This is a genomic window from Labrys sp. F242, from assembly GCF_057813875.1.
The window spans coordinates 283,936-340,996 of record NZ_JBVASG010000003.1 but is presented as its reverse complement, the minus strand read 5'-3'; the positions used below and the strand labels follow the sequence as shown (position 1 = coordinate 340,996).

The 57,061-nt window shown below is 64.2% G+C and carries 52 protein-coding genes (2 of these 52 running past the window's edge); 28 read left to right on the top strand and 24 right to left on the bottom strand.

What is annotated here, in order from left to right; genetic code table 11:
* The 3 genes from ACZYTC_RS21260 to ACZYTC_RS21250 all read right to left on the bottom strand — a co-directional run.
* A protein-coding gene (locus ACZYTC_RS21260; RefSeq protein ID WP_434959719.1) for a DUF2853 family protein crosses the window boundary here: on the bottom strand, positions 1-24 show its start. Its footprint begins 303 nt before the window's first position; the window shows 24 of its 327 coding nt (coding positions 1-24); its start codon is at positions 22-24; its stop codon lies beyond the left edge, outside the window.
* A 162-nt stretch (positions 25-186) separates the two neighbouring features.
* Positions 187-1,128: a glutathione synthase gene (gene gshB / locus ACZYTC_RS21255; protein ID WP_434958527.1), complete on the bottom strand. Its 942-nt coding sequence runs from the start codon at positions 1,126-1,128 to the stop codon at positions 187-189.
* 123 nt (positions 1,129-1,251) lie between these two features.
* Positions 1,252-2,469, bottom strand: coding sequence for a serpin family protein (locus ACZYTC_RS21250; RefSeq protein WP_434958528.1), 1,218 nt, complete (start codon positions 2,467-2,469; stop codon positions 1,252-1,254).
* 563 nt (positions 2,470-3,032) lie between these two features.
* Here ACZYTC_RS21250 and hisB point away from each other — a divergent pair.
* The 7 genes from hisB to coaA all read left to right on the top strand — a co-directional run bounded on the left by hisB (position 3,033) and on the right by coaA (position 7,785).
* On the top strand, positions 3,033-3,626 hold the full coding sequence (gene hisB, locus ACZYTC_RS21245; protein WP_434958529.1) for an imidazoleglycerol-phosphate dehydratase HisB: 594 nt from the start codon (positions 3,033-3,035) through the stop codon (positions 3,624-3,626).
* Between the two features lie 4 nt (positions 3,627-3,630).
* A complete protein-coding gene (locus ACZYTC_RS21240) occupies positions 3,631-4,152 on the top strand; it encodes a DUF2628 domain-containing protein (protein ID WP_434958530.1) in 522 nt (173 codons plus the stop codon).
* Positions 4,149-4,799: an imidazole glycerol phosphate synthase subunit HisH gene (gene hisH / locus ACZYTC_RS21235; protein WP_434958531.1), complete on the top strand. Its 651-nt coding sequence runs from the start codon at positions 4,149-4,151 to the stop codon at positions 4,797-4,799. Before ACZYTC_RS21240 ends, hisH begins: the two co-directional genes overlap by 4 nt.
* Positions 4,787-5,527 carry a 1-(5-phosphoribosyl)-5-[(5-phosphoribosylamino)methylideneamino]imidazole-4-carboxamide isomerase gene (hisA, locus tag ACZYTC_RS21230; protein ID WP_434958532.1) on the top strand — a complete coding sequence of 247 codons (741 nt, stop codon included), beginning with the start codon at positions 4,787-4,789 and terminating at the stop codon, positions 5,525-5,527. Before hisH ends, hisA begins: the two co-directional genes overlap by 13 nt.
* An 81-nt stretch (positions 5,528-5,608) precedes the next feature.
* Entirely contained in the window at positions 5,609-6,457 is an 849-nt protein-coding gene (hisF, locus tag ACZYTC_RS21225) for an imidazole glycerol phosphate synthase subunit HisF (RefSeq protein ID WP_441771013.1), read from the top strand.
* 25 nt (positions 6,458-6,482) lie between these two features.
* Positions 6,483-6,800: a phosphoribosyl-ATP diphosphatase gene (locus ACZYTC_RS21220; RefSeq protein ID WP_434959720.1), complete on the top strand. Its 318-nt coding sequence runs from the start codon at positions 6,483-6,485 to the stop codon at positions 6,798-6,800.
* 31 nt (positions 6,801-6,831) lie between these two features.
* Entirely contained in the window at positions 6,832-7,785 is a 954-nt protein-coding gene (gene coaA / locus ACZYTC_RS21215) for a type I pantothenate kinase (protein ID WP_434958534.1), read from the top strand.
* A 14-nt stretch (positions 7,786-7,799) separates the two neighbouring features.
* Here the strand turns inward: coaA and ACZYTC_RS21210 are convergent, their stop codons facing one another.
* Positions 7,800-9,056 carry an MFS transporter gene (locus ACZYTC_RS21210; RefSeq protein ID WP_488990471.1) on the bottom strand — a complete coding sequence of 419 codons (1,257 nt, stop codon included), beginning with the start codon at positions 9,054-9,056 and terminating at the stop codon, positions 7,800-7,802.
* Between the two features lie 103 nt (positions 9,057-9,159).
* Between ACZYTC_RS21210 and ACZYTC_RS21205 the strand changes: the two genes are divergently transcribed.
* The 7 genes from ACZYTC_RS21205 to ACZYTC_RS21175 all read left to right on the top strand — a co-directional run bounded on the left by ACZYTC_RS21205 (position 9,160) and on the right by ACZYTC_RS21175 (position 17,337).
* Positions 9,160-10,053 (top strand): LysR family transcriptional regulator, encoded by an 894-nt coding sequence (locus ACZYTC_RS21205; protein WP_434958536.1) that lies wholly within the window; start codon positions 9,160-9,162, stop codon positions 10,051-10,053.
* A gap of 125 nt (positions 10,054-10,178) precedes the next feature.
* Positions 10,179-11,732 (top strand): Ppx/GppA phosphatase family protein, encoded by a 1,554-nt coding sequence (locus ACZYTC_RS21200; RefSeq protein ID WP_488990470.1) that lies wholly within the window; start codon positions 10,179-10,181, stop codon positions 11,730-11,732.
* 234 nt (positions 11,733-11,966) lie between these two features.
* Positions 11,967-13,196: an argininosuccinate synthase gene (locus tag ACZYTC_RS21195; RefSeq protein WP_441771008.1), complete on the top strand. Its 1,230-nt coding sequence runs from the start codon at positions 11,967-11,969 to the stop codon at positions 13,194-13,196.
* A gap of 384 nt (positions 13,197-13,580) precedes the next feature.
* Positions 13,581-14,462, top strand: a complete 882-nt coding sequence (locus ACZYTC_RS21190; protein WP_488990650.1) for a substrate-binding domain-containing protein — start codon at positions 13,581-13,583, stop codon at positions 14,460-14,462.
* Between the two features lie 253 nt (positions 14,463-14,715).
* Entirely contained in the window at positions 14,716-15,702 is a 987-nt protein-coding gene (locus ACZYTC_RS21185) for an ABC transporter permease (RefSeq protein WP_441771007.1), read from the top strand.
* A 3-nt stretch (positions 15,703-15,705) separates the two neighbouring features.
* Entirely contained in the window at positions 15,706-16,464 is a 759-nt protein-coding gene (locus ACZYTC_RS21180; protein WP_488990469.1) for an ATP-binding cassette domain-containing protein, read from the top strand.
* Positions 16,465-16,590: 126 nt separating this feature from the next.
* Entirely contained in the window at positions 16,591-17,337 is a 747-nt protein-coding gene (locus ACZYTC_RS21175; protein ID WP_434958541.1) for an HAD-IIB family hydrolase, read from the top strand.
* A 207-nt stretch (positions 17,338-17,544) separates the two neighbouring features.
* Here ACZYTC_RS21175 and ACZYTC_RS21170 read toward each other — a convergent pair whose 3' ends face one another.
* Positions 17,545-17,925, bottom strand: a complete 381-nt coding sequence (locus ACZYTC_RS21170) for a hypothetical protein (RefSeq protein ID WP_434958542.1) — start codon at positions 17,923-17,925, stop codon at positions 17,545-17,547.
* 150 nt (positions 17,926-18,075) lie between these two features.
* Between ACZYTC_RS21170 and ACZYTC_RS21165 the strand changes: the two genes are divergently transcribed.
* Complete coding sequence (locus tag ACZYTC_RS21165; RefSeq protein ID WP_434958543.1) at positions 18,076-18,831, top strand: SDR family oxidoreductase; 756 nt, start codon at positions 18,076-18,078, stop codon at positions 18,829-18,831.
* 152 nt (positions 18,832-18,983) lie between these two features.
* On the opposite strand, the gene ACZYTC_RS21160 is transcribed toward ACZYTC_RS21165, so the two are convergent.
* The 5 genes from ACZYTC_RS21160 to ACZYTC_RS21140 all read right to left on the bottom strand — a co-directional run bounded on the left by ACZYTC_RS21160 (position 18,984) and on the right by ACZYTC_RS21140 (position 25,332).
* Complete coding sequence (locus ACZYTC_RS21160) at positions 18,984-19,367, bottom strand: DUF779 domain-containing protein (RefSeq protein WP_441771006.1); 384 nt, start codon at positions 19,365-19,367, stop codon at positions 18,984-18,986.
* A gap of 119 nt (positions 19,368-19,486) precedes the next feature.
* Entirely contained in the window at positions 19,487-21,004 is a 1,518-nt protein-coding gene (adh, locus tag ACZYTC_RS21155) for an aldehyde dehydrogenase (RefSeq protein ID WP_434958545.1), read from the bottom strand.
* A 212-nt stretch (positions 21,005-21,216) separates the two neighbouring features.
* Positions 21,217-22,191, bottom strand: a complete 975-nt coding sequence (locus tag ACZYTC_RS21150) for a GAF domain-containing protein (protein ID WP_488990468.1) — start codon at positions 22,189-22,191, stop codon at positions 21,217-21,219.
* Between the two features lie 270 nt (positions 22,192-22,461).
* A complete protein-coding gene (locus ACZYTC_RS21145; protein ID WP_488990467.1) occupies positions 22,462-23,178 on the bottom strand; it encodes an SDR family NAD(P)-dependent oxidoreductase in 717 nt (238 codons plus the stop codon).
* Positions 23,179-23,343: 165 nt separating this feature from the next.
* Positions 23,344-25,332, bottom strand: coding sequence for a hydantoinase/oxoprolinase N-terminal domain-containing protein (locus tag ACZYTC_RS21140; protein WP_441771002.1), 1,989 nt, complete (start codon positions 25,330-25,332; stop codon positions 23,344-23,346).
* Positions 25,333-25,744: 412 nt separating this feature from the next.
* Here ACZYTC_RS21140 and ACZYTC_RS21135 point away from each other — a divergent pair, with 412 nt between their 5' ends.
* From ACZYTC_RS21135 to ACZYTC_RS21125, 3 genes are all read left to right on the top strand, one after another.
* On the top strand, positions 25,745-26,017 hold the full coding sequence (locus ACZYTC_RS21135; RefSeq protein ID WP_434958549.1) for a helix-turn-helix domain-containing protein: 273 nt from the start codon (positions 25,745-25,747) through the stop codon (positions 26,015-26,017).
* A gap of 164 nt (positions 26,018-26,181) precedes the next feature.
* Complete coding sequence (locus ACZYTC_RS21130) at positions 26,182-27,873, top strand: SulP family inorganic anion transporter (protein WP_488990466.1); 1,692 nt, start codon at positions 26,182-26,184, stop codon at positions 27,871-27,873.
* 96 nt (positions 27,874-27,969) lie between these two features.
* Positions 27,970-28,254, top strand: coding sequence for a hypothetical protein (locus tag ACZYTC_RS21125; protein ID WP_454816574.1), 285 nt, complete (start codon positions 27,970-27,972; stop codon positions 28,252-28,254).
* 96 nt (positions 28,255-28,350) lie between these two features.
* Here the strand turns inward: ACZYTC_RS21125 and ACZYTC_RS21120 are convergent, their stop codons facing one another.
* From ACZYTC_RS21120 to ACZYTC_RS21105, 4 genes are all read right to left on the bottom strand, one after another.
* Entirely contained in the window at positions 28,351-28,794 is a 444-nt protein-coding gene (locus tag ACZYTC_RS21120) for a hypothetical protein (RefSeq protein WP_488990465.1), read from the bottom strand.
* Between the two features lie 242 nt (positions 28,795-29,036).
* Entirely contained in the window at positions 29,037-30,209 is a 1,173-nt protein-coding gene (locus ACZYTC_RS21115; RefSeq protein ID WP_488990464.1) for an efflux RND transporter periplasmic adaptor subunit, read from the bottom strand.
* A 10-nt stretch (positions 30,210-30,219) separates the two neighbouring features.
* Positions 30,220-33,405 carry an efflux RND transporter permease subunit gene (locus ACZYTC_RS21110; RefSeq protein ID WP_434958553.1) on the bottom strand — a complete coding sequence of 1,062 codons (3,186 nt, stop codon included), beginning with the start codon at positions 33,403-33,405 and terminating at the stop codon, positions 30,220-30,222.
* 14 nt (positions 33,406-33,419) lie between these two features.
* Positions 33,420-33,611 carry a hypothetical protein gene (locus tag ACZYTC_RS21105; RefSeq protein WP_441770997.1) on the bottom strand — a complete coding sequence of 64 codons (192 nt, stop codon included), beginning with the start codon at positions 33,609-33,611 and terminating at the stop codon, positions 33,420-33,422.
* 316 nt (positions 33,612-33,927) lie between these two features.
* On the opposite strand from ACZYTC_RS21105, the gene ACZYTC_RS21100 reads away from it, so the two are divergent.
* Together ACZYTC_RS21100 and ACZYTC_RS21095 are read left to right on the top strand one after the other, a co-directional pair.
* Positions 33,928-34,539 carry a TetR/AcrR family transcriptional regulator gene (locus ACZYTC_RS21100; RefSeq protein ID WP_434958555.1) on the top strand — a complete coding sequence of 204 codons (612 nt, stop codon included), beginning with the start codon at positions 33,928-33,930 and terminating at the stop codon, positions 34,537-34,539.
* A gap of 194 nt (positions 34,540-34,733) precedes the next feature.
* Positions 34,734-35,588 carry an SDR family NAD(P)-dependent oxidoreductase gene (locus ACZYTC_RS21095; RefSeq protein ID WP_481273173.1) on the top strand — a complete coding sequence of 285 codons (855 nt, stop codon included), beginning with the start codon at positions 34,734-34,736 and terminating at the stop codon, positions 35,586-35,588.
* Positions 35,589-35,694: 106 nt separating this feature from the next.
* On the opposite strand, the gene ACZYTC_RS21090 is transcribed toward ACZYTC_RS21095, so the two are convergent.
* Both ACZYTC_RS21090 and ubiE read right to left on the bottom strand, forming a co-directional pair.
* Positions 35,695-37,506, bottom strand: a complete 1,812-nt coding sequence (locus tag ACZYTC_RS21090) for a cation:proton antiporter domain-containing protein (protein WP_488990463.1) — start codon at positions 37,504-37,506, stop codon at positions 35,695-35,697.
* A gap of 118 nt (positions 37,507-37,624) precedes the next feature.
* Positions 37,625-38,380 (bottom strand): bifunctional demethylmenaquinone methyltransferase/2-methoxy-6-polyprenyl-1,4-benzoquinol methylase UbiE, encoded by a 756-nt coding sequence (ubiE, locus tag ACZYTC_RS21085; protein WP_488990462.1) that lies wholly within the window; start codon positions 38,378-38,380, stop codon positions 37,625-37,627.
* A 121-nt stretch (positions 38,381-38,501) separates the two neighbouring features.
* On the opposite strand from ubiE, the gene mutM reads away from it, so the two are divergent.
* Positions 38,502-39,368, top strand: a complete 867-nt coding sequence (gene mutM, locus ACZYTC_RS21080; RefSeq protein ID WP_454816582.1) for a bifunctional DNA-formamidopyrimidine glycosylase/DNA-(apurinic or apyrimidinic site) lyase — start codon at positions 38,502-38,504, stop codon at positions 39,366-39,368.
* Between the two features lie 30 nt (positions 39,369-39,398).
* Here the strand turns inward: mutM and ACZYTC_RS21075 are convergent, their stop codons facing one another.
* The 5 genes from ACZYTC_RS21075 to ACZYTC_RS21055 are packed head-to-tail and all read right to left on the bottom strand — an operon-like array spanning position 39,399 to position 43,973.
* Positions 39,399-39,932: a 2'-5' RNA ligase family protein gene (locus tag ACZYTC_RS21075; RefSeq protein ID WP_488990461.1), complete on the bottom strand. Its 534-nt coding sequence runs from the start codon at positions 39,930-39,932 to the stop codon at positions 39,399-39,401.
* Position 39,933: 1 nt separating this feature from the next.
* The gene (locus tag ACZYTC_RS21070; protein ID WP_441770992.1) at positions 39,934-40,776 is read right to left on the bottom strand and encodes an ABC transporter permease; all 843 of its coding nucleotides are present in this window, start codon (positions 40,774-40,776) and stop codon (positions 39,934-39,936) included.
* A complete protein-coding gene (locus tag ACZYTC_RS21065) occupies positions 40,773-41,612 on the bottom strand; it encodes an ABC transporter permease (RefSeq protein ID WP_434958563.1) in 840 nt (279 codons plus the stop codon). The genes ACZYTC_RS21070 and ACZYTC_RS21065 overlap by 4 nt, the downstream gene beginning before the upstream one ends.
* A 60-nt stretch (positions 41,613-41,672) precedes the next feature.
* Positions 41,673-42,824: an ABC transporter substrate-binding protein gene (locus ACZYTC_RS21060; protein ID WP_441770991.1), complete on the bottom strand. Its 1,152-nt coding sequence runs from the start codon at positions 42,822-42,824 to the stop codon at positions 41,673-41,675.
* A gap of 27 nt (positions 42,825-42,851) precedes the next feature.
* Entirely contained in the window at positions 42,852-43,973 is a 1,122-nt protein-coding gene (locus ACZYTC_RS21055; RefSeq protein WP_488990460.1) for an ABC transporter ATP-binding protein, read from the bottom strand.
* A 488-nt stretch (positions 43,974-44,461) separates the two neighbouring features.
* On the opposite strand from ACZYTC_RS21055, the gene ACZYTC_RS21050 reads away from it, so the two are divergent.
* Entirely contained in the window at positions 44,462-45,007 is a 546-nt protein-coding gene (locus ACZYTC_RS21050) for a GNAT family N-acetyltransferase (RefSeq protein ID WP_488990459.1), read from the top strand.
* A 17-nt stretch (positions 45,008-45,024) separates the two neighbouring features.
* Here ACZYTC_RS21050 and ACZYTC_RS21045 read toward each other — a convergent pair whose 3' ends face one another.
* The 3 genes from ACZYTC_RS21045 to ACZYTC_RS21035 all read right to left on the bottom strand — a co-directional run bounded on the left by ACZYTC_RS21045 (position 45,025) and on the right by ACZYTC_RS21035 (position 47,519).
* Positions 45,025-46,440, bottom strand: a complete 1,416-nt coding sequence (locus ACZYTC_RS21045; RefSeq protein WP_441770989.1) for a sensor histidine kinase — start codon at positions 46,438-46,440, stop codon at positions 45,025-45,027.
* Positions 46,437-47,108, bottom strand: a complete 672-nt coding sequence (locus tag ACZYTC_RS21040; protein ID WP_441770988.1) for a response regulator transcription factor — start codon at positions 47,106-47,108, stop codon at positions 46,437-46,439. The genes ACZYTC_RS21045 and ACZYTC_RS21040 overlap by 4 nt, the downstream gene beginning before the upstream one ends.
* 90 nt (positions 47,109-47,198) lie before the next feature.
* Entirely contained in the window at positions 47,199-47,519 is a 321-nt protein-coding gene (locus tag ACZYTC_RS21035) for a PepSY domain-containing protein (protein WP_441770987.1), read from the bottom strand.
* A gap of 175 nt (positions 47,520-47,694) precedes the next feature.
* Here ACZYTC_RS21035 and ACZYTC_RS21030 point away from each other — a divergent pair, with 175 nt between their 5' ends.
* The 6 genes from ACZYTC_RS21030 to dnaA all read left to right on the top strand — a co-directional run.
* Complete coding sequence (locus tag ACZYTC_RS21030) at positions 47,695-51,756, top strand: Pls/PosA family non-ribosomal peptide synthetase (RefSeq protein WP_488990458.1); 4,062 nt, start codon at positions 47,695-47,697, stop codon at positions 51,754-51,756.
* Between the two features lie 301 nt (positions 51,757-52,057).
* Positions 52,058-53,458, top strand: coding sequence for a virulence factor family protein (locus ACZYTC_RS21025; protein ID WP_441770985.1), 1,401 nt, complete (start codon positions 52,058-52,060; stop codon positions 53,456-53,458).
* A 278-nt stretch (positions 53,459-53,736) separates the two neighbouring features.
* On the top strand, positions 53,737-54,534 hold the full coding sequence (locus tag ACZYTC_RS21020) for a TSUP family transporter (RefSeq protein WP_441771187.1): 798 nt from the start codon (positions 53,737-53,739) through the stop codon (positions 54,532-54,534).
* Between the two features lie 157 nt (positions 54,535-54,691).
* Positions 54,692-54,958, top strand: coding sequence for a 30S ribosomal protein S20 (gene rpsT / locus ACZYTC_RS21015; protein ID WP_149253229.1), 267 nt, complete (start codon positions 54,692-54,694; stop codon positions 54,956-54,958).
* 935 nt (positions 54,959-55,893) lie between these two features.
* The gene (locus tag ACZYTC_RS21010; protein WP_434958572.1) at positions 55,894-56,340 is read left to right on the top strand and encodes a rhodanese-like domain-containing protein; all 447 of its coding nucleotides are present in this window, start codon (positions 55,894-55,896) and stop codon (positions 56,338-56,340) included.
* Between the two features lie 88 nt (positions 56,341-56,428).
* Positions 56,429-57,061 carry the 5' end (the start) of a chromosomal replication initiator protein DnaA gene (dnaA, locus tag ACZYTC_RS21005; protein ID WP_434958573.1) on the top strand. It continues 873 nt past the right edge of the window, so the window shows 633 of its 1,506 coding nt (coding positions 1-633); it begins with the start codon at positions 56,429-56,431; its stop codon lies off the right edge, out of view.

Below are 57,061 nucleotides of genomic sequence, written 5' to 3'. Positions count from 1 at the left end.
GATATCAGCGACGTAGGTAGCCAGATCAGACATCGGCGTGCATTCCTCCTGGATCACGATGCATCGGACACAGTTATTTGCTGGTCGAAACAAGCGTGGAATATTAGGGCATGATTTGCCCAAAGGCGCTACCGCAAAGTGCAACTTTCCCTACGGAAGGCGCACAGAAATGCACCCAGAAGGCACTCAGCGCCGTTTTTCCTCGATCGCATCCCAGATCTGGGCAGCCAGATCCGGGCCACCGAGCCGCTTGATCGCCCGCAAGCCCGTCGGCGAAGTCACGTTGATCTCGGTAAGATGGCCGTCGATCACATCGATACCTGTGAACAGCAACCCCTTGTCACGCAGCGTCGGCCCGATTCGCTCGCAAATCTCGAGTTCGCGCGGAGACAGGTCCGTCGGCTTGGCCGCACCGCCACGCACCATGTTGGAACGGATGTCGCCCGGCTGCGGCACCCGGTTGACGGCGCCCGCCGCGACCCCGTCGACCAGGATGATGCGCTTGTCGCCCTCGGAGACCTTGGGCAGGAAGTGCTGCACCACCCAGGGCTCACGCGACAGCGAGGCGAAGAGATCGTAGAGCGAGCCGAAATTCGGGTCCTGCCGCGCCACCTTGAACACGGCCGCACCGCCATTGCCGTAAAGCGGCTTCATCACCACGTCGCCATGCTCGGCCCGGAAGGCCTCGATCTCGGCTCGGTCGCGGGTGATCAGCGTCGCCGGCATCAGGTCCGGAAACTCGGTGACCAGGATCTTCTCGGGCGCGTTGCGCACGTGGAAGGGGTCGTTCACCACCAGCGTCTTGGGATGGATGCGCTCGAGCATGTGGGTGGTGGTGACATAGGCCATGTCGAAGGGCGGATCCTGGCGCAGCAGCACCACGTCGAAGCTGGAGAGATCGGTGCGGCTCTCGGCGCCGGCCGTGACGTGGTCGCCCTCGACATCCTGCACGGTGACAGGCCTGACCTGCGCAGAGACGATGCCATCCCGCTGGGACAGCGTATCGGGCGTGTAGACGGCGAGCGAATGGCCGCGCGCCTGTGCCTCCAGCATCAGGGCGAAAGTGGAATCCCCCTTGATGTTGATGCGCTCGATCGGATCCATCTGCACGGCAACATTGAGCTTCATCAGGCAGTTCCTCGGAATTCCAGGGCGTATCGAAAAGGACTGCTAGTTAGATAGCGCTCAACGCCGCGTCGCAACAGAAGCCGAGGGGATCACGACAAAAAAAGAGGCGCGCTGGCGCGCGCCCTACTGTGCCTTGGACGCGTCGCCGACATAGCCGGCAATCAAGGTCTGGCCGCTGGCCTCGTCGCGCAAGGCGAACAGGAAAGGCTTGTCGGCGACGAAGGAGAGTTCCGGTTTGTCGGCAAGGCTGCGGGAGGTGATGGCGGTGGCCGCTGCCGCCTCTGTGCCCTTCTCGTCGACGGCGATCACGACCTTCTGGATGATCTCGTCGATCTTCTGCGGCTTGGCCGAGAACTGACGCAGCGCATCCGGCGCTCCGGCGGCCGGATCGAGCCCGAGGCTGTCCAGGCTTGCCCTCAAGTCACCACCGGCCTTGATGGCGAGGCGCGGCAGGGCGACGGTACCGGCTGTCTCCGTGAAGCCCTCACCCGTCAACCAGCTCGAGACTTCCGAGAAATCCGCGAGGCCGGCCGGCTTGTCGGTGGTGGTGATCAGAATCAGCGCATAGCCCTTGGTGCGGTAGGGCAGGGAAACACCGACGAAGCGTCCGTCCTGGCGGGCGAGCCGGGGCGCCGAGCCGGAATGCATCATCGCCACCTTGGCCGCGCCGCCCTCGGCCCGGTGGAAATCGGCCTCGCCAGTCTGGGCGGGATCGAAGGCCATGCGCCACTCGTCCTTGAAATGAAGGGCATTGAGCAGGACGAGGCCGCCCTTGTGCAGGGGATTGTCGATGAGGCTGGGGATGAGCCCGCGCGTGCGCTCCTTGACCAGGGCGTTGATGGCGTCGCGCGTCGCCGGGCTGGCGAGATCGGTGACCTCGACCATCGCGCCCGCCTGCTTCAACTTCGTCACGGCGGCCGGCTTGGGATCCGCCTCCCGGTCGAAATAAATAGCGCCGATGCCGGTCAGCGGGCTGTCGGGTTTGCCGCCCGCGATCAGGGGCGACAGGGCCTGGCGCTGTTTCGTGAAATCACCGGCCTTGCCTTCCAGCCGCAGCGTCTTGAGCAGCGCGGCATGCAGCTTCGGGCTGGCACCGAGATCGAGCAGCGAGAAGGCGGCAGCCAGGCTGGCCGGGGAGACCACCAGATTGGGCTCGCTCGCTGCTGTCTTGCCGAGCGTGGCGAGCAGATCGAAGCCGAAACGGGCGGAGGCCTGCGAAATGGCGTTCGGGGGAGATTTTGCCTTCTCGGCCTTGGCATCAACCGGCTTGGCATCGGCTGATTTGGACTTCGACGCGGCCTGGGCCTGCCATGGCAAGGCGGCCAGCAAGCCGAGGATCATCAAGGCTCTCCTCGAAACTGCAAACTCTGCGCGGCGGCCCATGCCCCATCCTCCTCGACGGGCCCCGGAGCAAAGCGCGTCTCGACGGAAACGCTTGTTTGCTCCAGCCCCCTGTTTCGGCGCGTCGTTGCGATTCTTGCCGAATTCCGTCAAATCGCAAAACACTCTCGCGCCCGGTTCCTAACCCCAGATAAACATGATGCCATGGACGCGCTGTATCGCAGAGCACCTTTCTGCGTGAATGCACCGCACAATACGGGCTTTCCCCGCACCCGCCACCCCGCTATAAGGCTGCCCCTTGGGGGTTATGGTCATGGCTCGACTATCGAAGCCAGCCATGCCCCTGGAGCAAAGGGCGTTTAGACGAAAACGCTTGTTTGCTCTCACTCTTTAGTTAGACGCGTCTTTGCGATTCTTGGCGATTCCGCTAAATCGCAAAACGCTTTGAGCAAATTCCCCGAGGCCCATTCATGGCTCTCATCGGGAAACTCTGCTTAGTCGTTGTATCGCCCATGCCGAAGGTCGCCACCGTCTTTCGGCACAAGGTTCTAGCGGGGTCAGCCATGCGCAGTGCGTCGATCGAGCGCGTCACCAATGAAACGTCGGTGTCCGCAACCGTCGAACTCGACGGCACCGGCAAGCACGACATCGCCACCGGTGTCGGCTTCTTCGACCATATGCTCGACCAGCTCGCCCGCCATTCGCTGATCGACATCAGCGTGCGTACCAAGGGCGACCTGCATATCGACGACCACCATGCCGTCGAGGATACCGGCATTGCCCTGGGGCAGGCCATCCGCAAGGCGCTGGGCGACCTGAAGGGCGTCACGCGTTATGCCGATGCCTATCTGCCGATGGACGAGACGCTGACGCGCGCCGCCATCGACATATCTGGCCGCCCCTTCCTGGTGTTCAAGGTCGATTTCCCGCGCGAGAAGATCGGCACCTTCGATACCGAACTGGTGCGCGAATGGTTCCAGGCCTTCGCCATGAATGCCGGCATCACGCTGCATGTCGAAACGCTCTATGGCAGCAATGCCCATCACATCGCCGAAAGCTGCTTCAAGGCGCTCGCTCGAGCCCTGAAGTCGGCTATTGCCATTGACCCACGCCTGGAAGGCCAATTGCCGACCACCAAGGGCAAGCTCGGAGGCTGAGACGATGCCGAGCTGGTTCGTGTTCGAGCCTGCCAAGACCGCTCCCGGCACGCTGGCGGCGGCCGACAAATCCGTCTTCGTCAAGGATGGTTTCAGCCTCGGCGCCTTCCTCGTCACGCCGGTCTGGCTGTTGTGGCGCAAGATGTGGCTGGTGTTCCTGGCCTGGCTGGCGCTGCAGGTGGCGCTCGCCGTGCTGACAACGATGCTGTCGCTGGACCAGCGCGCAGCCGGGATCGTCTCGCTGCTGGTCAGCCTGTGCTTCGCCCTTGAAGCGAATGCCCTGCGCAGTTGGACCATGCGCCGGCAGGGCTGGCGCTTTGCCGGCATCGCATCCGGCCAGAGCCTCGACGAGGCCGAACAACGCCATTTCGAGGGACGGTCCATCGCCTCCCCGAACCCGCCAGCATCAGGCCAGGTGCTGCCTGGCCATGAATTCCCCGGCCCCTGGTCGTCAGCCCTCGGCCAGAGCAGCGGTTCGCCGGGCGTGCTCGGCGTCTTTCCCGAACCGCATGGAACAAAGCCTTGATCGCAACCATCATCGACTATGGCTCGGGCAATCTGCACTCGGCCCGCAAGGCCTTCGAGCGCGCCGCGAGCGAAGCCGGGCTGGCCGTCGCCATCGAGGTGACCAATGATCCCGAACGGGTTGCCAGCGCCGATCATGTCGTGTTGCCGGGCGTGGGCGCCTATGCCGACTGCAAGCGTGGCCTCACCGCCATATCCGGCATGATCGAGGCTCTCGGCCATGCCGTCACCGTCAAGGGCCGCCCGTTCCTCGGCATCTGCGTCGGCATGCAGCTGATGGCCGAGCGCGGGCTCGAATTCGAGACCACACAGGGCCTTGGCTGGATCGGCGGCGACGTCAAAGCCATCCAGCCTGCAAATCCAACCCTCAAAGTGCCGCATATGGGCTGGAACACGCTGTCGGTCCGGCGGGAGCATGCGCTCCTCGCCGGCATCCCGACCGGTCCTTCCGGCCTGCACGCCTATTTCGTCCATTCCTATCATCTGGCGGCAGCCGATCCGGCCGATGTGATCGCCGAGGCCGATTATGGCGGCCCGGTCACGGCCATGGTCGGCCGCGCCAACATGGTGGGAACCCAGTTTCATCCCGAGAAGAGCCAGGCTCTCGGCCTGGCTTTGATCGCCAACTTCCTAGCGTGGCGCCCGTGATCCTCTTTCCCGCAATCGATCTCAAGGAAGGGCGCTGCGTGCGCCTCATCCAGGGCGACATGGCCCAGGCCACCGTCTTCAACGACGATCCGGCCGAACAGGCGATCGCCTTCGAGGACATGGGCTTTTCCCATCTCCACGTCGTCGACCTCGACGGTGCCTTCGCCGGCAAGCCGATGAACTCGGCCGCCGTGGAGCGCATCCTCGCCGCCTGCACCATGAAGGTGCAACTCGGCGGCGGCATCCGCGACATGCGCACGGTGGCCGCCTGGCTCGACAAGGGCATCGCGCGCGTGATCATCGGCACGGCTGCCGTACGCGATCCCACCTTCGTCAAGGAAGCCGCCAAGGCCTTTCCGGGGCAGATCGCCGTGGGCCTCGACGCACGCGACGGCCTCGTCGCGGTCGAGGGTTGGGCCGAGGTCTCCACAGTGACCGCCGAGGAAATCGCCAAGCGTTTCGAGGATGCGGGTGTATCAGCCATCATCTACACCAACATCGCCCGGGACGGCATGCTCAAGGGCATCGACTGGGACGGCACCCTGGCTCTGGCCCGGGCAGTCTCGATCCCGGTGATCGCCTCGGGCGGTCTTGCCTCCATTGCCGATGTCGAACGCCTGGTCCAGCCCGATGCCGCCCTGCTGGAAGGCGCCATCGCCGGGCGCGCCCTCTATGACCACCGCCTGGACCCGCAGGAAGCCCTCGCTTTGCTGAGCAGGGTGGCCTGACGTGCCAGCGAAGCACGTGATTTTCCTCTATAATTCTGTCATGGTGCCGGCAACGGCCCGCAGTCCCGGTCAAGAAGGTCGATGCTCAAAGCCCGCGTGATCCCCTGCCTCGACGTCAAGGACGGCCGTGTCGTCAAGGGCGTGAATTTCGTCGATCTCATTGATGCCGGCGATCCGGTCGAGAGCGCGCGTGCCTATGACGCCGCCGGCGCCGACGAATTGTGCTTCCTCGACATCGCCGCCACCCATGAGAACCGCGGCCTGCTGCTCGATGTGATCAGCAGGACCGCGGAGGCCTGCTTCATGCCGCTCACCGTCGGCGGCGGCGTGCGCGCGGTCGAGGATATCCGCCAGCTCCTGCTCGCCGGTGCCGACAAGGTCTCGATCAATTCGGCCGCCGTGGCCGACAGGCAATTCGTCGCCCGCGCGGCCGAGAAGTTCGGCCAGCAATGCATCGTCGTCGCCATCGACGCCAAAAGAGTTTCTGCCGAAGGCGAGGCGCCCCGCTGGGAGATCTTCACCCATGGCGGGCGCCGCCCGACCGGCATCGACGCCATCGCCTTTGCCGAGGACGTGGTGCGGCTGGGCGCCGGCGAATTGCTGCTCACCTCCATGGACCGCGACGGCACCAAGATCGGCTTCGATCTCGATCTCACCCGCGCCGTCGCCGACAGGGTCGGCGTGCCGGTGATCGCCTCGGGCGGTGTGGGAACGCTCGAACATCTGGTCGAGGGCGTGCGCGACGGCCATGCCAGCGCGGTCCTCGCCGCCTCGATCTTCCATTTCGGTACCTTCTCGATCCGCGAGGCCAAGACCTATATGGCCAAGGCGGGCCTGCCGATGCGCCTTGATGGACAAGTGGGGAATTCGATCGGAGACGATCGCATTCCCAACATGACTCAAAATAAGGAGACGCGTTTTGCGATCTAACCAGATCGCAAAACGCTATTGCGGCATGAGCTTTTCGCTGAACGATCTCGAAGCCCGGGTGGCGGAGCGCGCCAAGGCGCCGCCGGAGCAGTCCTGGACGGCCAAGCTGCTGGCGGGCGGGCCGCCGCGTGCCGCCAAGAAGTTCGGAGAGGAGGCAGTGGAGTTCGTGATCGCCCTCACCGAAGGCGATGAAGGCCCGATCGTCTCGGAGGCCGCAGACGTGCTTTATCATCTGCTCGTTGGCCTCAAGGCACGCGACATCCCGCTGGCGTCGGTCCTGCAGGAACTCGAGCGGCGCACCGGGCAATCAGGCCTTGCCGAAAAAGCGGCCCGTCCGAAGTGACGCCAATCAATTGAGGGGGCAGGCAAACGCCATGGATCAACTCGTGAAGTCGCCGGTCTCCCCCTATTCGGTATTCACTCGCAGCGAGTGGGCCAAGCTGAGGGCCGACACACCCATGACCTTGACGGCGGCCGAGCTCGACCGCCTGCGCGCCCTCAACGACCCGGTCTCGCTGACCGACGTCGAGGAAATCTACCTGCCGCTGTCGCGCCTGCTTTCGCTCTATGTCGCGGCGACGCAGGGCCTGCATCGCGCAACCCAGCGCTTTCTCGGCACCCGCGACGGCAAGGTGCCCTATCTGATCGGCGTGGCAGGCTCGGTCGCGGTCGGCAAATCGACCACCGCCCGCGTGCTGCGCCAATTGCTGACGCGCTGGCCGAACACGCCGAAGGTCGACCTGATCACCACCGACGGATTCCTGTTTCCGAATGCCTTCCTGCGCGAGCACGGGCTGATGGAGCGCAAGGGCTTTCCGGAAAGCTACGACACCCAGCGCCTCCTGCGCTTCCTGGCCGACATCAAGGCGGGCCAGGGCAAGGTCACGGCGCCGGTCTATTCCCATCTCGTCTACGACGTGGTGCCGGGCGAGATCGTCACGGTGGACCAGCCCGACATCCTGATCGTCGAAGGGCTCAACGTCTTGCAGCCGGCTCGCCTTCCCCGCGACGGCAAGGCGATCCCCTTCACCTCCGACTTCTTTGACTTCGCCGTCTACCTCGACGCCGAGGTACCGCTGCTCAGGCGCTGGTATGTCGAGCGTTTCATGACCCTGCGCGAGACGGCCTTCCGCAACCCGCTCTCCTTCTTCCACAAATATGCCGACCTGACCGAGGCCGAAGCCCTGGAGACGGCACTTGGCCTGTGGAGCCGTATCAACCAGCCCAATTTGATCGAGAACATCCTGCCGACCCGCCCGCGCGCCGATCTGATCCTGCGCAAGGGCGACAGCCACGACATCGAGCAGGTTTCGCTCCGGAAGTTGTGAGCCCGAGGATAGTCTCAGGGCGCCCGGGCTCCGGCCCTCTCGGTGAGAAAGGTCGCCAGGGCCGCAAGACCGAAAGCCGCGCCTACCGCGCAGATGCCGGGCCAGCCGGCCGCGATCCAGGCCACGCCCGACAGACCCGATCCCACCGACGTGCCGATGAAAAACAGGCCGGTGAACAGGCCGTTGATGCGCCCGCGCGCCTCCGGCTGCAGCAGGTTGATGGCGCGGCGCCCCAGAGTCTGGTCGCAGACGACGCCGAGGTCGAGCAGGATGGCGGCGGTGGCCAGCACCGCCAGGGCGACGGGCGACGAAGGCGGCGATGCACTGCGGGTCATCAGATCGCCGCCGATCTCGGCCAAGGCCATGGCGCAGATCACGGCGCAATGAGCGAGCAGAGTGGCGCAGCGCGTCCGGCCCCGGTCCCCGGCCCGTCCGGCCAGCGGCGCCACCACGGCACCGGCCGCACCCGCCAGCGCAAACAGGGCTATCCCCGTCTGGCCAAGCCCGAAGGGCGCCTCGGCAAGGCGCAACGCCACCGAGGTCCAGAACACGCCGAACGCCCCCATGCACAAAGCCTGATAAAGCGCCCGCCGCTGCAGCACCGGTTCCTGTCGCAGGATCGTCCACAATGAGCCTATAAGGCCGAGATAGCCGACGCCACCGGCCGGCCGGCGGCGGGGGATGATGAAGGCCAGGCTCGCCGCCAGCAGGGCCACCAGGATGGCAAGGCCGCCATAGAACCAGCGCCAGCCCGCGATCTCCGCCACGAGGCTGGCGGACGGTCGTGAGACCAGGATGCCGAACATCAGGCCACTCATCACATTGCCGACCACCCGGCCGCGCTGGCTCGCCGGGCTCAATTGCGCCGCCGCAGGCACCAGCATCTGGATGGCGCTCGCCGTCAGCCCCGCGACATAGCAGGCGCCGAGGAAAAGAGCCGGCGTCGGCGCGCAGGCGACCGCAGCCAGGGCCAGCACGTCGACGGCCAGGGTCGCCACGATCAGCGCCCGGTTCTCGACGATGTCGGTGAGCGGCACCAACAGAAACAGGCCGCTGGCATACCCCAGCAAGGTGAGCGTGGTGACGAGCCCGGCTTCGGCGGCATCGAGGCCGAAGGCCGGGCCGATCAGGCCGATGAGAGGCTGCGAGGCAAACAGGCCGAGAACGACGATGGCGACAGCAGACGCGAACAGCAGGGTCAGGCCGGCGGACAGGCCGTCAACCGGCTCGGCGGGCGCCTGCGCCATTCCGGCGGTCGAGGTGGAGGGCATGATGCTCTTTCCCAATGAGAAAATCGGGTCGCAGTTTGCATCCGTCCGATTAAGGTGATAATCGCTATTATTCTTGAATAATTATTCCTTTATTCGTGATAATATGGCGAGCCTTGAGCAATATGAAGCCTTTGTCGAAACGGTCGAGCGCGGCAGCCTGACGGCAGCGGCACATCATCTCAACCGCTCGCTGCAGGCGGTAAGCCGGGCGATCGCCGCACTCGAGGCGGAATTGGGCGTCGAGCTCATCCGGCGCACCACGCGTCGCCTGCAGACGACGCCGACCGGGATGCTCCTGCGCGAGCGGCTGCGCGCAGCCCTGAAGGACATCGACGATGCCCGCTCGCAGGCCCAGCGCGAGGGGCAGCGCATCGCCGGCCTGTTCCGCATCAGTGCCTCGATCCATTTCGCCGCGCAATTCGTCGTGCCGACCGCCGTGGCCTTCGCCCAGCGTTATCCGGAGGTCGAGATCGAGTTCGTGCTGGACGACGCCTTCTCCCATCTCATCGAAGAACGCCTGGACGTGGCGATCCGGGTCGGCGATCTCGGCGCTGCCAGCCTGCGGTCGCGCAAGATCACCCAGTTGCGCCGCGTGGTGGTGGCCGCGCCGGCCTATCTGATGCAGCATGGCCGGCCGCGCCTGCCGGCCGAGCTTGCCGCCCACCGCTGCGTCATCCGCACCATCGGGCCGGAGGGCGATTCCTGGCCGTTCATGATCGGGGACCGGCTCGTGCGCATCCCGGTCAAAGGCGCGATGAAATGCAACGATGCCGCCGCGGCCAATGCAGCCGTCGCCCTCGGGGCCGGTATCGGCATCGCCCCGCTCTGGCAGGTACGACGGGAAATCGACGATGGTCGCCTGGAAGTGCTGCTCCCCGACTACGAGCCGCCGCCGACGCCGGTGAGCGCCGTGTGGCCCGCCCAGGCCGGCACGCCGGCCCGAACCCGCCTTTTCGTCGAGATGCTCGCCCACCGGCTGACGGGCGAGCGGATCTGAGAAAGATGCTCTCGATGATGGGCTGCGTTCCCCATCCTGCGGATGGACGAAGCCCCCTGGTTCCGCCATGATCCCGGCAATTCTGGAACCAACGCCAGATTCCCGGCAGTCATTGGGAGCGCTTCATGGAGACCAGCACCGGCACGGCAGCCGTTCATCGTCCGCTCGACCTCGATCCGAAGCGGGCGGGACGCCTCGATCGGGCGCATTATGGCGTCATCGACATCGGCTCCAATTCGGTCCGCCTGGTGGTCTACGACCAGCTTGGCCGCGCCCCATTGCCGCGCTTCAATGAAAAATCGCTCTGTCGTCTCGGTGAAGGGCTGGCCCAGACCGGCCTGATCTCCGTCGAGGGATTCCAGCGGACGGTCGAGGCCGTACGACGTTTTCGCGCCGTGGCCGATGCCATGGGCGTGGCGCGCCTGGATGCCACCGCGACGGAGGCGGTGCGCCGGGCCGAGAACGGCAAGGATCTGGTCGAGGCCATTCGCGCGGAGGCGGGCGTCGATGTCCGCATCCTCAGCGGCGCCGAGGAGGCGAGGTTTGCGGCGCTTGGCGTGATCTCCGGCTTTCACCGGCCCGTCGGCATCGTCGGCGACATGGGTGGGGGCAGCCTGGAGTTGGCCGCCGCCCTGGATGACCGGGTCGGCGAGGACTGGGTCAGCTTCCCCCTGGGAGCCCTGCCGGTCGAGGCGCTGATGCAGGGCCCGGACGATGCGAAACGGCGGATCGATGCACTGCTGAAGGAGAAAACGCCCGCCTCCTTCCTGAAACAGCCGATCTTCTTTGCCGTCGGTGGGGGATGGCGGACACTCGCCAAGGCCCATATGGCACTGAATGCGGCGCCGGTTCCCGTGGTGCATGGCTATCGCATCCCGGCGACCGAGGCCCGGGCCATTGCCAAGACGCTGCTGCGCCTGCCCCTGGCCAAGATCGCTGAATTGCCGGGCATATCGCGTCGGCGCGCGCGAACCATGCCTGCCGCCGCCTTGGTTCTGGACCGCGTGCTCAAATATCTGGCGCCGGACGAGGTGGTATTCTCGGCCCTCGGCCTGAGGGAAGGCTGGCTCTACTCGCAGCTCGACGCCGAGGAGCGCTATCTCGATCCCTTGGTCGAAGGCGCCCAGCTGATCGGGCTGCCGGGTTCGCGCGTGCCAGACTTTCCTCCCGCTCTGGTTGCCTGGACCGCCGGGCTGTTCCCGGACGAGAGTCCGGCCGAAAAGCGCCTGCGCGTGACCTTGTGTGCGCTCTCGGACCTCGGCTGGCGCGACCATCCCGACATACGGGCGGAAGAAAGCCACCGCCGCGTGCTGCAATTTCCCTTCATCGGCCTGGATCACGCCGAGCGGGCCTTTCTCGCCGTCGCGCTTCACGCCCGTCACGCCGGCCGGCTCGATGCGCCCTATCTCGCCGGGGCCTTGAAGTTGCTGTCCCCGGCGGATCGTCGCCGCGCCGAGATCCTTGGACGGGCTTTGCTGGTGGCCTACCGCTTGTCCGGCGGCACGCCGGCCGTGCTGGCCAATTCACGCCTCTCCATCGGCTCCAACCGCCTCCGCCTGGAAGTCGGCCGTTCGGCCCGCGTGCCGGACAGCGAAGCGGTGAGCGAGCGCCTGTCCCTGCTGGCCGCCGCGGCCGGGGTCAAGTTCTCGGAGATCACCGAACTCGCCCAAGAGGGTTGATCGGCTTCGCCAGGCGTCTCACTTCAAGGTTCTTGTTCCGATAGATCACAATTCTTGACTGGCTCGCGGCTGGTCGCTGTGGGAGAAAATCCCTCGAAGGCGCAGAGGGTAGCGAATTCCAGCTCCGAAGGAGCGCCTCCCACGCTTGTCTTGTTGCACCGGCTGACTATAGTCGCGCGCGATTTTCGTCGCCGGGTTCCCTGCCCGGTGCCATCCCAACCCGAAGGCTCTTTGATGTCTCAATCCGTCAAGAAGGTGGTGCTCGCCTATTCCGGTGGCCTCGACACCTCGATCATCCTGAAATGGCTGCAGACGACCTATAAGTGCGAGGTCGTCACCTTCACCGCCGATCTCGGCCAGGGCGAGGAATTGGAGCCGGCGCGCCAGAAGGCGCTGCTGCTCGGCATCAAGCCTGAGAACATCTACATCGAGGACCTGCGCGAGGAATTCGTGCGCGACTATGTCTTCCCGATGTTTCGTGCCAATGCCCAATATGAAGGCGTCTATCTGCTCGGCACCTCGATCGCCCGCCCGCTGATCGCCAAGAAGCAGATCGAGATCGCCGAGAAGACCGGCGCCGACGCCGTCTGCCATGGCGCCACCGGCAAGGGCAACGACCAGGTGCGCTTCGAGCTCGGCTACTACGCCCTCAAGCCCGACGTCACCATCATCGCCCCCTGGCGCGAATGGGACCTGCGCTCGCGCGAACAATTGATCAAGTTCGCCGAGGAGCACCAGATCCCGATCGCCAAGGACAAGCGCGGCGAGGCGCCCTTCTCGGTCGACGCCAACTTGCTGCACTGCTCCTCCGAGGGCAAGGTGCTGGAGGATCCGGCGATCGAGGTGCCCGATTACGTCTATTCGCGCACGGTCAATCCGGAAGATGCGCCGGACACCCCTACCGTCATCACCATCGACTTCGAGAAGGGCGACGCCGTCGCCATCGACGGCGTGAAGATGAGCCCGGCCACCCTGCTCGCCAAGCTCAACGAGCTCGGCCGCATCAACGGCATCGGCCGGCTGGATCTCGTCGAGAACCGCTTCGTCGGCATGAAGTCGCGCGGCATGTACGAGACGCCCGGCGGCACCATCCTGCTGCCGGCCCACCGTGCCATCGAGAGCATCACGCTCGACCGCGGCGCAGCGCATCTCAAAGATGAGCTGATGCCGAAATATGCCGAGCTCATCTACAATGGCTTCTGGTTCTCGCCCGAGCGCGAAATGCTGCAGGCCCTGATCGACAAGAGCCAGGAAGCGGTGACGGGCTCGGTGCGCCTCAAGCTCTACAAGGGCGGCGTGCATGTCATCGGCCGTGAGAGCCCCAACTCGCTCTACAGCCAGGACCTCGTCACCTTCGAGGAAGGCGCCGTGGCCTATGACCACCGCGACGCCGCCGGCTTCATCAAGCTCAACGCCCTGCGCCTGCGCACCCTCGGCAGCCGCAAACGCAAGCTGGGCGTCTGATCCGGTTCGCATCAAGTTTGAAATTGCTCACTGCCCTTCCCCACCCAGGGAAGGGCTTTTTATTTGTCAAAGCGCTTCAGATCGACAGCATCCAAGCCCAGCGGAACGATAGCGTGTTAACTTTGATGCATTGCAGCAAATAATTTCTGCGCCGCAAGATGAACCCTTGAAGTAAAATGAGTCCCTTTCTTTCGATCACCCCGACAAATGCTCTGTGATGATACGATCTCATATCAAAGATCGCATTGATTAATCGTAATACAATTGCAATGATCGTGCCTGTTGGTCCTCCAGAGACCGGAACACGAGCAAGGCACCCCCATGATCAGGAAATTCGTCTTGGCTGTTGCCGGCGCGATATTGGCGCTGGCTGCCTCTCTCCCGATGGCGCAAGCCGGCCCGAAGACATTCTACTGGATATCCCATGGCGGTCCGGCCGACCCGGTGTGGACCTATTTCCTGGCGGGCGCCAAGCAATGGGCCAGTGACACCGGCAACACGGTCAACACCTCCTTCCACAATGGCGACGTCGCCTCCCATCAGGAAGCCGTGCGCGCGGCGATCGCGGCGGGCGCCGCCGGCATCGTCACCACCAGCCCCGATCCCGGCAGCCTGATCAAGGTGGTCGAGGAAGCCAACGCCAAGAAGATCCCGATCATCAATTTCAACACGCCCGACCCCCAAGCCAAGTTCGGTGCCTATGTCGGCGGCGACAACGTCAAATTTGGCGCGGCCTGGGCCCAATATCTGGTCGACAAGAAGCTGGTGAAGGCTGGCGATTTCGTTTGGATGCCGGTGGAGATCCCCGGCGCCACCTATGGCGTGCAGGAGGAGCAGGGCATTTCCAGCGTGTTTAAGCCGCTCGGCATCACCTGGGAGATCACCGAGGCCACGCTCGACCAGGCCGAAGTCATCTCGCGCATGACCGACTACCTCACCACCAACCGCAAGAAGATCAAGGCGATCATCGGCCTGGGAGATCTCGTCACCGGCAGCATCAAACGAGTGTTCGACCAGGTCGGCGTCAAGCCCGGCGAGATCCCGGTCGTCGGTTGGGGCAATTCGCTCGACACCACCCAGGAAGTGCTGAACGGCTATGTCAGCGCCGCCCAATGGCAGGATCCGCAGGCGACCAGCTATATCGCTCTGTCGATGGCGGCCATGGCCTCCAGCGGCATCCGCCCCGGCTTCAACGTCATCACCGGCGCGCTCTACGAGAAGGATGCCGCCCAGCAATATGACGACATCCTGAGCGGCAAGAAATAGGGCATTCACAGGCGCGGACGGCCGGGAATGGCTGTCCAGCGCGGTGGCCTCTTTTGATATCGTAGGAGACACGGACCGTTGTCATGCCCGGGCCTGACCCGGGCATCCAGGAGGCCGGGCCACCGCCTGCGCGGCAGGTTGGATTGCCGGGTCAAGCCCGGCAATGACAAATGTCGAGCCAATCTCAATATCATCACACCGCCCCCGAAGCGCCCCTTCCGCATCCGCCTCCATCACCCGCCAAGGAATTCTCGTGGAACAACGCTCCCTGCTCCAGCGCGCGATCGCCCGGCCCGAATTCGGCCCCTTCGTGCTCCTGGTCATCGAACTCGCCATCTTCGGCGGCATCAACCCCGACTTCCTCTCCCCGGACAATCTCAGCAACATTCTGGCCTTCACCGTCGAGCTCGGCCTGATCGCTTTGGCGATGACGCTGCTGATGACCTCGGGCGAGTTCGATCTCTCGGTCGGCTCGCTCTTCGGCTTCTCGCCGGTGCTGATGTGGACGCTGTTCAACAGCGGTGCGACCCCGCTATGGGTAGCCTTCCTCGTCGCGCTCGTCGTCGCGGCGCTGATCGGCTGGGTGAACGGCCTCTTCGTCACCAGGCTGAAGATCCCCTCCTTCCTGGTGACGCTCGGCATGCTCCTGGTGGTGCGCGGCACGGCCCTCTTCGTCACCAACGGCTTTCCCCAGCGCACCTGGAATGCGGGCGACCAGCCACTCGCCGACATCCTGGTCGGCACCTTCTATATCGGCGGCTTTCGCGTCTACATGTCCCTGCTCTGGTTCGCCATCGCGGCCGTCGTGCTCGGCTATGTCCTGACCAAGACCAAATACGGCAACTGGATCCAGGCGGCGGGCGGCAATCCCAATGCGGCGCGGGCGCGCGGCGTCAATGTCGATGCCACCAAGGTCTGGCTCTTCATCCTGTGCTCGGTGCTCTCGGCCTTTGCCGGCATCATCTCATCGATCCGGACCGCCTCGGCCAATCCCAATTCGGGCACGGGCTATGAATTGGAGGTGATCGCCATGGTGGTGATCGGCGGCACCGCGCTCACCGGCGGCCGGGGCACCATCATCGGCACCGTGCTCGGCATCTTCATCCTGCGCGTGATGCGCAACGGCATCGTGCTGATCGGCGTGCCGGGTCTGGCCTACAACATCTTCATCGGCGCGATCATCTTAGGCATGATGGCGCTGCATTCATGGCTCGACCGCCGGCACCAGGAAGGGAGATGAGCGATGGCTGAACCTCAAGAAGAACTCGTCCGCATGCAGAACATCGCCAAGTCCTATGGCCGCATCCGCGCCATCGAGGACGTCACCCTCACGGTGAACAGGCGCGAGATCGTCGGGCTGCTCGGCGACAACGGGGCTGGGAAATCGACCCTGATCAAGATCCTGTCCGGGGCGGTAGCGGCTAGCTCCGGCGACATCTATGTCCGTGGCAAGAAGGTGGTGATGCGCTCCACCACCGACGCGATCGCCGAGGGTATCGAGACGATCTACCAGGATTCGGCCCTGGTGCCGCAGCTTTCGATCGCCCGCAACCTCTTCCTGGGGCGCGAGCCGATCAAGGGGCCACGCTTCCTCAACCGCCTCGACCAGGCCAAGATGAACGAGGTCGCGACGACGCTCTTGAAAAGGGTCGGCATCTCCAAAAACATCGCACCGACCACGCCGATCGGCTCGCTCTCCGGCGGCGAGCGCCAGGCGGTGGCCATCGCCCGCGCCATGCATTTCGACAGCGACCTCATCATTCTCGACGAGCCCACCAACAATCTGGGCGTGGCGGAGACGCAAGGCGTCCTGAACTTCGTGCGCAATGCCCGCAGTTCCGGCCATTCCTGCATCTTCATCGCCCACAACATCCATCATGTCTTCCAAGTGGTAGACCGTATCGTCGTGATGCGCCGCGGCCGCGTCGTCGCCGACGACATCGATCCCAAAACGACCAGCGTGGAGGCGGTCGAACGGGTGATCACCGGCATGGATCACTGAGAGTTCCCGGGAAAGCGGCGTGCCCCGAAAGGGTGAGCCCGACTGTACCATCGTAGAGTGGCGCATCCGGCCAACTCGTTTATAACGGCCGGACTCTTTCCTTCCCCAGGGACATCGAAGCTCTTCATGAAGAAACTCGTCATTTTCGATCTCGACGGCACGCTTGCCAAGAGCAAATCGGCCATCGACGCCGAGATGGCTGCCCTCCTGGGCCAGCTTCTCACCGTCGCCCAGGTCGCCGTGATCTCGGGCGGCGACTGGCCGCAATTCGAAAAGCAGTTCCTCGCTAACCTCCCCGCCGGCGATCGTTTCGACCGGCTGCATCTGCTGCCCACCTGCGGCACGAAATTCTTCCATTTCGATGGGGGCGCCTGGGTGCCCGTCTATCGCGAGGACCTGTCCACGGAAGACAAGCAGCGCATCGTTGCTGCGCTGGAGGCGGCCTTCGTTGAGGCTGGCTTCAAGCCCGAGCGGATCTGGGGCGAGCGCATCGAGGATCGCGGCAGCCAGATCACCATGTCCGCACTCGGCCAGGAGGCCCCCCTCGAGGCCAAGCACAGTTGGGATCCCGATTTCAAGAAGCGCACCATCCTCAAGACCTATCTCGACAAGTCGATACCGGATTTCTCGGTGCGCATGGGCGGCGCCACATCGATCGACGTGACCCGGCAGGGCATCGACAAGGCCTATGGCATCGCCAAGCTGCGCGACCGTCTGGGCATCGCCATCGAGGAGATGATCTTCGCCGGTGACGCCCTCTTCCCGGGCGGCAACGACTATGCGGCCAAGGAGGCCGGTGTCGATTCGATCCGCGTCAGGGATCCGGAGGAGACCAAGCGGGTGATCGAGACCATTATCGCCTGCCTGGGGTGAGAAACTGGGGCGCCTCACAACGGCGAGCTCCCGCGCCTTGGTAGAGTGCGCTCTATCGCCCTCGGCTTCAGCTGTCTGATTCACATATCTCGGCCGAGCCGCACAAAACGCAATAATCCTTCCTCGGTTTCGGGGAAGGATCTCTGCGCCACATCTTGGAACGCTGCGAGTCTACGGACAAGGCAGGCCCTTTCACCGAGCGATCCATCACCGCTCCTGCCGCCCCGCGATATATTTCTCCAGCACCGCCGCCACCTTGCGGGCGCCATAGCAGCGGAAGCGGAACGTGCCTTCGTCATGCTCGACGGCGACGATGCCGGTCACCCAACCGAATTCCCGCCAAGCCTTGCGGATGGCAGCCATTGGGATGTGCACGGGCTGCAAGCCGATATGAAAGGCCTTGTTCAGGCGATTGGCGGCGAAGGACAACCCTTCGGGCGTGATCTCGACACGTCCGCCGACCCACAGGCCTCCCATCTTGCGGCTCATTCGATCGACCGTGCTGACGGTGACGTCGGGCACCAGCTTCGAGGGCACCGCATTCGGGATGAGGGCGTTGCAAAGCTTGCGGATGTGAAGATCTGTCATGATGGCTGTCATGGAGGCTCGCCCTGTACGAGATTTCCGATTAGAGATATTTGTCTGACAACGGAAGCGGCTGCCTGTCAGGCCTAACCCGCCTGGGCGGGCGGAACTGCGCGTTGCAGCACAAATCGAATTGGAATCGGGAGGAACCCTATGTCGGGTCAAGGAAAGATCGCCATCGTCACAGGCGCCGCCAGCGGCATCGGAAAGGCCGTCGCGCATGCGCTGCTGGGCGATGGCTGGTCTGTCGTCTTCACGGGGCGTCGCAAGGAGGCCTTGGAAGCGGCGATCGCCGAAAGCCCGCATGCGGCCTCTGCCCGCGCCATCCCCTCCGACGTCACCGACCCCGCCTCGGTGGCGGCGCTGTTCGACGCCACCGTCGCCGCCCTCGGCCGTGTCGACCTCGTCTTCAACAATGCCGGCACCATCGCCCCCGGCGTGCCGATCGAGGACCTGCCCTTCGAGCAGTGGAAGGCGGTGATCGACACCAACGTTACCGGCGTGTTCCTGTGCACCAAGGAGGCCTTCCGCGTGATGAAGGCGCAGGAACCGCGGGGCGGGCGCATCATCAACAATGGTTCGATCTCGGCCACCGCGCCGCGCCCGAATTCGGCGCCCTACACCGCCTCCAAGCATGCGGTCACCGGCCTGACCAAATCCTCGTCGCTGGACGGGCGCAAATATGACATCGCCTGCGGCCAGATCGACATCGGCAACACGCTGACGCCGATGGCGTCCAAGATGCCGGGCGGCGTGCCGCAGGCCGACGGCTCGATCAAACCCGAGCCGACCTTCGACGTGAAGCATGTCGCCGATGCGGTGGTCTACATGGCCGGCCTGCCGCTCGAGGCCAATGTGCAGTTCATGACGGTAATGGCCACCAAGATGCCGCTGGTGGGGCGAGGATAAGCGCGGGATTGGCGTGCCGATCTTCTCAGTTCCATCGAGAGATGGGGCGAGATCGGCAAGGAAGATGCCGGTCTGAAGACCGGCACACCGCGCCGCGGGCATCGCGACATGCATGCATGTCGCTGTGATGCCCGCGCACCCGGGGAAGGCCCTCAGGCCCCGCTTCTCACAGCCGGCAGCACGCAGATCTCCTCGCCCGAGAAAGTGCGCGAACGGGTGATGAAGCGTTTTTCCGTGCCGTTCTCCAAGGAGAACATGCCGCCGCGCCCTGGCACCACGTCGATGATCAACTGGGTATGGCTCCAGGCGGCGAATTGCAGGGCGCTGATATAGACGGGCGCATCGCCGATGCTGCCCAAGAGCACGTCCTGGTCCCCGACAATGAACTCACCCTGCGGATAGCACATCGGCGAGGAACCGTCGCAACACCCGCCCGACTGGTGGAACAGCACGGGGCCGTAGCCGGCCTGGAGGCTCGCAATCAGGTCGAGGGCGGCCGGCGTCGCCGTCACGCGTTCGAGGGCGGTGTCCTGCATAATCGTTCCCTCATCCCAGCACGGATCGCCACTTCCGACCCTGCCTGGCTATCAAAAGGGCCGCCCGGCGTGAACCGGGCGGCCAAGGCGATCCCCGGAGCAAAATGCTCCGGCACGGATCAGAAGAAGCCAAGCTTCTTGGGGGAGTAGCTGACCAGCATGTTCTTGGTCTGCTGGTAGTGATCGAGCATCTTCTTGTGGTTCTCGCGGCCGATGCCGGACTGCTTGTAGCCACCGAAGGCCGCATGGGCCGGATAGGCGTGGTAGCAATTGGTCCAGACGCGGCCGGCCTGGATGGCGCGGCCGAAGCGATAGGCGCGCGTGCCGTCGCGTGTCCAGATGCCGGCGCCGAGGCCATAGAGCGTGTCGTTGGCGATGGAAAGCGCTTCCTCGTCATCCTTGAAGGTGGTGACGGAGACCACCGGGCCGAAGATCTCCTCCTGGAAGATCCGCATCTTGTTGTGACCCTTGAACACGGTCGGCTTGACGTAATAACCGCCGGCGAGGTCACCGGGCAGTTCGTTGCGCTCGCCGCCGATCAACACCTCGGCGCCTTCCTGGCGACCGATATCGAAATAGCTCAGGATCTTTTCGAGCTGTTCGGAGGACGCCTGCGCACCGATCATGGTGGTGGGATCGAGCGGATCGCCCTGCTTGATGGCGGCGACGCGCTTCAGCGCCTTCTCGATGAAGCGGTCGTAGATGCTTTCATGCACGAGGGCGCGGCTCGGGCAGGTGCAGACTTCGCCCTGGTTGAGGGCGAACATCACGAAGCCCTCGATCGCCTTGTCGAGGAAGTCGTCGTCCTCGGCGGCAACGTCCTTGAAGAAGATGTTGGGCGATTTGCCGCCGAGCTCCAGCGTCACCGGGATCAGGTTCTGGCTGGCGTATTGCATGATGAGGCGGCCGGTGGTGGTCTCGCCAGTGAAGGCGATCTTGGCGATTCGATTGGAGGACGCCAAAGGTTTGCCGGCTTCCAAACCAAAGCCGTTGACGATGTTGAGCACGCCCGGCGGTAGGATATCGCCGATCAGCTCGGCCAGGACCAGGATGGAGGCAGGTGTCTGCTCGGCCGGCTTGATCACCACGCAATTGCCGGCGGCGAGTGCCGGGGCGAGCTTCCATATCGCCATCAGCAATGGGAAGTTCCAGGGGATGATCTGGCCGACAACGCCGAGCGGTTCATGGAAATGATAAGCGACCGTGTCGTGGTCGATTTCGGAGATGCCGCCTTCCTGCGCGCGCAGCACGCCGGCGAAATAGCGGAAATGGTCGACGCCGAGCGGCAGGTCGGCGGCCGTGCTCTCGCGGATCGGCTTGCCATTGTCCCAGGTCTCGGCCAGAGCGAGCGTTTCCAGATTGTCTTCTATCACCTGGGCGATGCGCAGCAGCAGCAGCGAGCGTTCCGCCACGCTGGTGCGGCCCCAGGCGTCCTTGGCGGCATGGGCGGCGTCGAGGGCGGCTTCGACGTCAGCGGCATCCGAACGGGCGATCTGGCAGAGGACCCGGCCGTTTACGGGAGAGGTGTTCTCGAAATATTTGCCGCTGCGCGGTTCCTGCCATTGGCCACCGATGAAATTGCCGTAGCGGGGCTTGAACAGCGTTCCAGGCGAGCGGACGATCTCGGGCTTGTTCATCAATTTCCTCCTTCAGCGCGCCAATTGAGGTTTTGGGACTGGCGTCGTCTGGCCGGGAGGATGGGCGGGGCGAGGCTGCTTGTCAGGATGGGCACAGGCGATGACGAGGGCAATGTGTCTCAGGGATGAGACAGATTTGGGGGGCGGGTCTTCGGACCCGCCTATTCGACCAGCTCGGTCCTTCCAGGCTGGTCTGAAGACCAGCCCCCCGATCAACTCTCGCGGCCGATGCCGAGGCGCGCGATCTTGCGATGCATGGTGGCACGGCTGACGCCGAGGAGACGGGCTGCCGTGGAGACATTGCCCTTGGCACGCGACAGCGCCTGGCGCACGGCGGCACGCTCGCCTGCAAGCAGCCCCTCGCCCGGCCCCACCCTTTCGCCATCGATGAGATCGCCGGCCGGGAAGGGGTGGTTGAGATGCTCGTCCATCAGCCCGTAGACGAGGCGCGCCGCGCGGCTGGCGCCGATGACCAGGTCCTCCCTGTCCACGGCCAGCAGGCCGACCGGTCCGGAACCGGCATCGGGCCCGACCATGATGCGCGCATGGCGGAAGGCCTCGCGGAAATGCTGGGTCTCGATGCGGGTAGCGGCATCCCTCGTGGCAGCCGCCACCAGCTTGAGCAGGGCCGGCGTCACGTCAGAGCGGCAGGTCGAAACGTCGAGTGTGCCCGTCAGGCGGCCATTCGCGTCCCAGATCGGCGCCACCGTGCAACTCAGACCGATATTGCGGGTGAGGAAATGCTGGTCACGGTGAATGGTCAGCGCGCGCCCTTCGGCAATGCAGGTGCCGACACCATTGGTACCCTCGCTCTTTTCGCTCCAGACCATGCCCGTCCACAGCCCGAGCGCCTCGAAATCGGCATCGTCTCCCGCCTCGCCGCGCCGGTCGAGCGGCACCCCGTCTCCATCGGTGAGAAGGACGCAGCAGCCGGCGTCGCCAACGGCCTGGAACAGGCGGTCGAGCGTCGTCTGCGCAAGGCGGACCAGCAGTTCCATGCGCGACAGAGCCGCCCTGAATTCGCCTTCGCCGAGGCGCAGGGGCGGCGGCGCGTGATCGGGATCGAGGCCGTAATGGCTCATGGAGCGCGACCAGGAGGCCGCGACCGCAGACTGGGCACCCGATGTACCGTCATTCAAGGTGGCATAGACCAGATCCGCATGATGCAGACGGTCCGACTTACCCATTCCTGGCATTCGCTCCGCCCTCCGCATGCATTCCGACAAGGGGAGTTCGGCAGCCCGCTCCCCAACATCGACGCGGTTGGCGTCATCTTCCGCTGGAATTTCCTGCCCTGTCAATCGCAGTCGCGATTTTCATCATCGTTCAAAACGTTTTGGAAAATGAATTCTTCATTCGATGCGTCAACATCGCGCAGAATGCGAGCGCGACCTCGCCCGCCAGAAATGCTCGGCCTGAGGGGTTTGGCAATTGACGGGCACGCCCTCAAGGAGCCCTCACCAAGGGACGGTCTGCCCTCGATAGTCGAGATATTCCAGGCCGGGCCTGGTGCGTTTTTCGAGAAGCACGTTCACGAGGCTCGGCACGCTCTCTTCAATGGACAGGCGTCCGCTGGGGCCACCCATGTCGGTGCGAACCCATCCGGGAGCCATCAGCACCATCGGGTGAGCCTCCCCGGCACGGCGGGCCGCATAGCTGCGCATGAACATGTTCAAGGCTGCCTTGCTGCCGCGATAGACTTCACGCATGCCAGATGTGTTGTTGCTGACACTGCCCTGTCCGGACGACATCACGCCAATCAAGCCCGTTCCAGTGACGAGATCCGCCAGGTCCTCGATGACGCGCAGGGGGCTCAACGCATTGGTGACCATGACACGGATGAATTCTTCGGTCGTCACCTCCGCGATGGTTTCCTCGGGATCGTTGGTGACGCCTGCATTCACAAACAGAATGTCGAACCGGCGACCCGCCAGCCGGGCGCCGAGTGCTGCGACCTCGGCCGGCTCGCAGATGTCGACGGTTTCGATCTCGACCTGGTTGCCATGTTCGTCGGCCAGGTCATGCAGTTTCGTTCTGCCTGCCCCGGCGCGAACGGTACCGACGACATGCCATCCCTTCTTGACGAATTCGACGGCCATGGCGTGGCCGAGACCACGGGACGCTCCGATGAGCAGGACGGTGCCGGCAGGCTTTGGAGATAAGGTATCAGGCATGGCTTCAACGCTCATTGCTGGTGTGATCGGTCGGCAATAGGCCAAGGCGCATACCCTGCGCCAGACGCACGAGATGCAACAAATGAATGCACGAAAGGCCCTGCATACCCGCCGCACGACGCACGATCAGTCAAATCAAGGCAGAGAGGAGCGTCGGAATTTCGTCTAGGCGCTGATCCTCGGCCGGCCCGACGCCCGGGCCGTCACCAGCGCCTCGACGAACAATTCCCGGCCCTCTGCCACGATCTTCTTCTCGTCCACACTCACCGAAATCTCGACCGAGGCGGCACCCGCCGTAAGGGCGTCGCTCTCGGCCTGGATCCGCGCCGCCTCCTGAGCATGGCCCAGCGCCTCGGCGAGATCGAGGATGTCGCGCGTGCCTGAACGCGTGAACACCCGGAAGATTCCCTCCACCGGCTGCAGCACCTTCACTTCGGCCGAAACATGCACGCCGCCGACCACGGCGCCGACGGCGTTGGCGACCTCGGCATGTTCGGGCACCAGCGAAGGCGCGCCGACCATGCCGGCGATATCGCCGTAATAGGTCGCGGCCGAGGCACCGAGCCCGACCACCGGGGCCGTGAGCGACAGGCCGATCTTGACGAGGCCGCTATGGCCGTCGAGCGCCGCCACCGACAAGGCATGGCGCGACAGGCCTGTCTCCCGAAAGCCGTCCTCGGCCAGAGCGCATTCCAGCAGGAACTCGGCCGAACGGCGCGTGAGGGTCTCGATGATCCGCCGCGCCAGCGCCTCGGCGCTGTCCGCGAAGGGCAATCCCATGGCATTGCGCCGTCTGGCAAACAGAGTGAGTCCCTTCTCGGCCGCCACCCTGTCCCACGCGTGATGCAGGCCGAGCTGGTGCGCGGCATCGGAGGGCGTCAGTGCTGCCATGATGGCAAGGCGCCTGACGACCAGGCGCTGGAGCGCATTGAGCTCGCGCCGGCTGTTGATCAGCTTGTCGGCGGGCTGGGGTCCGTTCTCCAGCCGCGCCAGCACCTCGGCCTCCAATGCCGGCAGTTCCGCGAGAGGCGAATGCAGGCGCATTGCGAAGCGGCCGAAGAGGTCGTTGGGCAGATCGGCCCTGAGCTGCCGGTCGAGCGTTGAATGCACGAGGTCGGCATGGCTGTCGGCAAGCAGGGATAAAGGCACGGCCCGGCGCGGGCCGAGCTTGAGCGAGGTATCCAGGCCGTGCTGTTCGATCGCTACTTCGCTGTCGCCGCCGAGGCCGCAGGTGCGGATGGCGATGGCCTCAACCATGGTACGGAAGCCGCCGATCAGGGCGCCGGCCGGATCGATGCGCGGCCTGGCGCCGCGCAGCACAACGACATCCGTGGTGGTGCCGCCGATGTCGGAGATGAGGGCGTCCGGAGCACCGGCGAGGAAGGCTCCGCCCACGGCGCTGGCGGCCGGGCCCGAGAAAATCGTCTCGATCGGCTTGGCCTTGGCCACCTCGGCCGCCACCAGCGAGCCGTCACCGCGCACCACCATCAAAGGCGCAGCGATACCGAGCGCGGTGAGCTGGCCTTCGGTCGCGGCGATCAGCGCCTCGAGGAGATGGATCAGGCGCGCATTGAGCACACAGGTCAGGGCCCGCTTCGGCCCGTCCAGCTTGGCAGAGAGTTCATGGCCGCAGGTGACCGGCAGGCCGGTTTCGCGCCGCAGAATCTCGCGCGCCGCGATTTCATGGCTGGGATCGAGCACGGCAAAGCGCCCGGTCACCGCAAAGCCGGTCAGCCCCGGCGCCAAGGCGCGGGCCTGTTCGATCAGCGCTGCTTCGTCGAGCGGCGCGCGGACCTGGCCCATGGCGTCATGCCCGCCGGCAATCAGCAACACCGGATCGCCGTTCAATGCCGCCTTGAGATCCGGCCGCTCGGCATCATCGGCATCGAAGCCGATATAGACGAGGCCGACGCGCCCGCCCTGGCCTTCCACCATGGCGTTGGTGGCAAGCGTGGTGGAGAGCGAAACGAGGGCGATGCGCGCGGGCGCGACATCGGACTGGGCCAGCACCGCGCCGACGGCGCCGCCGACACCGATGGCGAGATCATGATGGGTGGTGAGCGACTTGGCCTTGGCGAGAACGCCCTTCTCCTCGTCATAGAGGACGGCATCGGTGAAGGTGCCGCCCGTATCGATACCCAACAAAACAGCCATAATGTCAGCCACTACCAATCCAATCGTCCTTTTGCTGATACGCGAATTCGGGCTGCGCCGCTCGCTCATACCGGCATTTTTTTGGACACTGGCGGCCTTTCCTCAAGCAAATCGCCTTTCGGCTAAAACGCAATTACTCCCTCTACCGTTGAGGGAGAGCACCACCGAGAGCAATTACGCGAAACGTCGCTTTGCTCTAACTCTTCGTTTCGAGGCGTCTTTGCGATTCGAGGTGATTCCGTGAAATCGCAGGACGCTTCGGCTATAGGGCAAAGCGGCGTGGACGCGCGGGAGTGGGTTCCCAACCCTGCACGCTCCAGCAGGCGCCGCCAGTGTCGATGGCTTAAACATTCTAATTGATGTTCTAGACATCAATATTGAAATATAGTATTTGATAAATGCGAGGCTGCCTATGATCACCGCTGCCCAGATGCGCGCTGCCCGTGCCCTCCTCGGCATCGACCAGCGCCAGCTCGCTGACCTGTCGGGGGTTTCCCTGCCAACGGTTCAGCGCATGGAAGCGAGCGAAGGCAATGTTCGCGGTGTGGTCGACACGTTGACGAAAGTGATCGAGGCGCTTGACCGCGCCGGCGTCGAGCTGATCGGCGACAATGCTGTCAGCCGCGAGGGTGGGCGAGGTGTGCGCCTCAAACAGCCCAAATCGTCGGAGGTGCCCTCGGCCTGACCTAGAGCAAAGCGCGTTCAGGCGTGAACGCTTCTCTGCTCTACCTCTTTGGTTCGACGCGTCTTTGCGATTTGAAGCGATGCGATCAGATCACAAGACGCTTTGAGGTTGAGTGGCGGCGGTCTGCAGAATGCTCTGCACCGTCTCCGGAAATGAGAGAAGCAATGACGGCCCGGGTGCATGAACCCAGCTTCAGCGAGCTCTATACGCCCAAGCTGGTGACGGTTCTCAAGGAAGGCTACGGGCTGGACAAGCTGAGGGCCGACATCCTCGCCGGATTGACGGTCGCCATCGTCGCTCTGCCGCTGTCCATGGCAATCGCCATCGCCTCCGGCGTGACGCCGGACCGCGGCCTCTATACCTCCATCGTCGGCGGCTTCGTGGTCTCGGTACTGGGCGGCAGCCGGTTCCAGATCGGCGGCCCCGCCGGCGCCTTCATCGTGCTGGTTGCCGCCGCCGTGCAACAGCATGGCGTGGACGGCCTCCTCCTCGCCACCTTCATGGCCGGTATCATCCTCACCTTGATAGGTGCCCTCCGGCTTGGCACCTTCATCAAATACATTCCCTACCCCGTCACCGTCGGCTTTACCTCCGGCATCGCTGTCATCATCTTCGCCAGCCAGATCAAGGAACTGCTCGGACTGACGTTCAAAGATGGTGAACCCGGCCCCTTCGTCGAGAAGGTCGAGGCGCTCGCCACCGCCCTGCCGAGCTTCAGTCTGTCCGCCACGGCTGTCGCCGTCTTCGCCATCGGCCTTATCGTGGTCATCCGGCGCCTACGCCCCCATTGGCCCGCCTTCCTGATCGCAACCGTCACGGCGGCCGTGCTGGTCTGGCTGGCGGGCATACCTGTGGAAACGCTCGGCACGCGCTTCGGCGGCATCCCGCGCTCGCTGCCGGCTCCTCATCTGCCGACCCTGTCGCTCGACAAGGTCATCGAACTCCTGCCGACCGCGATCGCCTTCGCCCTGCTGGGCGGCATCGAGAGTCTGCTTTCCGCCGTGGTGGCCGACAGCATGAGCGGCCGGCGCCATCGCTCCAATATCGAGCTGGTGGCACAGGGAATCGCCAACATGGCCTCGGCCCTGTTCGGCGGCATCTGCGTCACCGGTACCATCGCCCGCACGGCCACCAATGTGCGGGCCGGGGCGCGCGGACCGGTCTCGGGCATTCTGCATTCGCTCTTCGTGCTCGCCTTCATGCTGCTGGCGGCCCCGCTTGCAAGCTATATCCCGTTGGCGGCCCTCGCGGCGGTGCTGGCGGTGGTGTGCTGGAACATGTTCGAGCTCCACCAGTTCGCCACGCTGATGCGCGCCTCGCGCGGCGATGCCGTGGTGGTGACAGTCACTTTCCTGGTGGTGGTGTTCCGCGATCTCACCGAGGGCATCCTGATCGGCTTTGCCCTCGGTTGCCTCCTCTTCCTGCACCGCATGGCCGAGGCGGTCGAGATCGAGACATTGCGGCCGGTCGTCGAAGAGGATCTGTCCGACGCCGGCAGCGATCAGGACCCCCTGCCTTATGAGGCCGGCTTGGCCAGCAATCCCGACGTGGTCGCCTACCGGATTTCCGGTGCCTTCTTCTTCGGCGCGGCCGCCACGGTCGCCGCCGCCCTCGACGACATCGGCGAGCATCCGAAGACGACTATCATCGACTTTTCGGGCGTGCCGATCATCGATTCAACCGCTGCAGCCACCATTCACGGGCTGGTGCGCAAGGCCGCGGGCAGGGGTGGTACGGTGCAGATCGTCGGCGCCCGTCCCGCCGTGCTGCGGGTCTTGCTCTCCCACGGCGTGCGCCCGCCACAGGTGCGCTTCCGGGCCCGGCTGGCGCTACCGCGGGACGCGGCTTCGGACTGAACGTTCCCGCCGGCCCAGAAGAAGTTTCCGGTGAAACAGCTTGATTTTCGAACCTCATCTACCCCTGGATAGCTGATGGCATCGGAGGTCGCACGGATGAGAATTGCCTCACTCGCTTTCCTGCTTTCGGGGCTCGTCCTTGCGCCACAATTGGTATTTGCGGCGCAGTCGAGCGCTTCGATAGACCAGTGGAAAGCCCTGAACAGTCAATGCCGCGGCGGCAGTGGCGACGATCCCGCCACCTTGCGTGCCTGCGGCCAGCGAGATGCGCTCACCCGCCAACTCGGCAAGGCCGGATGGTGCTTCGGCCGCAAGGACGATCCCGACGCCGCTTCCTATCAGTGGCATCGTTGCACAGCGAAATCCCTGCGCCCGGAATAAACCGGAGCCAGCTGAACACCAGACCCAGGCCGGTCAGAGCGAATGAAACAGGTGCGCCTATGATGTCGATCCTGATGCTACTGGTTCTTGTTGTCGCTATCGTGCGACCTCGATCGTGACGGCAATATTCTCCGGCGGGTTATCAGCCGGATTGATAAAGTCCGTACGCAATTGAAGTGTATCCCTCCCGACAAATCCGGGACTCGATTGATAGTTCACCGCCGCCATCGGAACTGTATTACTATTACATCGATAGTTATTATTCCATTTCGGATAGTTTGTATGGCCCATTTTACGGGTAACGATGGCCGCTCCATGCTGAGGTGGAACAATAATCTTTACTGATGGCACGGCTGAATTGTCATCACAAGGCGTCTTAAGTTGGTACGCGGTATAGAATTCAACCTTCTGCCCCGATTTGACATGATGGGTAAAAGCAGAGCTGGCTCTTAAATCATGTTCGAGCGGCGCGTTGTGCGGCACACAACCGGTAGCGACTGACATAATGGCCAAAGAAGAAAAAATAGGAGTAATTTTCACGGCAAAAAATTCCCCAATTACACCGAAACGATCAGTAAAGGATGAACCAGGGAATAAAGCAATCTTGGGATATAGCCCCGTCGAATGGAACCGACATACATCGCAAACGACGAAGCGGGGCCACTTCCAATCTGCTCGTTTTCTCGCATCCGGAATAAAAAGGCCGGCCGGGAACGATATCCGGGCCGGCCAGGCTGCGCTGCGACGGGCCGAGGCGAGGCCCCGTCGTCCGCTGGAAGAAGTTATGCTCCCGCCTTCTGGGGCAGGGGCTGGATCGGCATGCCGGGGAAGATCTTCTGAATGTTGCCGGTGATGATCTGGTCGGTTTCCTTGATCCCCCTGGTCACCGCAATCAGCGGTCCCTCGGCGGGTCCGAGTTCGATCAGGCGCATCTCGACCTTGTTGCCCTCGCCAACGACATAGACATATTTGCCGAGCTGGCTCGAGCCGAGACCGGCCTGCGGCACCAGCAGCGTGTCCGGCCGCTCACCGATGCTGAGGCGCAGATTGACATACTGGCCCGGCAGCAAGTTGCGCTCGGCATTGGCCGTGGTGGCGCGGGCGGTGATGGTGCCGGTGGCCCGATCGACGACATTGTCGAGGAAGGTGAGTTCGCCCTGATGGGCGGCTTCGTTCTGCCCGGGCACGGTGATATCGGCAGGGACCTTGCCGGCCGCCTTGGCCCTGAGGATCTGCGTCAGCTCGGCTTCTGTCGGCGTGAAGGTGACATAGATCGGGCTGACCTGCACCAGCGTGTTGAGCACGGTGCCGCCGGGGCTGACCAGCGTGCCGGCGGCGGCCTGGTTGCGACCGATCCGCCCGTCGAAGGGCGCCTTGATCTCTGTATAGGACAGGTTGAGTTCCGCCGCCTGGATCGCCGCCTTGTCGGCGAGCAGGGTGGCCTCGCCCTGCTTGACCGCGCTGGTGCGCTGGTCGAACAGATCCTTCGACAGGAAGCCCGTCTTGCTGAGGTCGTTGCCGCGGGTCATGCTGTTCTTGGCATAGTCGAGTGCGGCGGTATCGCGCTCGGCCTGAGCTTTTACCTGCGCCAACGCAGCCTGATAGTCGCGCGCGTCGATGCGATAAAGGACATCGCCCTTCTTCACATCGGCGCCGTCGGTGACAGGCTGCTCGAGCATGTAACCCGAGACCTTAGCCTGCAGGGTGATGCTGCGGATCGACTCCGTGCGGGCGGGATAGTTGAGGAAGATCGGAATGGACTTCTTGACCACGGAGGCGACCGGCACCGGCATGGCCTGCATGGCCGGTGCCGGATTGGCGGAAGCCGGCTTGCTCAGCATCCCAGCCAAGAGTTCCTGGCCGGCGGCGATGAGATGCGGCTTGTCCTTGAGGTAGTAGCCGCCGCCAGCGGCGGCGACCACGACGATGGCGGTGGCGATTTTCCAGATACGCATCGGTATCCCCTTATTCGGCAGCCTGGATCCGGGGCGGCAAAGCCTCCTCGGACGCATCAGGCGCGCTGTCGGTATGGTGTGAGTCTTTTCTGGCGGAGGCGCGACGCTCGCGCCAACGCTCGATGATGGCGTAGAACACCGGCACGAAGACCAGCGTCAGCACGGTAGCGACCAGCATGCCGCCGAACACGGCCGTGCCAAGCGATTGCCGGCTGGCCGCGCCGGCCCCGGTCGCCTTCACCAGCGGCACCACGCCCAGGATGAAGGCGAAGGCCGTCATCAGAATCGGGCGCAGGCGCAGGCGGCCGGCTTCCATCGCTGCCTCGACGATGCCATGGCCCTGCTCACGCAGATGCTTGGCGAACTCGATGATCAGGATGGCGTTCTTGGCCGCCAGGCCGATCAGCATGACGAAGCCGATCTGCGAGTAGACGTCGAGCTGCATGTTGCGCAGCCAGATGGCGAGCAGCGCACCGAACAGGCCGAGCGGCACCGCCAGCAGGACCATGAAGGGCATGGACCAGCTCTCATACTGGGCCGCCAGGATCAGGAAGACGAACACGATGGCAAGGGCGAACACAGCCGCTGCGATCGAGCCGGCCTTGAGCTCCTGGAAGGTGATGCCGGTCCATTCATAGTTGAAGCCGTTCGGCAGGGTCGTGGCGGCAACCCTCTGCATCGCCTCGATCGCCTGTCCCGAGGAGTAGCCCGGCGCAGGAGCACCGTTGATCAGAGCGGCACCGTAATTGTTGTAATGGGTCACCGTCTCCGGCCCGACGATCGGCTTCAACGATCCCAGCGTCGACAGGGGCACCATGTTGCCGGTGGCATTGCGGACGTAGAGGCGGCTGATGTCACCCGGGTCGGCACGCGAATCCTTGTCGGCCTGCAGCGTGACGCGGAAGGTGCGCCCGAACTGGTTGAAGTCGTTGACATAGAGCGAGCCGAGATAGATCTGCAGCGTGTTGAAGATGTCAGGCAGGTTCAAACCGAGCAGCTTGGCCTTGTTACGATCGAGGTCGTAATTGAACTGCGGCGTCGAGGTCGAGAAGGTGGTGAACAGGGTCTGCGGGTTGAGTTCGGGCTGCTTGCGCGCCTCGGCAAGCAGAGCCTGGGCTGCATCGTTCACGGCGACGGGGCCGCGTCCGTTCAGGTCCTCGATCTGGAACTCGAAGCCACCAGTGGTTCCCAGGCCCTGGATGGAGGGTGGCTCGAAGGCCAGGACGAAACCATCGGCGATACCGAAGAGTTTCGGGCGCACCTTGTTGACGATATCGGTGGCGCTGAGGCCTCCCCCACGTTCATCCCAGGGCTTGAGGATCGCGAACTCGACCGCGGCGCTCGATTGCTGGGCATTGGTGAGGAAGTTCAGGCCAGAGATCGACATGATATCCTCGACCCCAGGCTCGGCCATCAGGATCTGCCGCACCTGCTTGGCGGCGGCATCGGTGCGTTCCAGCGAGGCGCCGTCCGGAAGCTGGAGCACCACGAAGAAATAACCCTGGTCTTCCGAAGGCAGGAAGGTGGAGGGCACCCGCGTCGAGATCCAGTAAGTCGCGCCGAGCACCACCACGAACGCTGCCATCATCAGCCAGCGCAGCCGGATGAAGCCACGCACCGAGGCGGCATAGCCGTGCGACAGCCTGTCGAAGCCGGCATTGAACCAGCGGAACAGGAAGAAGCGCGAGGCCGGCTTGTGGCTGAGGAAAGCCGCCGACAAGGCAGGGCTCAGGGTCAGTGAGTTGAAGGCGGAGATGCCGACCGAGATCGCCACGGTCAGGGCGAACTGGTTGTAGAGCTGGCCGGCGACGCCGGGAATGAAGGCAACCGGGACGAACACCGCCATCAGCACCGCCGTGGTGGCGACGATCGGGCCCGTCACCTCCTTCATGGCGATCTTGGCCGCCTGCATCGGCGGATGACCCGCTTCGAGCTGTCTCTCGACGTTCTCCACCACGACGATGGCGTCGTCGACGACGAGGCCGATGGCGAGCACCATGCCCAGTAGCGAGAGCATGTTGAGCGAGAAGCCCATGGCCAGCATCACCACCATGGTCGCGATCAGCGACACCGGGATGGCGATGACCGGAATGAGCACGGTGCGCCAGTTCTGCAGGAAGATGTAGACGACGAGGACCACGAGGATGAGCGCCTCGACCAGCGTCTTGACGACGTCCTCCATCGCGGCCGACACGAAGCGCGTCGTGTCGTATTTCATCGAATATTCGATGCCCTTGGGGAATCGCGCCGAAAGCTCCTTCATCTTGGCTTCGACGGATTCCTTCAGCTTGAGCGAGTTGGAGCCCGGCGCCTGGAAGACGCCAAGCACCACCATCGGCTTTTCGCCGTGATAGGCTGAGGATGAGTATTGCAGAGAGCCGAGCTCGATGCGGGCGACATCGCGCAGGCGCACCACCGAGCCACCGGCCGGGTTGGCCCGGACGACGATATTGCCGAACTCCTCCGGATCGCTGAGGCGGCCGGTGGCGTTCACCTGCATTTCGAAGGCCGTGCCCGCGGGTGCCGGGTTCTGACCGATCTTGCCGGCAGCAACCTGCACGTTCTGCTCGGCGACAGCATTTTGCACGTCGACGGCCGTGATACCGAGATTGGCGAGCTTGTCCGGATCGAGCCAGATGCGCATGGAATAGCGGCGCTCGCCGAAGATCTTGACGTCGCCGACGCCCGGCAGGCGCTTCAGGGGATCAACGATCTGCAGATAAGCGTAGTTGCTGAGAGCGACCGAATCGACCGAATTGTCCGGCGAAGTCAGGTCGACGATCAGCACGAAATTCGGATTGGCCTTGGTGACCGAGACGCCGGACTGGTTGACGATCGCCGGCAGCGAGGAAGCGGCCTGGGCCACCCGGTTCTGCACGTCCATCGCCGCGATGTTCAGGGGGTAGCCGACATCGAAGGTGACGGTGATGTTGGACGAACCGTCATTGGAGCTGGCCGAGGACATGTAGATCATGCCCGGCACGCCGTTGATCTGCTGCTCGAGCGGCGTGGTCACCGTATCGGCGACGACTTGCGAGCTGGCACCAGGATAGGAGGCGCTGACCTGGATCTGAGGCGGTGTGATGTTGGGAAACTGGGCGACCGGCAACAGAAAATAGGCAATCGCCCCCGCCATCACCATGATGATGGCGATGGCCGAGGCGAAGATCGGACGTTGGATGAAATAATTGACCATTGTGAAGCTCTGCGTCAGCCGCCCTGGATGCCAGCATGTGGCATGACGGTGTCAGAAAATGTCAGGAGGATCGACGGCATGTCCCGCGTTTCGGCGAGACGGCGAGCCTGGCCGGTGAGCATCGTCCTGAGCGAAACCGGATCGACCCCGTCGGCCCGCATGAGGGCGAGCGTCAGCGGATCGTTCAGCAACTGATCGATTGTCATATTGCAGCCTTGCTGAGCCATGACTCCTCCAGCGCGGAAACGTGGGTTCATGCTCCGCCGAATCCGATTGACGATGTGTTGTTTCCTAGAGCAAAGCGCGTTCAGGCGTGACCGTGCTTTGCTCTAGCTTCCTGGTTCGACGCGCCTTTGCGATTTGAAGAGATTCGATCAAATCACAAGACGCTCTGGTGAATCGTCTCTCTAACAGGGCTGGATCGCAGTGCGATGACGAAACGGCCTTGACGACGCCTTACCAAGCTGTTACCGATCAGTAACAGCGATTACTGTTACAGGTCGGTAACAGTTTGGTCAAGCCATGAGCCAGAAAATTTTGGAACAAAGCGAAGAGTCAGTCTGCTGCCCCGGACAACGTCCGCGAGACCGCATCGTCGTCACTGCGCGCGACCTCTTCCACCGACATGGCATCAACACCATCGGCGTCGACACGATTGCCAAGGTTGCCGGCACGAACAAGATGACGCTCTATCGTCACTTCGGCTCGAAGGACGATCTCATCGTGGAATGCCTGCGGGCCGCCGAGATCGACAACCAGACCCGCTGGGCTCAGCTCGAGACCGAGTATCCCGGTGACGCCCGCGCCCAGTTGCTGGCCTGGGTCGGCAAATGCGCCGACTATATCGAGAGCGACAATCGGGGCTGCGAATTCGCCAATGCGGCCGTGGAACTCTCGGGCGAGGACCACCCCGCCCGGCGCCTGGTCGAGGAGTTCAAGAAAAGGCATCGCGACCGCCTGGCCCTGCTCTGCCGGCAGGCGGGCCTCGACCAGCCGGACCTGGTCGCCGATACGCTGCATCTCCTGCTCGAGGGTGCCCGCGTCAGCCGTCAAAGTTCCGGGGTGGAAGGGCCGAGCGCCCGCTTCGTGCGCATGGCCGAGGGCGTGATCGCTTCCTTCGGCAAAAGCGCCTGACTTCTGCGGACATTCTGAGAGCCCGATTATCACAGCGACGTGCTTGCACGACGCAATGGCTTCCTCTTCCCAAGCACAGCGTTTAAAAGAGCGGACATATCGCGACATGCAAGCATGTCGCTGTGATGTCCGCGCTCCAAGGAACTCCCTTCGGCAGCGCCGAACAGCCTTAGTTCCTGCCAGGAAGCATCACCATGTCCCATCCAGCGCTCGTTCCCGGCTCGGTCGCCGTCGTCACCGGCGGTGCCAGCGGCATCGGACTCGCCTCCGCCGTCAAATTTGCCTCCCTCGGCCTCAAGGTCGCCATCGCCGATCTCGGCGAGGACAGGCTCGCTGCAGCCGCCGAAAAGGTCGCTGCGGCCGCGCCGGACGGACTGAAGGCCGTGCTCGCCTCGGCCACCGATGTCAGCGACGTCGAGGCCCTGCTCGGCCTGCAGCAAGCAGTGCATGAGCACTTCGGCGGTACGGATGTGCTGATGAACAATGCCGGCATCCAGCCGGGCTCGAAACTGTTCGAGGCTCGGGGGGACCAGACCTGGGAACGCATTTTCTCCGTCAATCTCAAGGGTGTGATCCAGGGCACGCAGGTCTTCGCACCGGGCATGATCGCGCGGGGACGTCCCGGCCTGATCATCAACACCGGCTCCAAGCAGGGTATCACCACCCCACCCGGCGATCCTGCCTACAATGTCTCGAAAGCGGCGGTGAAGGCTTTCACCGAGGCCCTGCAGCACGAGCTGCGCAACACCGAGGGCTGCCGGATATCAGCCCACCTGCTGATCCCGGGCTTCGTCTTCACGCCACTCGCCGCCAAGGGCCGTGCCGACAAGCCGGCCGGAGCCTGGACGCCCGAACAGACCGTTGATTTCATGCTCGAACGCTTGGCAGCCGGCGATTTCTACATTCTCTGCCCCGACAACGAGGTGCCACGCTCGCTCGACGAGCAGCGCATCGCCTGGGCTGCCGGCGACATCATCGAGAACCGTCCGCCTTTGTCGCGCTGGCACCCTGATTATGCCGAGAAATTCGCCGAATTCCTGAAGGGGTGACGACGTTTGGGGGGCTGGTCTTCAGACCAGCCCGTAACCGCGGCCGGCAAGACTTGGCGGGTCTGAAGACCCGCCCCCATTCTACGGGGGCCTCACGAACAAGGCCCTATGACGGTGTGATCACCGTACGACGATTGCGCTTGGGCTTGACGGCGTGGGTTTCCCGGCCGGCTGCCGTCTGCAGCTCCCGGCGGAAGACGTCACGCCGCTCATGGATGGAAGCGATCACCGGGCCGGCCGGCACGCCGAGGCCGGCAAGGGCTGCTTCGGACAGTTGCAGGCTCGCCTCGATGGTCTCGGGGACGGCGTCGGTGACGCCGAGGGCGTAGAGCTTGCTGGCATGATCGGCATCGCGCGAGCGGGCCACGATGACGAGATCCGGCCGCAGCGCCCGCGCAGTGGTGACCACGGCCTCGATCTGGCGGGGCTGGTCGATGGTAACGACCAGGGCAGAGGCCTCGGCGAGGCCGCAGCGTTCCAGGAACGCGGCGTTGGTGGCATCGCCCCAATAAACAGGCTTCTTGTCCTCGCGCCAGCGCGCCACCGCCTTGGCGTTCGCGTCCACGGCAAGATAGGCGATCTTGTGCTCGCTGAGCATTTCGGCCACCAGGCGGCCGACGCGGCCATAGCCGACCACGATGGCACGGCGCTGCTTGTCCTCCGGCGGGCTTTCCAGGGCGGCCGCTTCCACCGGCACCGCCAGTTCATAGCGCTTGGCGATGCGACGGCCGAGCACCCCCAGCACCGGGATCGAGGCCATCGAAAGAGAGGCGATGGCTACCACCAGCGCCGACTGTTCCGGCGTGAGGATGGAAAGCTGGGTGGCGAGCGTGAACACCACGAAGGCAAACTCGCCGGCCGAAGCCAACAGGAAGGCGGTTTCGATCGAGACGGCCTTGGACAGCCGGTAGAGACGGCAAAGGCAGAAGATCAGAAGGCCCTTGGCCAGCACCAGAGCCAGCACCGCACCGATGATCTGCAAGGGATAACGCACGACCACGGTGAGATCGACGCTCATGCCGACAGTGAAGAAGAACACGCCGAGCAGCAGGCTCTTGAAGGGCTCGATCGTCGCCTCGATGGCACGGCGATATTCGGTCTCGGCCAGCAGCAGCCCGGCGATGAAGGCACCAAGGGCCATGGACAGCCCCTCGCTCGCCGCCGCCACGCCGGCCCCGATCGCCACGAACAAGGTAGCGGCGATGAAGAGTTCGGGATTCTCCGGATTGGCGACCAGGCGGAACAGCGGGCGCAGCAGGAAATGACCGGCGATCACGATGGCGGCAATGGTGAGCACGGCCAGGCCGAGGGCATAGCCGAGGCCGACCAGCACGGAGCGGTCGGAATGCCCGCCCATGGTGCCGACCAGGAACAGCACGGGCACCACGGCGAGATCCTGCAGGAGCAGCACCGCAAAATTGACACGTCCCGTGGCCGAGGCCATGCGTTTCTGCCCGGCCAACACCTCCACCACGATGGCCGTGGACGACAGAGCCAGACCTGCGGCAACCACCAGCGCCACCTCGGGCGGCAGCACCAATTGGGCAAGCAGGGCGACGATGATGGTTGACACCACCACCTGCAGGCCGCCCAGGCCGAAGACCAGCCGGCGCATGGTCATCAGGCGGGCGAGCGAGAGCTCGAGCCCGATCACGAAGAGCAGGAATACCACGCCGAATTCGGCGATGCGGGCGATGGTTTCGCGCTCGCTGATGGCGATCCAATCGATATAGGGCACATAGGACGACAGGGAGCCGACACCGGTCGGCCCCATCACCGCGCCGGCCGCCAGGAAGCCGATGACCGGGCTGACATGCAGGCGCCTCACGAGCGGCACCACCACGCCGGCCGTGCCGAGCACGACCAAAGCGTCCTTCAAAGCCGAGAGATCGACCGCTCCAGCCAAAACCACCCCCATGTTGTTCGATTATGCCTATCGAACAACGAAGGACCCTGCTTCGCCAATCGAAAACCGCAGCAGGCGAGCATTAATTTCAGGCAGGGGATAGCGCCTCCGGGATTGCAGGTGGTTCCGGCTACAGCTTCCAGCCCGAATGGATGGCGACGATGTTGCCCGTGTGCGAGCGATGGCTGACCTGGGCAAAGCCCGCTTCGCGGATCATGGCCGAGAAGGCTGATGGCTTGGGGAAGTTGCGGATCGACTCGACCAAGTAGCGATAGGGCTCGGCATCGCCGGTGACCATGCGGCCGATCGGCGGGATCAGGTTGAAGGAATAGAGATCGTAGATCTTGTCGAGGCCGGGCATGTCGACGGTGGAGAATTCCAGGCACAGGAAGCGCCCGCCCCGCTTGAGCACGCGATAGGCTTCGGCGAGGGCCTTGTCGATGCGCGGCACGTTGCGGATGCCGAAGGCAATGGTGTAGCCGTCGAAGCTGCCCGTCTCCAAAGGCAGTTCCTCGGCATTGGCCTCGACGAAATCGAGCTGGCCGGCAAGGCCGCGCTCCTCGCCGCGCTGGCGGCCGACTTCCAGCATCGAACCGTTGATGTCGAGCACGGTGACATGCGTGTCGGGACCGCCTGCCTTCACGATACGGAAGGCGACGTCGCCGGTGCCTCCGGCCACGTCGAGATGGCGGAAGGGCCGCTGGCGCGGCGGATTGAGCATGTTGACCAGGTCGTTCTTCCACAGCCGGTGCAGCCCGCCCGACATCAGGTCGTTCATCAGGTCGTAACGCCCTGCCACCTTGTGGAAGACATCATCGACCATCCCCTGCTTCTCCTCCAGCCGCACGGTGGAAAAGCCGAAATGGGTGTCGGTGCTGACGGTCATCGGGTGAACTCCGGGCAAGGTCTGCGGGTGCTATAGACCATCACAAGGCCGAGGTGAACCGCATCTAGCGCAAGGCTCGGCTTCGTCCTATCTCTCCCCGGCAGCCTGCGCCGGAGGAATCATGCCTGAACTGCCTGAAGTCGAAACCGTCCGTCGCGGCCTGGAACCGGCCATGACCGGCGCCCGCTTCCTCGAGGTCGAGACGAGACGGCCGGATCTGCGCTTTCCGCTGCCCGCCGATTTCGCCCGCCGCCTCGCCGGCCAGACCATTCTCTCGATGGGGCGGCGTGCCAAATATCTCCTGGCGGATCTTTCTTCCGGCGAGGTTCTGGTGATGCATCTGGGCATGACCGGCCGTTTCCTGATCACGGCGCCGGATGGCGGCGTGGAGGAGCCGGGCGAATTCGCCATGGAGGTCAAGGAGGATGCCAAACACGATCATGTCGTTTTCCGCCTCTCCAACCGTTTCACCATCACCTATAACGACGTGCGTCGCTTCGGCTTCATGGATCTGGTGCCGCGCGCCGGGCTGGAGAGTTCGCGCCATTTCAAGGCCATGGGCATCGAGCCGCTTGGCAACGAGCTCAGCGGGGAGACGATAGCGCGCCTGTTTGCCGGCAAGATGGCGCCGCTCAAGGCCGCTTTGCTCGACCAGGGCCTGATCGCCGGGCTCGGCAACATCTATGTCTGCGAAGCCCTGCATCGCGCCGGCCTCGCGCCCGAGCGGGCCGCGGGCACGCTTGCCGACGGGCAGGCGGAACGTCTCTCCGGTGTGATCCGCGAGGTACTGGCCGAGGCGGTGGAAGCCGGCGGCTCGACCTTGAAGGATTACAGGCACACCGACGGCTCGCTCGGCTATTTCCAGCACCGTTTCCGCGTTTATGACCGCGAGGGCGAAGCCTGTCCGACGCCGGACTGCCGCGGCATCATCGAACGCCTGGTGCAATCGGGGCGCTCGACCTATTGGTGCCGGCACTGCCAGACATGAGCCGACGACATCTTTGGGCTAGCGCCCCAATCAATCGAGCGGAATGGTCGCCCGCACAGCCCAGTCCTCGATCGGAATGCTCTGTGCCGACCGGACCACGGCGATATGGTCGAAACGGATGACGCGTCCGGCCAGGCGCGCCTCGATTTGCCGCGCCGTTGCCTGCCTGAGCGGCCCGTCTTCCACGCCATAGGCCAGCGAGACATGCGGCATGAAGCTCTCGATCGCGGAAGCGGCGATCGAGGCGATGGCACGGCGCTTCAGTTCGAGCACGGGCCCTGCCTTCTCGAAACGGGCATAAAAGGCCCGGAAGAAGAGGTCGCTGGTGCCTATCGCCTGGATAGTGGCAGTGAAGGGCGCGATGCCGGCGGTGACGGCGACAAGCTGGCGCGCCAGCGTCTCTTCCTCGCAGACCCGGTCCTCGACCAAGGTGAGGTGCGGCTGGAAGCGCGGCGTGCCGAAGCGCTCGGCCAATTCGGCGACGATGGCGGCCAGCATAAGCTCGTCCTCGCCCGCAGGCATCAGCCAGACGGAATGCATGCCCTTCGCCGCATCCTCGGCCATGTCAGCGGCCCACCTTGGCCAGCACGTCGGCGCTGAGGAAACGCTCGACCACGAACATGAAGGCGATGGAGGGAACCAGCAGCACCAAAGCCGTGATCGAAGCGATCTGATAGTTGCCGCCGGCGCTGGCAGTGTAGAGCAGCAGCGGCATGGTCTTGATGTCGGGCGCGCCAACAAAATAGGTGCCGGTGAACTCGTCCAGCGATTCCAGGAAGACGAAGATGGCGCTCGCCATCAGCCCGGGCGCGGCGAGCGGCAGCACGATGTCGCGGAAGGCACGCGGCCCGCCGGCGCCGATCGAGCGCGCCGCCTCCTCCAGATCCACCGGCACCGCCGAGAAGGAGGCCGTGGCGATCCACACCGCATAAACGAGGCCATGCGTGGTGTGGACGAGCACCACTCCGAGGACCGTGCCGTTCAGGCCGATTTCATAGAACAGGCGCGCAATGTTGACGTAGACGGGCAAATTGGGAAAGGCCTGAGGCAGAAGCAGCAGCAGCAGGATGCCAGCGCGGAAGGGCAGTCTCAGCCGAGCGAGCGCATAGCCGGCGGGAATCGCGAGGGCGAGGGACAGCGCCACGGTGAGCAAGGCTATGGAGACACTGGTGCCGAGCGAAGCCAGGGCATCGCCGCGCGGGGCGAACACGCGCGGCCAGAAGGAAAAGCCATATTGCAGCGGCAGGCTGTGCGGGAAATACCAGCGCTCCGCCACCGTCCACAGCAGCAGGTTGACCAGCGGGCCAAAGATGGCAAAGGCAAGGAGGCCGAGCCCGATGCCGCGCGGGATCCACAACCAGTCGATCCGCCAAATACGGGCAGGAAGCGCGTGACCGGCATCGCTCATCGCGCATTCTCCTTCATGGTCTGCTTGAGATAGATCCAGGCCACCGCGCCGGTGAAGGCGAGCGAGAGCAGGCCGAGCGCGTTGGCGACGCCGTAGTCGCCATAGGAATTGATGCGGAAGGCCATGTCGGCGGTGATCATGGTGGGCGATTGCGCATTGATCATCAGCGGTACCGAGAGCACCGACATCATCGTCACCAGGCTCAGCACGGCACCGACAAGCAGCGTGGAAGCAACCTGCGGCACCACGATCTCCAGGAGGATGCGCAGGCGCGAGGCCCCGAGATTGCGGGCGGCCTCGATGGTGGACCGGTCGAGCGAAGCCATGGCGCCGGCGGTGAGCAGGGTGACGAAGGGCATCTGCTTCCAGACGAAGGCGATCACGATGCCCCGCCAGTCGAGGAAGCTGACGGCCTGCAGCGGCGACAGCAGATCGGCATTCACCAGAAGGCTGTTCATCAACCCGTTCTTGGCGAGGAAGGTGCGCAGGATCTGGCCGACCACGATGAAGGGCACGAAGAGCGGCCAGCGATAGAGCCAGCGCAGCACGGCAACCGCGAGGGGATTGGACCCGAGCGTGAGATAGCCCGCAATGGCGATGGCGATCAGCACGATCAGCGCGGTGGAGATCAGGATGATCACCACCGAGAAGACCATGTCGGTCCAGTAGAGCTCGAAGGCCTTGCTGAAATTGCCGAGCCCCGGCCCCTCCGGCGTAGCGAAGGAGCCTGTGACCGAGCCGGCCAGCGGCACCACGAACAGCAGGATCACCACCGCGAGCGCCGGCGCTACCAGCAACAGGCCGGCGAGGGAAGGAGCGGTGCGTGAAGAAGCCATGTGGTGAAACCTCGAGATTTTTGAGCACCTTCTCCCGCAAGGGGAGAAGGCACACACCCCCTACTCCGCCACCTTCTTTTCATAGGCTTCGAGCAGATCGGCGTAATAAGGCCCGATCGGGAAGGACTTGCCGTATTTGGCGAGATCGTCGGGCGAAATGTCGGTGAACAGCTTCTGCCAGATCGCCGGATCGAGCTTGTCCTGCACATATTTGGCGTCGATGCCCGGATACCAGTTGAACTGCTTGACGATACCGTTGGCCTGCACGTCGGGGCTGGTGGCGAGCGCAATGAACTTCTCGGCCAGCGCCTTGTGGGCGGTCTTGGCGGGGATGACGTAGTGCATCGGCTGGCCGGGCATGCCGGGTGCCGGCAGCACCAGCTTCATGGTGGGCGGCAGCTGGCCGTTGGCCTTCCAGGAATAGAACATGTCGACCCACACCGCACCCATGGCGATCTCGCCACGGCTGAGCATGTCGAGCGTGCCGGCATTGCCGGGGGTGAGCGCGACATTCTTGTTGAAGGCCTTCAGCTTGGCGAAGGCATCGTCCCATTTGGTCTTTTCATTGGCATCGTAAGGCCCTTCCTGCAGGACCTTGGCATCGCCGGCATAATTGTAGATCCAGCTGATCACGAAGGAGACGCCGGAGGCACCGCCCTTGATGCCGTTATAGCCGAACTGCTTGGGGTTCTTCTCGGTCCAGGTCACCAATTCGTCGAAGGTTTTGGGCGGATTGGACACCAGGTCCGGATTGTAGGCGATGGCCGTCTGGCTATTGAACATCGGCATGACATAGCCGTCGACATCGGCCCCGAGCGCCAGCTTGGCGTTGGTGCGCGTAACCAGCTTGCCCGTGTCGATATTGCCGCGATATTTATCGAGCAGCCCATCCTGGACCAGCTTGCCCGCCACCTTCTCGTGGATGACGGCGACGTCGACGTCATAGACTTCCTTGCCCGCCTTCTTCTGGGCATCGAGCCGCTCGACGATTTTCTGCGAACCGGCATCGCCAGGACCGGTGCCGACCACGCGGACCGTCGTGCCCGGATTCTGCTTTTCGAAAGCCGGCGCCAGGAAATTATTGACGTAGTCGACCATGTTCTGGTCGCCCGCCGTGATCACCGTCAGTTCCTCGGCCGATGCCGTGGTGCTTGCCAGGGGCAACGCGGCGGCAAGCAGCCCCGCGACGGCGGATAATGCAGCCAGTCTCATCCGAACTCTCCTGTCTCTCGTTACGGTTCAGCCATGTTCGCCGGGGAAGACGAACAGGCCTGTCTCGGGAATATGAACATTGACTTTCGCGCCATCAGGCCAGGCCTTGGGCGCATCGACGACCAGCGGCCCGGCCGGCGTGGCGACGACATGGCGCCAGAAGCCGCCCGGGAAACTGACCTGACCGATCTCCCCCGGCAGTGCCAGGAAGCCTCGCGTGGGATTCGCCAAAAGTTCGGCTGCCTGGCCCCCAGCTGCATGCAGTTCAGCCGCCTCGGCCCGGAAATGGGCGATGCATGGGCCTGAAACGACCGGCCGTCCGGCTGCAGCGATCAGGGCAGGCGCACCGCCCGTCCCCTCCACCCGCAACAAGCCCTCGCCAGAAGGAGCGGGGCTGCAAGTAAGGCGCAGGCTGTTCTCGGCGCCCATGAACGCGGCGACAAAAGCGGAAGCCGGTTGGTTGTAGACCTCCTCCGGCGTGCCGATCTGGGCGATCTTGCCAGCGTTGAGGATGACGATGCGGTCGGCCATCACCATGGCCTCCTCGCGATCATGGGTGACATGGATCGCGGTGATGCCGAGCCGGCGCTGCAGGGCGCTGATCTCCTGGCGCACCGTGAGGCGGATGCGCGCGTCGAGATTGGACAGCGGCTCGTCGAGCAGCAGGATGTCGGGGCTGACGGCGAGCGCCCGCCCGAGCGCCACACGCTGGCGCTGGCCGCCGGAGAGCGCCGCCGGCTTGCGTTCCTCCAGCCCGGAAAGGCCGAGCAACGCGGTGATGTCCTTGACCTTGGCAGCGATCTCGGTGCGATCGAGCCGGCGCAGCTTGAGGCCATAGCCGATATTCTGCGCCACCGTCATATGCGGCCAGAGCGCATAGGTCTGGAACACCAGCGCCATGCCGCGCCGATCCGGCGGCTCGCCGGTGATGTCGCGTCCCCGCACGCGGATGGCGCCGGAACGCGGCTGGATGAAGCCGGCGATGGTGCGCAGAAGCGAGGTCTTGCCGCAGCCCGACGAACCGAGCAGGGCGACGAATTCGCCCTCGCCCACCGTCAGGCTCAGATTCTCGAAGACCTGGGTGTTGCCCAGCCTTACCGAGGCCCTGTCGACCTCGAGCAGGGGCTGCCGCAAGGAGCCTGTCGCCAAGGATCGGTCCATCTGGGTTTGATCACTCGGCTTCACGGCACAACCTCCCGCGGGCGGAGCCCGGCGTCCTCGATTCAAGCAGGACGCCTGCAACCGGCGGCGCCCTCCCCTCTCGTTTCCTCATCGCCATGTCTGATTGCACAGCTGTGCAATGCTCGCTCTGCCCGAAACTCCTGTCAATAGCGCAGAGCCATTCCATCGCGGTCGTTCGCTCAATCCTGAGTCGTTGGAATCTGCTCCAACGACACGGAAGCAGGGTTATCGGTAAGCCAGCCTCTATTTGCACAGCTGTGCAGAAGCCTTGCCACGTTTTATCCCTGCCGTTTCGACGTGACAGGCATATGACGGTTCGCCGCCTCGGCATCTAAAATCGCTGGCCGTGGCTTTGCCTGTCGATTTCGCTGGCACCGCCTCCACAAATGCCGGAGGCTACTCTCCAGGGAGAGCATGGTTGAAACGGACGCGGCAGACAGCCAGAGGTCAACCGCATGGTCGATCCGAGATTTTCCACCCGACCGGTCACCACCGCCAATTGGACCGACTTCGAGGCGTTGTTCGAAGGCAAGGGCGCGCCGAAATATTGCTGGTGCATGGCCTGGCGGCCGATGGAAGAACGTAGCTCGGCCGACAATGCCGCCCGCAAGCAGGCACTGCATGAGCGTGTCCGGACCGGCGTGCCGATCGGCCTTCTCGGCTATCTCGACGACGAGCCCGTCGGCTGGTGCTCCGTGGCACCGCGAGAGAGCTACCTCAGGCTCTCGCCCAGTCAGGACGACGGGGAGGCAGGCGTCTGGTCGATCGTCTGCTTTTTCGTGCGGCGCGATCACCGCAAGGCCGGCCTGTCCAGCGCCCTGCTCGATGCGGCCATCGCGCTTGCCGGCAGCCGGGGAGCGCGGGCGATCGAGGCCTATCCCGTCGATCCGAACTCGCCCAGCTACCGTTTCATGGGCTTCGTCGCACTGTTCGAAGGGCGTGGCTTTGCTGCCGCCGGCCGGGCCGGCTCCCGCCGGCAAGTGATGCGTCTGACCTTGTGAGCGTCAACAGCCCGGCATCAGGCTGAGGGCCGCCCTTCGACAGGATCGTCATCACCCGTGTCGGTGACAATAAGCCGTTTGGGCAGATGCACCTCGACACCGAGGCCGCCGAGACTCGATCTGGCGATGTGAAGCTCGCCGCCATAGGCTTCGACGATGTCCTTGGCGATGGCGAGGCCGAAGCCGGTGCCACGCACGGTTTCATCGAGACGCTTGCCGCGTTCGATGAAGGATTTTTCGGCATCGGGCGGCAGGCCAGGCCCGTCATCCTCGATCGACAGCAGGATGATGGGCGAGGCCGTCTGCGCCATCAGGCGCACCTTTGCCTGGGAATTCCCCCATTTGCGGGCATTGTCGAGCAGGTTACCGGCGATGTTGGTGAAATCGCTCTCGTCCATGGCGATCACGATGCCCTGCGGGGCTTCGAGGCCGAACGTCATGTCCTTGTCACGCGAGAGCTTGTGCATGGTCGAGACCAGCTTGGACAACACGGCATGGGTGTCGACACGCCCCGACAATTGCGCCGCTGCCAGACTCGCTCTCGCCTCCGCAAGGGTGCGTTTGACCTGGGCGTCCATGCGCCAGACCTCGTCGCGGATGGCATTCGCCGCGGCCGCCTGCCCGCTGTCGGTCAGGGAGCGGGCGGTGGCCTCCAGTACCGCAAGCGGTGTCTTCAGGCCGTGAGCGAGGTCACCCGCCCGGCTGCGCGCCTCGATGAGTTGCGCCTCGCGCGAAGCGATCAGTGCATTGAGGTTGTCGATCAGCGGCTGGATCTCGTCGGGATAACGCCCGCTGATCTTGCGGGCCGGGCGGCTGCGCAGCGACAGCAATTCGACGCTGAGCTTGTCGAGCGGACGGAAGCCATAGCGCAGGAAGGCAATGACTGCGCCAAGCAGCGCCGCCATCAGCACGGCAAGCGAGGGGGCCATTGCATAGAAGAAGCGCCATTTCACCGGCGAAAGCTGGGCATTGTCGAGGGCGATGAGGGCACTGACGGTCTGATCGCCGTTCGCGGTCGAGATGACGATCGAACGTTCCACCGCCAGGAGCTGGCTGCCATTCGGTCCGACGAGATCGTTGACCTTGCCACCGCCTTTGACCGCCGTCGCATGCAGCCAGGGCAGGCCCTGGTCCCACAACGACTGCGAGCGCAGCTCGACATTGCCGCCCCGCCCGACCTGCCAATAGAGCCCGCCATTGGGCAATTCGAAGCGCGGGTCCTGCGGCCCCTCGTCGATCGTGAGCTGGTTGGAGCCGTTGACCTCGATGCTGCCGAGCAGCAGGCGCATTTCGTCCTCGACCTCGGACAATTCGAGAGCCCGGATCGCCAGGCCCGAGATCGCGTCGATGCCGATGCCGGCCAGGATGGTGGCGACCACGATCGCCACCACCGAGCCGAACAACATGCGACGCCTGAGGGAGAAGGAGGTCACGGTCGTTGAAGCTCGGCCGGAATGACATAGCCTTGGCCCCGGCGCGTCTCGATCACGGAGTTGTCGAGCTTGCGCCTGAGGCGGGCGACTACGACTTCGAGGGCGTTGGAGTCATGTTCCACATCCTGATCGTAGATCGAGTCGGTGATCTGGGACTGCGACATCACGGTGCCGGCATTATGGAGGAGATAGGCGAGCAGGCGATATTCCAGCGGCGTCACCTGTACCGGACTGCCATAGAAGGAGACGGCCCGCTGGCGCGTATCGAGCTCCAGCACGCCATTCGATAGGACGGGGGAGGACTGGCCCGAGGCACGGCGGACCAGGGCCCGGACACGCGCCAGCAATTCCTCCATGCGGAAGGGTTTGGTCAGGTAGTCGTCGGCGCCCGAATCCATGCCGTCGACCTTGTCGCGCCAATCGTCGCGCGCGGTGAGGATGAGTACCGGCATGCCACGCCGCGCCAGACGCCAGCGCCGGAGCACCGTCAGCCCGTCGAGCTTGGGCAGGCCCAGATCCAGAATCACCAGGTCGAAATGCTCGTTCTCACCGGCAAAGAGGGCTTCCTCGCCATCGAACACCGTCACCACGATATATTGCTGGGCTTCGAGACTGCGACGGATATCGTCGACGATGGCTCGTTCGTCTTCGGCAACCAGAATACGCATGATGCGAGGCTAGGATCTCGGAGATAGGATCTCATGGGCTGATACGGCCGGGCCAAGGAAGTCACTGCCAAGCCAGGCCGGACATTAAGCCTATTTATCGACCAAGGCCAGCGTCACCGCATCGACAAGCACGTCGCGGCGCTTGCCGTCCGGCCTGAGGACGCGAACCATGTAAAGCAAGCGCCCACCGCGACGCAATTCGCGCACACGCAGGATGCGTCCCGGCACCTCGCGGGCCACGGCTGCGGAAATGTCCTTGAATGAATGCGCGCCGGGGCGGCGGATCAGCACGCCGCTGGGCTGACCACGATGAGCCCCCCCCGCCATCGCCCCTTCGAGCGGCGGCATGAAGCAAGCAATTGTCAGTAGCAGTCCCGCGCAAGCACTGGACCTGGCGTTGAAAGCCGTCATGAATCTCCTAAGCAGGGTTTCCCGGGCGCCCTCGCTCCCCCTCTGCACAGTGTACCGAAACCAAGCTTGCAATTGGCTTGCAGGCGCTGTCAGACGCTCGCAACGCGCACCTCGCTACAATAGCTCGAAACGATTTTTGGCCACCATCCGAATCGCCGGCCGAAGGATTACGCGTGTGTTGTCTTCTCCTGTACCAGTAAATGCCGCCGGGCCGCTCGCCGTGGTTCGCGGCGAGCAGCGTCCCGACCTTCTCCGCGACGAAACCTTGGCGACGATCTTCAGGGCGTCCGCCGTGGCCTTTCCCGACAAGCAGGCCCTTGGTGCCATCGGCACCGGCGAGCGCCTGACCTATCGCGAGCTCGATGAGCGCTCCGACCGGGTCGCCGCCGCCCTGGTCCGTCGTGGTGTCGGCGCCGGCATGTTCGTCGGCCTCTGGTTCCAGCGCTCGATCGAGCTGCACGTCGCGCTGCTCGGCCTGGTCAAGACCGGCGCCAGCTTCATTCCCTTCGATGCCGACATTCCGCCCGAGCGGGTGACGGCGAGCCTCGCCGATGCCGGCGCGGGCCTCTTGATCTCCCATGCGCCGCAGGCCGAGAAATATGCCGCCGTCGAGGCCGAGACGGTGACGCTCGACGCCCTGCTGGCCGATCCGCGCCGCGATACGCCCGCCAGCCTCGCGCCAGTGCTGACCGACGCCGCCTATGCCATCTACACCTCCGGCACCAGCGGCAAGCCCAAGGGCATCAAGGTCTCCCACCGCAACATCTGCCACTATCTGCGTGCCGGCAATGAACGCCTGCGCATCACGGCCGACGATGTGGTGCTCCAGCAGGCTTCGATCGCCTTCGACCTCTCGCTGGAAGAGATCTTCATCCCCTATATGGTCGGCGCCACGCTGAAGATCGCCAGCGCAGCTGTGCTGCAGGACATCGACTCCCTGCCCCAAATGCTGGAAGCCGAGGGCATCACCGTGATCGACACGGTGCCGACGCTGCTGTCCATGCTGAGCCGGGACGTCGGCGGGCTGAACACCATCATCCTGGGCGGCGAGGCCTGCCCGCCCGCTCTGGTCGCCCGCTTTGCCAAGCCCGGCCGGCGCCTGCTCAACACCTACGGCCCCACCGAGACCACGGTGGTGGCGACCTCGGCCGAGCTCGAGGCCGGCGAAGACATCACGATCGGACGCCCGATCCCCAACTACACCGCCTATGTCGTCGACGACCAGCTCAACCTGCTGGCGCCCGGCGAGGTCGGCGAATTGCTGGTGGGCGGCCCCGGCGTCGCCATGGGCTATCTCAATCTGCCCGAGATGACGGCAGCCAAGTTCATCGCCAACCCCTTCGCCATCGATAGCTCCGATCCCGTGCTCTACCGCACCGGCGACGCGGTGAGCCTCAAGGCGGACGGCCGGATCGTCTTCCAGGGTCGCATCGACAGCCAGGTCAAGATCCGCGGCTATCGCATCGAGCTCGGCGAGATCGAGAGCCTGCTGGCAGCCGATCCTGCCATCCGTACTGCAGTGGTGACGGCCAATCAGAGCGAGGCCGGCGATACGCTGGTGGCCCATCTGGTGCCACAGGGCGAGATCGACCTCGACCGGATCAAACGTGAGCTTGCCGCCAAGATCCCGCGTTACATGTTGCCCTCGGCCTTCCAGCTCCATGACGCTCTGCCGGTGCTGCCGTCGGGCAAGGTCGACCGCAAGGCCCTCTCCGCCCTGCCGGTGCCGGAGCGCCAGGCCACGGCCGGCGAACAGGAGCCCCCGCGCTCCTGGACAGAGGCGCAACTGCTCAAGGCGGCGCAGGAATTGTTGCGCGCACCGGCGATCGATTTCGAGGCTGATTTCTTCACCGAGCTCGGCGGCCATTCGCTGCTGGCAGCGCGCTTCGTCTCCGAGGTCCGCCGCGTGCCGGCTTTGTCGGGTATCGCGATCCGCGACCTCTATACCCATCGCACCCTGCGCAATCTCGCCAGGGCCCTGGACGAGAGTGCCGCTGCAACGGCCTCGGCGCCGCCGCCCGACCGCAGCTTCGAGCCCGTGCCGCTCGCCCGACGCTTCCTGTGCGGCCTGGCCCAGGCCGTCACGCTGCCCTTCATCGTCGCCCTCGTCTCGGTGCAATGGATCGGCCTCCTGCTCGCCAGCATGCTGCTGGTGGGCGACGATGCCTCCATCGTCACCGAGCTAGCCGTGCTGTGCGGGGTCTATATCTGCCTCAACCTCGCCACCAAGCTGCTCGTCGTCGGCCTGAAATGGCTGGTGATCGGCCGCACCAAGCCGGGCGTCTACCCGCTCTGGGGCGCCTATTATTTCCGCATCTGGCTGATGCAGCGCATCGTGCAGCTCACCACGCCGAAATTCCTCAAGGGCTCGCCGCTCATCCGCGTCTATCTGCGCGCCCTCGGCGCACGCATCGGCGATGACGCCATGATCGACGACTTCGAAGAAGGCGCGATCGATCTCATCACCATCGGCGACCGGGCGAGCCTGGGCACCAAGCTCAAGCTTGCCAATGTCGAGGTGATCGGCAACGAGGTCCATGTCGGGCGCATCGAGATCGGTGCCGGCGCACGCATCGGCAATGGCAGCGTCATCGGTGGCGACGTCGTGATCGGCGACGGCGCCGAGATCGGCGACCTCACCGCCCTGCCGCAGGGCACGATGGTGGCACCGGGCAGCCATTGGGAGGGAGCGCCTGCCGCCGAAATCGGTCCTGCCGAGCAGGACGATCCGGCCGACCATCCCCGCCTCGGCCGCTTCGGCCGCTCCGTCCAGGCCGTCGGCTATTTCATCGCCTATAATCTTTGCCTGGTCATCGGCCTGCTGCCGATCTTCCCGGCCTTCTCGCTGTTCTCGGAAGTCGAGGCCCTGTTCGGCGCCAATCCGGACCAGCCCTTGTCCTGGAGCCTGGTGGCCATCGCCGCCTGGCCGGCGGCGCTCGCCTTGATCGTGGTCTCTATGGCGGTAATGGTGGTCCTGCGCTGGCTGCTGCTGCCCAAAGTGCGGGAGGGCTCCTATTCGATCTTCGGTTCGCTCTATTTCCGCAAATGGGTGATCGGCCTCTCGACCGAATCCCTCTTGGAAACGCTCAACTCGCTCTATGCCACCGTGTTCATGCGCAACTGGTACCGCATGATGGGGGCCAAGATCGGCAAGGGCACCGAGATCTCGGCGAGCTTTGCCGGGCGCTACGACCTGATCGAAATGGGCCGCGACAATTTCATCGGCGACGAGACCATCTTCGGCGACGAGGAGGTCCGCAATGGCCGCATGATCCTCAAGCGGCTGAAGACGGGCGACCGCTGCTTCTTCGGCAATTCCTCGGTGGTATCTCAGGGCTCTGTGGTGGCTGACGATGCCCTGATCGGCATCAAGTCGCGCCTGCCCGATTCTCTCAATGTCGGCGCCGGCCAGACCTGGCTGGGCAGCCCGCCCATCGCCATGCCGACCCGCCAGAGGGTGACGGCCGCCGCCGGCACGACCTATGCGCCGCCCTTGCGCATGCGCCTGCTGCGTGTGGTGTTCGAGACGCTGCACACTTCGCTGCCGACGGCCGTGCTGATCGCCGCAGCCTATATCACCGCCGACATCCTCGCCTCCGTGCTGGCCGAAGGGGCCTGGCTCGAGGCGACCGGCATCTTCCTCGTGGCGGGCCTGGCGATCTCCGGCCTGATGTACCTGGCCGCCGTCGCGGTGAAATGGCTGCTGATCGGCACCTACAAGCCGATGATGCGTCCGATGTGGTCCTGGTGGGCCATGCGCACGGAAGGCGTTGCGGTGATCTATGGCGGCCTCGCCAGCAAGATGCTGCTCGACTACCTCCGGGGTACGCCCTTCCTGCCCTGGCTGCTGCGCCCCTTCGGTGCCAAGATCGGCAAGGGCACCTGGATCAACACCACCGACATCTGCGAGTTCGACTGCACCGAGATCGGCGATTACGCCGTGCTCAACATGGGCGCCTGCCCGCAGACCCACCTCTATGAGGACCGGGTGATGAAGGTGGGTCGTATCCGCATCGGCCATGGCGCCACGATCGGCACCGGAGCGACCGTGCTCTACGATACCGAGATCGGCCCCTTTGCCCAGGTGGAATTGCTGACTTTGATCATGAAGGGCGAGGCGCTCCCCGCCTCGACGGTATGGACCGGCATACCGGCCCAGGCCCAGATCGCGGCCCCGGCAAGCGCCGAGGCCCATGAACCGGCCCTGATCCCCGTCCTCGCCGAGGCGGCGGAGTAACCCGCGCAGCCTCCATCGGACAAGGGCCGGTGGAGGCATCCGGCTCTTTGCGCGAAGAAGCATACCCGGTACCTCGATGACCGCGATATGCGATTGGCGAGCCTCTCGCGGTGCGGTGACGCGTAGCCATAATCCGACTCCAATCCCGCCCTAATTCCCTCCCAAAGCCGGGCAAACTGGCCGCGTCGCACCCCAAGGTGCGACGACACATAGTTTTTATGGACCCCGGCTAGGTTGCCGCTCGTCGCAGGGCGTGTTCCTGCGGATGCGCCAAGGACCGGGATTGCGTCGCGATCAAAATATGAAGAGCGTGGCCCGGCCCCACCATTTCCTCGTCGTGGCAGGTCTCCTGGCCAGTCTCCTGGCCGGTCTGGCCCTCGCCATGTCCGCCCTGATCCCGGCAAGGCAGCCGCCTGGGCGCCGCCTTACCCTGCATCATGAAAAGCTCGGCCCCGTCGATGTGCTCGCTCCGTCCGGAGAACCTGATGCCTTCATCGTGCTGCTGTCGGACAGCCAGGGCCTCACAGCCGCGCTGCAGGGAGCCGCGGAGCGTCTGGTGAAGCGAGGCGCGGCCGTTGCCCTGCTCTCCAGCCCCCATCTCCTGGCCGCGCTCGACGCCGGTACCCAGACCGGCTGCCACTATGCCCTGGGACTGTTCGAGGAGTTCTCGCAGACCGCGCAGCGGGACCTCGGCGTCGCGACCTATAAGCGCCCGGTGATCGTCGGCAGCGGCCTTGGCGGGACGCTGGCCTTCGTCTCGGACATGCAGGCGCCGGCGAACACGATCGCGGGGGCGGTCAGCCTCGGCTTCGATCCCACCCTCAGACCGCGGCTGCCCTTCTGCGGCGCCGATTCGATCCGCACCGCCGACGGCGCCGTCACCTATCACCTGCCTGCCAGGCTGCCCGCGCATTGGATCGCCATCCCCGACGGCGCCGGGGCTGGCGCTCTCACCGCGTTGGCGCGGACGGGATCGGTCGGCGAGATCAGGCCCATCGGCACGGACCGTCTCGAGGCGGTTGCGGACGCGGCCCTCGAGCTTGCGCGTCTGGATGCCGGCAGCGGCGTGCAGGACATGCCCGTGGAGGAAATTCCCGCCAGGGAGGCCGACACGCTGGTGGTGTTCTATTCGGGCGATGGCGGCTGGCGCGACATCGACAAGCGCATCTCGGATTATCTCAGCCGCAACGGTGTCGCCGTGGTCGGTGTCGATTCCCTGCGCTATTTCTGGCGCCGCAAATCGCCCGCCCAGATCGGAACCGACCTCGACCACCTGATCGATCGCTACAAGAGGCGCTGGAACGTCAGGCATGTCGCGCTGGTCGGCTATTCCATGGGTGCCGGTGTCCTGCCCTTCGCCTGGAGCAACCTGCAGCACAGCACGCATGAGACCATCAAGCTGGTCGCCCTGCTCAGTCTCGACCCCAGGGCAAGCTTCGAGATCTCGGTCTCCGGCTATCTCGGCATGAACAATGACAGCGATGTCGGCATCGAGCCGGCGGTGAAGACGATGCCGCTCGATCGCGTCATGTGCTTCTACGGTACAGAGGAGCGCGATCCCGGCCAGAGCGGTTGCCTGGGCCCGGCCATGACGGGGGCCACCCTGGTCGAACGGCCGGGCGGCCACCATTTCGACGGCAATTACGAGCCGATCGCCAGGATGATCCTCGGGCGGCTGAAATCGGCGCCGCACAATTTCTGATCGCCGGTCGTCAGCATAGTACCCGGCTTCTTGCACTCCCTCTCCCATCGCGGCCTCCGGCAGTGCGAATGGCTTGCCAAGCGCCCTGGGATGGCCTAGCCGGGGGCTTTCTCGCCTTCCGGACCGCTAGAGCAAAGCGCGTTTTGTTAAAAACACCCTTTTACTCTGACTCTTTGGTTCAACGCGCCTTTGCGATTTGAAATGATTCCGACAAATCGCAAAACGCTATGAGCGTGCCGGCTGCAGGCCTTTCGGAAGGAAGACGTTCGCTCGTGGAAATGACCTGGACTCTCATCGCCATATTGGGCGCCGTCGGCCTGGTGGCCGGCTTCGTCGATGCCCTTGCCGGCGGGGGCGGCCTGCTGACCATTCCGGCGCTGCTGCTCTCCGGGCTCGATCCGGTGGCGGCCCTGGCCACCAACAAGCTGCAATCGAGCTTCGGCTCGGGCTCTGCGGTGATCGCCTTTGCCCGGCGCGGCCATGTCGACTTTCACCAGACGCGCTGGATGGTGGTGACGACCCTGATCGGCGCCTGCCTCGGCGTGGCGGCCGTGAGTGTCGCACCCCTGTCGCTGCTGTCGGCGGCGCTGCCGGTGCTGCTGATCGCCATGGCGCTCTATTTTGCGTTCTCTTCCCGCTTCTCGCCCAAGGCCGGCATCGAGGACGGCAAGGCCCGCATGACGCCGGCCCTGTTCACCGTCACCATGGCGCCACTGATCGGCTTCTATGATGGCCTGTTCGGGCCTGGCACGGGGTCCTTCTTCATGCTCGCCTTCGTGGCGCTGTGCGGCTATGGCGTCATCCATGCCACCGCCAACACCAAGCTCCTTAACTTCACCTCCAACTTCGCCTCCCTGATCCTGTTCATCCTTGCAGGCAAGATCGTCTGGGTAGCGGGCCTGGTCATGGGGGTGGGGCAGTTCGTGGGCGCCCAGGCCGGCTCCTACATGGCGGTGCGCCAAGGCGCACGCCTCATCCGGCCTCTTCTGGTGCTGGTGTGCTGCTCGGTGGCCGTCAAACTGCTGCTCGACCCGACCAATCCCTTGCATCAGGCCGTTATTTCGCTGTTCCAGTGAAGTCCGTCGTTGACGGCGAAGTCATTGGCATGTAAAGAGCCGCCTTCCAATAGCGAGCGCTCGTAGCGCCCGCAACTTATCAATTTCAGGCAACGCACGGCCTTTCGGCGATTCTTAGGGATCGTTATGGATGCGGCCGGCTGAACAGGCAGGGACCATGGCCAATACGAAGTCGGCCAAGAAGGCTACGCGCAAGATCGAAGTGCGCACCGCAGTGAACAAGGCGCGCCGCTCGCGTATGCGCACCTTCATCCGCAATGTCGAGGAAGCCGTCGCTGCCGGTGACCAGACCAAGGCTGCCGCTGCACTCAAGAGCGCCGAGCCGGAGATCATGCGCGCTGCCCAGAAGGGCGTGCTGCCGGCCAACACGGCGTCGCGCAAGGTGTCGCGTCTGGCCCATGCGGTGAAGAAGCTCAGCGCCTGAGCCGAACAGCAGGACATCGAATAAAGACAGGTGATCGAACCACTTTATTTGCTTTCCCTTAGGTGACGAAACCCGGCCCTCGAAGCCGGGTTTTTGTTGTTTGGCGTCCCCCGGCCGAAGGGAGGGAAGGCGCCTGGGCCTACGGCCCCTCCGATGTCGCGCGCCATCGTTCCGGCCCCGTCCCTTGCCGCGCCGGCGTTCCAGCCGTCCGCGTCGACGGTGCCTGGGAAACATTTGTTCCGGGTTGAGCCTTGGCAGAAAGCGCGACCCACGATTGTCATCGTCTCGTAACAATATTTCCCGATTGAGGTATTATAATACTAATGATGATGGACTGGGCAATCTTTCCCCTTGACTCAAGGTTTGGCCAGGATGGCCATCCACCCTCCCTGGTCGGTCAAAATTTTCTCATATATTTCATGGCTTTATGGGATAAGAGAAAAGTAGGCCTGCAGCCATCCCGGCGCGTGCCGGGCAAATTACGAAGCCTCGCAATCTTTACGCATCCGAAATGAATATTTTTGAGTCATTTTGCCGCCTCCATGATTCCATCGACTCCTCAACACCTTGCGACTTTGGCGGCGAAGGCACCTGCTGTCCGAATCGGGAACATTGAGGGGCCATTAACGAATCATTGAGATTTGCCTGTTGCACCCGACTGGGCCGGTTCGGTATGTTTTTTCTCGGAACGGGTCATGTGTAGGTTCCTTCCCGATATTGCGAGCGGACGTCCGTCCATTCCGGGGCATCGGTGGGGTATGCTTTGATGACTACGTATAGTTTTGAAAACAGTAAGGTAATGCCACTAGCATTCGATTGCTGCTTTCGAGGCCAATAATGAGATGGACCTTCTGGTGGAGTGTCCCGTGCCGGCGTTACACGGCATGCTTTGTACAATTACGAACGAAGTCTGAAGAAGACGGAATTGGGGTGTCATGTCGTCGGGGTGGTTGAATGACTATGCGGGAGACGTTTCTGCGCAAGAAGCCTATGAGCTTCTTGGCCAGCAGCCTAAGGCACAGCTTGTGGATGTCCGTACCCGGGCCGAATGGTCGTTCGTTGGCGTTCCCGACCTCTCCGTGTTCGGCAAGGAACCCGTCCTGGCCGAATGGCAGCGCTACCCCAGCATGGAAGTCGCTTCCGATTTCGTTTCCCAGCTCGAGCGCGAACTCGAGCGCCGCGGCGTCGGCCAGGACCAGCCCGTCCTGTTCCTCTGCCGTTCGGGCGCCCGTTCGCTCGCGGCCGCCCAAGCCATGTTAGCCGCAGGCTGGAAGGGTGCCCGCAATATCGCGGCGGGCTTTGAAGGCCCGATGGATGCCTCGCGGCATCGTGGTATTGTCGAGGGCTGGAAAGCCTCCGGTTTGCCCTGGATCCAGTCCTAAAAAAGCCAATTCGCGCTCTGCTGCCGCCGGTCCTGGACCGGAGAAGGCCGGAGCTGTTTTTGAACTCATTTTGTCAGACGATAGCCCCATGACCTCGAGCGAACGCCTGTCAGCTGTTGCCAGCCAATCCGCGAAAACCCTTTCCGGCCTGGATGCTGTCTCCTCTGCTGTCGACACCGTCATCCAGCCGGCAGCCGCCTGGGATCGCGTCAAGCGCCGCCTGCGCGCCGAATATGGCGAGGACGTGTTTTCAAGCTGGTTCGCCCGCCTGGAACTCGACGCCGTCGTCGATGACACCGTGAGTCTGTCCGTGCCGACGCGCTTCCTGCGCAGCTGGATTCAGGCTCATTACATCGACAAGATCCTCGGCCTGCTATCGGCCGAACTGCCCGGCACCGCCCATATCGCCCTCAATGTCCGCACGGCGGTGGCCCGCCCGCCGGCAACACGCGACGCCGCGCCCTGCGCCAAGCCCACCGGCGAAGCAACGGCCGCCAAGTCGGCCGTCCCCTTCCTGCGGGCCGTGGAAACGCCGGTGCGCGAAGACGATCTTTCCGGCTCTCCCCTCGACCGCCGCATGTCGTTCGAAGCCTATTTCATCGGCCGTTCGAATTCGCTTGCCCATGCCGCCGCCCTGCAGGTCGCCAAGGCCGGCGCCCATGATCCGCTGCCCTATAATCCGCTGTTCATCCATGCCTCGGTAGGCCTGGGTAAATCGCAT

Coding starts and splice junctions, on each gene's coding strand:
- ACZYTC_RS21150 (WP_488990468.1), bottom strand. CDS start 22,191: ATGGGTAAGTCGGACCGTCTGCATCATGCGGATCTGGTCTATGCCACC.
- ACZYTC_RS21025 (WP_441770985.1), top strand. CDS start 52,058: ATGAAGAGCGTGGCCCGGCCCCACCATTTCCTCGTCGTGGCAGGTCTC.
- ACZYTC_RS21050 (WP_488990459.1), top strand. CDS start 44,462: ATGGTCGATCCGAGATTTTCCACCCGACCGGTCACCACCGCCAATTGG.
- ACZYTC_RS21020 (WP_441771187.1), top strand. CDS start 53,737: ATGACCTGGACTCTCATCGCCATATTGGGCGCCGTCGGCCTGGTGGCC.
- ACZYTC_RS21075 (WP_488990461.1), bottom strand. CDS start 39,932: ATGGCCGAGGATGCGGCGAAGGGCATGCATTCCGTCTGGCTGATGCCT.
- ACZYTC_RS21110 (WP_434958553.1), bottom strand. CDS start 33,405: ATGGTCAATTATTTCATCCAACGTCCGATCTTCGCCTCGGCCATCGCC.
- ACZYTC_RS21195 (WP_441771008.1), top strand. CDS start 11,967: ATGTCTCAATCCGTCAAGAAGGTGGTGCTCGCCTATTCCGGTGGCCTC.
- ACZYTC_RS21065 (WP_434958563.1), bottom strand. CDS start 41,612: ATGGCTTCTTCACGCACCGCTCCTTCCCTCGCCGGCCTGTTGCTGGTA.
- ubiE (WP_488990462.1), bottom strand. CDS start 38,380: ATGACCGTCAGCACCGACACCCATTTCGGCTTTTCCACCGTGCGGCTG.
- hisF (WP_441771013.1), top strand. CDS start 5,609: ATGCTCAAAGCCCGCGTGATCCCCTGCCTCGACGTCAAGGACGGCCGT.
- ACZYTC_RS21095 (WP_481273173.1), top strand. CDS start 34,734: ATGTCCCATCCAGCGCTCGTTCCCGGCTCGGTCGCCGTCGTCACCGGC.
- ACZYTC_RS21205 (WP_434958536.1), top strand. CDS start 9,160: ATGGCGAGCCTTGAGCAATATGAAGCCTTTGTCGAAACGGTCGAGCGC.
- ACZYTC_RS21100 (WP_434958555.1), top strand. CDS start 33,928: ATGAGCCAGAAAATTTTGGAACAAAGCGAAGAGTCAGTCTGCTGCCCC.
- ACZYTC_RS21105 (WP_441770997.1), bottom strand. CDS start 33,611: ATGACAATCGATCAGTTGCTGAACGATCCGCTGACGCTCGCCCTCATG.
- ACZYTC_RS21160 (WP_441771006.1), bottom strand. CDS start 19,367: ATGCAGGACACCGCCCTCGAACGCGTGACGGCGACGCCGGCCGCCCTC.
- adh (WP_434958545.1), bottom strand. CDS start 21,004: ATGAACAAGCCCGAGATCGTCCGCTCGCCTGGAACGCTGTTCAAGCCC.
- coaA (WP_434958534.1), top strand. CDS start 6,832: ATGGATCAACTCGTGAAGTCGCCGGTCTCCCCCTATTCGGTATTCACT.
- ACZYTC_RS21175 (WP_434958541.1), top strand. CDS start 16,591: ATGAAGAAACTCGTCATTTTCGATCTCGACGGCACGCTTGCCAAGAGC.
- hisB (WP_434958529.1), top strand. CDS start 3,033: ATGCGCAGTGCGTCGATCGAGCGCGTCACCAATGAAACGTCGGTGTCC.
- ACZYTC_RS21070 (WP_441770992.1), bottom strand. CDS start 40,776: ATGAGCGATGCCGGTCACGCGCTTCCTGCCCGTATTTGGCGGATCGAC.
- ACZYTC_RS21035 (WP_441770987.1), bottom strand. CDS start 47,519: ATGACGGCTTTCAACGCCAGGTCCAGTGCTTGCGCGGGACTGCTACTG.
- ACZYTC_RS21220 (WP_434959720.1), top strand. CDS start 6,483: ATGAGCTTTTCGCTGAACGATCTCGAAGCCCGGGTGGCGGAGCGCGCC.
- ACZYTC_RS21090 (WP_488990463.1), bottom strand. CDS start 37,506: ATGGGGGTGGTTTTGGCTGGAGCGGTCGATCTCTCGGCTTTGAAGGAC.
- ACZYTC_RS21135 (WP_434958549.1), top strand. CDS start 25,745: ATGATCACCGCTGCCCAGATGCGCGCTGCCCGTGCCCTCCTCGGCATC.
- rpsT (WP_149253229.1), top strand. CDS start 54,692: ATGGCCAATACGAAGTCGGCCAAGAAGGCTACGCGCAAGATCGAAGTG.
- gshB (WP_434958527.1), bottom strand. CDS start 1,128: ATGAAGCTCAATGTTGCCGTGCAGATGGATCCGATCGAGCGCATCAAC.
- ACZYTC_RS21140 (WP_441771002.1), bottom strand. CDS start 25,332: ATGGCTGTTTTGTTGGGTATCGATACGGGCGGCACCTTCACCGATGCC.
- ACZYTC_RS21145 (WP_488990467.1), bottom strand. CDS start 23,178: ATGCCTGATACCTTATCTCCAAAGCCTGCCGGCACCGTCCTGCTCATC.
- ACZYTC_RS21115 (WP_488990464.1), bottom strand. CDS start 30,209: ATGCGTATCTGGAAAATCGCCACCGCCATCGTCGTGGTCGCCGCCGCT.
- ACZYTC_RS21240 (WP_434958530.1), top strand. CDS start 3,631: ATGCCGAGCTGGTTCGTGTTCGAGCCTGCCAAGACCGCTCCCGGCACG.
- ACZYTC_RS21170 (WP_434958542.1), bottom strand. CDS start 17,925: ATGACAGATCTTCACATCCGCAAGCTTTGCAACGCCCTCATCCCGAAT.
- ACZYTC_RS21165 (WP_434958543.1), top strand. CDS start 18,076: ATGTCGGGTCAAGGAAAGATCGCCATCGTCACAGGCGCCGCCAGCGGC.
- ACZYTC_RS21125 (WP_454816574.1), top strand. CDS start 27,970: ATGAGAATTGCCTCACTCGCTTTCCTGCTTTCGGGGCTCGTCCTTGCG.
- ACZYTC_RS21180 (WP_488990469.1), top strand. CDS start 15,706: ATGGCTGAACCTCAAGAAGAACTCGTCCGCATGCAGAACATCGCCAAG.
- ACZYTC_RS21200 (WP_488990470.1), top strand. CDS start 10,179: ATGGAGACCAGCACCGGCACGGCAGCCGTTCATCGTCCGCTCGACCTC.
- mutM (WP_454816582.1), top strand. CDS start 38,502: ATGCCTGAACTGCCTGAAGTCGAAACCGTCCGTCGCGGCCTGGAACCG.
- ACZYTC_RS21010 (WP_434958572.1), top strand. CDS start 55,894: ATGTCGTCGGGGTGGTTGAATGACTATGCGGGAGACGTTTCTGCGCAA.
- ACZYTC_RS21190 (WP_488990650.1), top strand. CDS start 13,581: ATGGCGCAAGCCGGCCCGAAGACATTCTACTGGATATCCCATGGCGGT.
- ACZYTC_RS21040 (WP_441770988.1), bottom strand. CDS start 47,108: ATGCGTATTCTGGTTGCCGAAGACGAACGAGCCATCGTCGACGATATC.
- ACZYTC_RS21210 (WP_488990471.1), bottom strand. CDS start 9,056: ATGCCCTCCACCTCGACCGCCGGAATGGCGCAGGCGCCCGCCGAGCCG.
- ACZYTC_RS21130 (WP_488990466.1), top strand. CDS start 26,182: ATGACGGCCCGGGTGCATGAACCCAGCTTCAGCGAGCTCTATACGCCC.
- ACZYTC_RS21250 (WP_434958528.1), bottom strand. CDS start 2,469: ATGATCCTCGGCTTGCTGGCCGCCTTGCCATGGCAGGCCCAGGCCGCG.
- ACZYTC_RS21060 (WP_441770991.1), bottom strand. CDS start 42,824: ATGAGACTGGCTGCATTATCCGCCGTCGCGGGGCTGCTTGCCGCCGCG.